The sequence below is a fragment of the Pseudoflavonifractor capillosus genome, from assembly GCF_016899775.1.
GTDB lineage: Bacteria > Bacillota > Clostridia > Oscillospirales > Oscillospiraceae > Lawsonibacter.
On record NZ_JACJJE010000005.1, the window covers coordinates 56,781 to 112,140 of the forward strand.

The 55,360-nt window shown below is 63.0% G+C and carries 54 protein-coding genes (1 of these 54 running past the window's edge); 37 read left to right on the forward strand and 17 right to left on the reverse strand.

From position 1 onward, the window contains the following. The 3 genes from alr to H6B31_RS02780 all read left to right on the forward strand — a co-directional run. On the forward strand, window positions 1-1,001 hold the 3' portion of the coding sequence (alr, locus tag H6B31_RS02770; protein WP_204897103.1) for an alanine racemase. The gene continues 133 nt to the left of window position 1, outside the view; 1,001 of the gene's 1,134 nt are visible here — the last part of the coding sequence; its start codon lies beyond the left edge, outside the window; the stop codon is at window positions 999-1,001. A gap of 227 nt (window positions 1,002-1,228) precedes the next feature. Continuing rightward, window positions 1,229-1,594, forward strand: a complete 366-nt coding sequence (locus tag H6B31_RS02775) for a type II toxin-antitoxin system PemK/MazF family toxin (protein ID WP_204897104.1) — start codon at window positions 1,229-1,231, stop codon at window positions 1,592-1,594. A 70-nt stretch (window positions 1,595-1,664) separates the two neighbouring features. Beyond that, on the forward strand, window positions 1,665-2,177 hold the full coding sequence (locus H6B31_RS02780) for a hypothetical protein (protein ID WP_191342300.1): 513 nt from the start codon (window positions 1,665-1,667) through the stop codon (window positions 2,175-2,177). 50 nt (window positions 2,178-2,227) lie between these two features. Here the strand turns inward: H6B31_RS02780 and H6B31_RS02785 are convergent, their stop codons facing one another. Further along, complete coding sequence (locus H6B31_RS02785) at window positions 2,228-3,583, reverse strand: MATE family efflux transporter (RefSeq protein WP_204897105.1); 1,356 nt, start codon at window positions 3,581-3,583, stop codon at window positions 2,228-2,230. A gap of 257 nt (window positions 3,584-3,840) precedes the next feature. On the opposite strand from H6B31_RS02785, the gene H6B31_RS02790 reads away from it, so the two are divergent. From H6B31_RS02790 to H6B31_RS02800, 3 genes are all read left to right on the forward strand, one after another. Further along, window positions 3,841-4,158 (forward strand): STAS domain-containing protein, encoded by a 318-nt coding sequence (locus H6B31_RS02790; RefSeq protein ID WP_204897106.1) that lies wholly within the window; start codon window positions 3,841-3,843, stop codon window positions 4,156-4,158. Window positions 4,159-4,226: 68 nt separating this feature from the next. Further along, complete coding sequence (gene spoIIAB, locus H6B31_RS02795) at window positions 4,227-4,664, forward strand: anti-sigma F factor (RefSeq protein WP_204897107.1); 438 nt, start codon at window positions 4,227-4,229, stop codon at window positions 4,662-4,664. After that, a complete protein-coding gene (locus tag H6B31_RS02800) occupies window positions 4,661-5,383 on the forward strand; it encodes a sigma-70 family RNA polymerase sigma factor (RefSeq protein WP_204897108.1) in 723 nt (240 codons plus the stop codon). The genes spoIIAB and H6B31_RS02800 overlap by 4 nt, the downstream gene beginning before the upstream one ends. A gap of 327 nt (window positions 5,384-5,710) precedes the next feature. On the opposite strand, the gene H6B31_RS02805 is transcribed toward H6B31_RS02800, so the two are convergent. From H6B31_RS02805 to H6B31_RS02860, 12 genes are all read right to left on the reverse strand, one after another. Then, window positions 5,711-7,066, reverse strand: coding sequence for a DUF1576 domain-containing protein (locus H6B31_RS02805; RefSeq protein WP_243418809.1), 1,356 nt, complete (start codon window positions 7,064-7,066; stop codon window positions 5,711-5,713). A gap of 23 nt (window positions 7,067-7,089) precedes the next feature. Further along, window positions 7,090-8,010, reverse strand: coding sequence for a riboflavin biosynthesis protein RibF (ribF, locus tag H6B31_RS02810; protein WP_204897109.1), 921 nt, complete (start codon window positions 8,008-8,010; stop codon window positions 7,090-7,092). Between the two features lie 35 nt (window positions 8,011-8,045). After that, on the reverse strand, window positions 8,046-8,915 hold the full coding sequence (truB, locus tag H6B31_RS02815) for a tRNA pseudouridine(55) synthase TruB (protein WP_204897110.1): 870 nt from the start codon (window positions 8,913-8,915) through the stop codon (window positions 8,046-8,048). Window positions 8,916-9,099: 184 nt separating this feature from the next. Then, on the reverse strand, window positions 9,100-10,062 hold the full coding sequence (locus H6B31_RS02820) for a DHH family phosphoesterase (RefSeq protein ID WP_204897111.1): 963 nt from the start codon (window positions 10,060-10,062) through the stop codon (window positions 9,100-9,102). Continuing rightward, complete coding sequence (rbfA, locus tag H6B31_RS02825) at window positions 10,059-10,454, reverse strand: 30S ribosome-binding factor RbfA (protein ID WP_204897112.1); 396 nt, start codon at window positions 10,452-10,454, stop codon at window positions 10,059-10,061. The genes H6B31_RS02820 and rbfA overlap by 4 nt, the downstream gene beginning before the upstream one ends. 879 nt (window positions 10,455-11,333) lie before the next feature. Further along, window positions 11,334-13,733 carry a translation initiation factor IF-2 gene (gene infB / locus H6B31_RS02830; RefSeq protein ID WP_204897113.1) on the reverse strand — a complete coding sequence of 800 codons (2,400 nt, stop codon included), beginning with the start codon at window positions 13,731-13,733 and terminating at the stop codon, window positions 11,334-11,336. 20 nt (window positions 13,734-13,753) lie between these two features. Then, the gene (locus H6B31_RS02835) at window positions 13,754-14,383 is read right to left on the reverse strand and encodes a L7Ae/L30e/S12e/Gadd45 family ribosomal protein (RefSeq protein ID WP_204897114.1); all 630 of its coding nucleotides are present in this window, start codon (window positions 14,381-14,383) and stop codon (window positions 13,754-13,756) included. Beyond that, window positions 14,373-14,651, reverse strand: coding sequence for an RNase P modulator RnpM (gene rnpM / locus H6B31_RS02840; RefSeq protein ID WP_204897115.1), 279 nt, complete (start codon window positions 14,649-14,651; stop codon window positions 14,373-14,375). Before rnpM ends, H6B31_RS02835 begins: the two co-directional genes overlap by 11 nt. A 182-nt stretch (window positions 14,652-14,833) precedes the next feature. Then, a complete protein-coding gene (gene nusA, locus H6B31_RS02845; RefSeq protein ID WP_204897116.1) occupies window positions 14,834-16,063 on the reverse strand; it encodes a transcription termination factor NusA in 1,230 nt (409 codons plus the stop codon). Between the two features lie 22 nt (window positions 16,064-16,085). Beyond that, window positions 16,086-16,541, reverse strand: coding sequence for a ribosome maturation factor RimP (gene rimP, locus H6B31_RS02850; protein WP_204897117.1), 456 nt, complete (start codon window positions 16,539-16,541; stop codon window positions 16,086-16,088). A gap of 184 nt (window positions 16,542-16,725) precedes the next feature. Then, complete coding sequence (locus H6B31_RS02855) at window positions 16,726-17,430, reverse strand: hypothetical protein (RefSeq protein WP_204897118.1); 705 nt, start codon at window positions 17,428-17,430, stop codon at window positions 16,726-16,728. Between the two features lie 175 nt (window positions 17,431-17,605). Beyond that, window positions 17,606-18,721 carry a hypothetical protein gene (locus tag H6B31_RS02860; protein ID WP_204897119.1) on the reverse strand — a complete coding sequence of 372 codons (1,116 nt, stop codon included), beginning with the start codon at window positions 18,719-18,721 and terminating at the stop codon, window positions 17,606-17,608. Window positions 18,722-18,951: 230 nt separating this feature from the next. Here H6B31_RS02860 and H6B31_RS02865 point away from each other — a divergent pair, with 230 nt between their 5' ends. Genes H6B31_RS02865 through H6B31_RS02875 form a run of 3 tightly spaced genes read left to right on the forward strand, consistent with a single transcriptional unit; the run spans window position 18,952 to window position 20,163 of the window. Beyond that, window positions 18,952-19,329 carry a PadR family transcriptional regulator gene (locus tag H6B31_RS02865; protein WP_204897120.1) on the forward strand — a complete coding sequence of 126 codons (378 nt, stop codon included), beginning with the start codon at window positions 18,952-18,954 and terminating at the stop codon, window positions 19,327-19,329. After that, the gene (locus tag H6B31_RS02870; RefSeq protein ID WP_204897121.1) at window positions 19,326-19,721 is read left to right on the forward strand and encodes a hypothetical protein; all 396 of its coding nucleotides are present in this window, start codon (window positions 19,326-19,328) and stop codon (window positions 19,719-19,721) included. Before H6B31_RS02865 ends, H6B31_RS02870 begins: the two co-directional genes overlap by 4 nt. Then, complete coding sequence (locus tag H6B31_RS02875) at window positions 19,711-20,163, forward strand: hypothetical protein (protein WP_204897122.1); 453 nt, start codon at window positions 19,711-19,713, stop codon at window positions 20,161-20,163. The genes H6B31_RS02870 and H6B31_RS02875 overlap by 11 nt, the downstream gene beginning before the upstream one ends. Before the next feature lie 64 nt (window positions 20,164-20,227). Here H6B31_RS02875 and H6B31_RS02880 read toward each other — a convergent pair whose 3' ends face one another. Both H6B31_RS02880 and H6B31_RS02885 read right to left on the reverse strand, forming a co-directional pair. Beyond that, a complete protein-coding gene (locus tag H6B31_RS02880) occupies window positions 20,228-21,595 on the reverse strand; it encodes an alanine/glycine:cation symporter family protein (RefSeq protein ID WP_243418810.1) in 1,368 nt (455 codons plus the stop codon). A gap of 162 nt (window positions 21,596-21,757) precedes the next feature. Next, window positions 21,758-22,399 (reverse strand): CatA-like O-acetyltransferase, encoded by a 642-nt coding sequence (locus tag H6B31_RS02885; RefSeq protein ID WP_204897124.1) that lies wholly within the window; start codon window positions 22,397-22,399, stop codon window positions 21,758-21,760. 138 nt (window positions 22,400-22,537) lie between these two features. Here H6B31_RS02885 and H6B31_RS02890 point away from each other — a divergent pair, with 138 nt between their 5' ends. The 14 genes from H6B31_RS02890 (at window position 22,538) to H6B31_RS02955 (ending at window position 36,542) form a co-directional block, all read left to right on the forward strand. Then, a complete protein-coding gene (locus tag H6B31_RS02890; protein WP_204897125.1) occupies window positions 22,538-24,901 on the forward strand; it encodes an endonuclease MutS2 in 2,364 nt (787 codons plus the stop codon). 280 nt (window positions 24,902-25,181) lie between these two features. Next, window positions 25,182-25,445 carry an HPr family phosphocarrier protein gene (locus tag H6B31_RS02895; RefSeq protein ID WP_087286973.1) on the forward strand — a complete coding sequence of 88 codons (264 nt, stop codon included), beginning with the start codon at window positions 25,182-25,184 and terminating at the stop codon, window positions 25,443-25,445. A gap of 979 nt (window positions 25,446-26,424) precedes the next feature. Continuing rightward, complete coding sequence (gene uvrC / locus H6B31_RS02900) at window positions 26,425-28,242, forward strand: excinuclease ABC subunit UvrC (RefSeq protein WP_204897126.1); 1,818 nt, start codon at window positions 26,425-26,427, stop codon at window positions 28,240-28,242. A gap of 32 nt (window positions 28,243-28,274) precedes the next feature. Next, window positions 28,275-28,892, forward strand: a complete 618-nt coding sequence (locus H6B31_RS02905; RefSeq protein ID WP_204897127.1) for an NUDIX hydrolase — start codon at window positions 28,275-28,277, stop codon at window positions 28,890-28,892. Between the two features lie 10 nt (window positions 28,893-28,902). After that, complete coding sequence (rsmD, locus tag H6B31_RS02910; protein ID WP_275959833.1) at window positions 28,903-29,481, forward strand: 16S rRNA (guanine(966)-N(2))-methyltransferase RsmD; 579 nt, start codon at window positions 28,903-28,905, stop codon at window positions 29,479-29,481. Further along, window positions 29,478-29,975, forward strand: a complete 498-nt coding sequence (gene coaD / locus H6B31_RS02915) for a pantetheine-phosphate adenylyltransferase (protein ID WP_087286959.1) — start codon at window positions 29,478-29,480, stop codon at window positions 29,973-29,975. Before rsmD ends, coaD begins: the two co-directional genes overlap by 4 nt. 2 nt (window positions 29,976-29,977) lie before the next feature. Further along, window positions 29,978-30,502, forward strand: coding sequence for an ATP synthase subunit B family protein (locus tag H6B31_RS02920; RefSeq protein WP_204897129.1), 525 nt, complete (start codon window positions 29,978-29,980; stop codon window positions 30,500-30,502). A gap of 517 nt (window positions 30,503-31,019) precedes the next feature. Further along, window positions 31,020-32,330 (forward strand): electron transport complex subunit RsxC, encoded by a 1,311-nt coding sequence (rsxC, locus tag H6B31_RS02925; protein ID WP_204897130.1) that lies wholly within the window; start codon window positions 31,020-31,022, stop codon window positions 32,328-32,330. Continuing rightward, on the forward strand, window positions 32,330-33,283 hold the full coding sequence (locus tag H6B31_RS02930) for an RnfABCDGE type electron transport complex subunit D (RefSeq protein ID WP_204897131.1): 954 nt from the start codon (window positions 32,330-32,332) through the stop codon (window positions 33,281-33,283). The genes rsxC and H6B31_RS02930 overlap by 1 nt, the downstream gene beginning before the upstream one ends. Beyond that, the gene (locus tag H6B31_RS02935; protein WP_087286947.1) at window positions 33,280-33,813 is read left to right on the forward strand and encodes an RnfABCDGE type electron transport complex subunit G; all 534 of its coding nucleotides are present in this window, start codon (window positions 33,280-33,282) and stop codon (window positions 33,811-33,813) included. Before H6B31_RS02930 ends, H6B31_RS02935 begins: the two co-directional genes overlap by 4 nt. 16 nt (window positions 33,814-33,829) lie before the next feature. Then, window positions 33,830-34,522 carry an electron transport complex subunit RsxE gene (gene rsxE, locus H6B31_RS02940; protein ID WP_204897132.1) on the forward strand — a complete coding sequence of 231 codons (693 nt, stop codon included), beginning with the start codon at window positions 33,830-33,832 and terminating at the stop codon, window positions 34,520-34,522. Continuing rightward, window positions 34,522-35,130, forward strand: coding sequence for an electron transport complex protein RnfA (locus tag H6B31_RS02945; RefSeq protein WP_087286941.1), 609 nt, complete (start codon window positions 34,522-34,524; stop codon window positions 35,128-35,130). Before rsxE ends, H6B31_RS02945 begins: the two co-directional genes overlap by 1 nt. A gap of 19 nt (window positions 35,131-35,149) precedes the next feature. Then, window positions 35,150-35,956 carry an RnfABCDGE type electron transport complex subunit B gene (locus H6B31_RS02950; RefSeq protein ID WP_242972653.1) on the forward strand — a complete coding sequence of 269 codons (807 nt, stop codon included), beginning with the start codon at window positions 35,150-35,152 and terminating at the stop codon, window positions 35,954-35,956. Window positions 35,957-36,110: 154 nt separating this feature from the next. Further along, window positions 36,111-36,542 (forward strand): hypothetical protein, encoded by a 432-nt coding sequence (locus H6B31_RS02955; RefSeq protein ID WP_204897133.1) that lies wholly within the window; start codon window positions 36,111-36,113, stop codon window positions 36,540-36,542. 82 nt (window positions 36,543-36,624) lie between these two features. Here the strand turns inward: H6B31_RS02955 and H6B31_RS02960 are convergent, their stop codons facing one another. Continuing rightward, window positions 36,625-38,016: a sodium-dependent transporter gene (locus H6B31_RS02960; protein ID WP_204897134.1), complete on the reverse strand. Its 1,392-nt coding sequence runs from the start codon at window positions 38,014-38,016 to the stop codon at window positions 36,625-36,627. Between the two features lie 214 nt (window positions 38,017-38,230). Here H6B31_RS02960 and H6B31_RS02965 point away from each other — a divergent pair, with 214 nt between their 5' ends. The 13 genes from H6B31_RS02965 (at window position 38,231) to H6B31_RS03025 (ending at window position 53,053) form a co-directional block, all read left to right on the forward strand. Then, entirely contained in the window at window positions 38,231-39,019 is a 789-nt protein-coding gene (locus H6B31_RS02965) for an inositol monophosphatase family protein (protein WP_204897135.1), read from the forward strand. Between the two features lie 157 nt (window positions 39,020-39,176). Then, window positions 39,177-39,839 carry a redox-sensing transcriptional repressor Rex gene (locus H6B31_RS02970; protein WP_204897136.1) on the forward strand — a complete coding sequence of 221 codons (663 nt, stop codon included), beginning with the start codon at window positions 39,177-39,179 and terminating at the stop codon, window positions 39,837-39,839. Next, window positions 39,836-40,912, forward strand: a complete 1,077-nt coding sequence (locus tag H6B31_RS02975; protein ID WP_204897137.1) for an S-layer homology domain-containing protein — start codon at window positions 39,836-39,838, stop codon at window positions 40,910-40,912. The genes H6B31_RS02970 and H6B31_RS02975 overlap by 4 nt, the downstream gene beginning before the upstream one ends. Before the next feature lie 80 nt (window positions 40,913-40,992). Continuing rightward, window positions 40,993-41,136, forward strand: coding sequence for a hypothetical protein (locus tag H6B31_RS02980; RefSeq protein WP_204897138.1), 144 nt, complete (start codon window positions 40,993-40,995; stop codon window positions 41,134-41,136). Window positions 41,137-41,476: 340 nt separating this feature from the next. Continuing rightward, complete coding sequence (locus tag H6B31_RS02985) at window positions 41,477-44,839, forward strand: PD-(D/E)XK nuclease family protein (RefSeq protein ID WP_204897139.1); 3,363 nt, start codon at window positions 41,477-41,479, stop codon at window positions 44,837-44,839. Further along, window positions 44,836-45,171, forward strand: a complete 336-nt coding sequence (locus tag H6B31_RS02990; RefSeq protein ID WP_204897140.1) for a YqfO family protein — start codon at window positions 44,836-44,838, stop codon at window positions 45,169-45,171. Before H6B31_RS02985 ends, H6B31_RS02990 begins: the two co-directional genes overlap by 4 nt. Before the next feature lies 1 nt (window position 45,172). Beyond that, window positions 45,173-45,850 (forward strand): alpha/beta fold hydrolase, encoded by a 678-nt coding sequence (locus H6B31_RS02995; protein WP_204897141.1) that lies wholly within the window; start codon window positions 45,173-45,175, stop codon window positions 45,848-45,850. A 1,085-nt stretch (window positions 45,851-46,935) separates the two neighbouring features. Next, window positions 46,936-47,778, forward strand: a complete 843-nt coding sequence (locus H6B31_RS03000) for a pyridoxamine kinase (RefSeq protein ID WP_204897142.1) — start codon at window positions 46,936-46,938, stop codon at window positions 47,776-47,778. A 24-nt stretch (window positions 47,779-47,802) separates the two neighbouring features. After that, the gene (gene holA / locus H6B31_RS03005; protein WP_204897143.1) at window positions 47,803-48,864 is read left to right on the forward strand and encodes a DNA polymerase III subunit delta; all 1,062 of its coding nucleotides are present in this window, start codon (window positions 47,803-47,805) and stop codon (window positions 48,862-48,864) included. Between the two features lie 12 nt (window positions 48,865-48,876). Next, complete coding sequence (locus H6B31_RS03010) at window positions 48,877-49,467, forward strand: ribonuclease M5 (protein ID WP_204897144.1); 591 nt, start codon at window positions 48,877-48,879, stop codon at window positions 49,465-49,467. Between the two features lie 734 nt (window positions 49,468-50,201). After that, window positions 50,202-51,497 (forward strand): helix-turn-helix domain-containing protein, encoded by a 1,296-nt coding sequence (locus H6B31_RS03015; protein WP_204897145.1) that lies wholly within the window; start codon window positions 50,202-50,204, stop codon window positions 51,495-51,497. Between the two features lie 128 nt (window positions 51,498-51,625). Continuing rightward, the gene (locus H6B31_RS03020) at window positions 51,626-52,138 is read left to right on the forward strand and encodes an amidase domain-containing protein (RefSeq protein WP_204897146.1); all 513 of its coding nucleotides are present in this window, start codon (window positions 51,626-51,628) and stop codon (window positions 52,136-52,138) included. A gap of 150 nt (window positions 52,139-52,288) precedes the next feature. Next, window positions 52,289-53,053, forward strand: a complete 765-nt coding sequence (locus tag H6B31_RS03025) for an alpha/beta fold hydrolase (protein WP_204897147.1) — start codon at window positions 52,289-52,291, stop codon at window positions 53,051-53,053. 98 nt (window positions 53,054-53,151) lie between these two features. Here H6B31_RS03025 and H6B31_RS03030 read toward each other — a convergent pair whose 3' ends face one another. Continuing rightward, the gene (locus H6B31_RS03030) at window positions 53,152-53,664 is read right to left on the reverse strand and encodes a DUF4352 domain-containing protein (RefSeq protein ID WP_204897148.1); all 513 of its coding nucleotides are present in this window, start codon (window positions 53,662-53,664) and stop codon (window positions 53,152-53,154) included. A gap of 407 nt (window positions 53,665-54,071) precedes the next feature. On the opposite strand from H6B31_RS03030, the gene H6B31_RS03035 reads away from it, so the two are divergent. After that, window positions 54,072-54,962, forward strand: a complete 891-nt coding sequence (locus H6B31_RS03035; RefSeq protein WP_204897149.1) for a 3-hydroxyacyl-CoA dehydrogenase family protein — start codon at window positions 54,072-54,074, stop codon at window positions 54,960-54,962. The last annotated feature ends 398 nt before the right edge of the window (window positions 54,963-55,360 follow it).

A 55,360-nucleotide genomic window follows, 5' to 3' on the forward strand; every position in this document is an offset into this window, starting at 1 on the left:
ACGGGGCGGCGGTGATCGGCAAGGAGCTGGAGGAGCTGGGGGCCGAGATGCTGGCGGTGGCCTGTGTCAGCGAGGCCGTGGAGCTGCGCCGCAGCGGCGTCACCGCTCCCATCCTGTGCCTGGGGGAGACCCCGGAGGAGTGCTACCCCCTGCTGCTGGAGCACCACATCACCCAGATGGTGGAGGACCTGGAGACGGGTGAGAAGCTGTCCGCCGCCGCCCAGAGGGCGGGGGAGACCCTGATCATCCATGTGAAGCTGGACACGGGCATGAGCCGCCTGGGCTTCTTCTGGGAGGCGGACCGGGCAGACGAGACAGCCGATGAAATGGCCCGGCTGTGCCGCCTTCCCGGCCTGGAGGCGGAGGGGCTGTTCACCCACTTCTCCGACGCCGACGGCAGTGAGGAGTACACCATGGGGCAGTTTACCAAATTCCTGGACGCCAAGGCCGCCCTGGAGGCCCGGGGGATCACTTTTAAAATTTGCCATTGTGCCTCCAGCGCCGCTGTGCTAAACTATCCCTGTACCCACCTGGACATGGTGCGGCCGGGGATCGCCCTGTACGGCTACTACCCGGCCCAGGAGCTGAAGGGACTGGACGGCCCCGGCCTGGAGCCGGTGATGACGGTGAAGAGCCGCATCTCCGCCGTCCGCGCCCTGCCCAAGGGCACCTATGTGAGCTATGGCCGCACCGCCCGGCTGGAACGGGACTCTCTGCTGGCGGTGGTGCCCATCGGCTACGGGGACGGCTACCCCAGAAGCCTGTCCAACCGGATGACCATGAAAATTCACGGGGCGGAGTGCCCCATTGTGGGCCGGGTGTGCATGGACATGTGCATGGTGGACGTGACCGACGTGCCCGGCGTCCAGGCCGGGGACACCGCCGTGGTGTACGACGGCCCCCTGCTGGAGCGGGCCGCCCAGCTGGCGGGCACCATCCCCTATGAACTGCTGTGCGCCGTCAGCCCCCGAGTGCCCCGGGTGTATCTGGAGCGTCGGTAAGCCCATCAAATCAGGCGGGCTAGGGGCGGCACACATTCCGTCGAACGCACATAGAATGCGCTGGAGCGGCAGGCCGTTTGCCTGCGGCAGGGGAGGAGCGCAGGGAGAATTTTCCGCTCCGGCGGCGTATAATCCCCGACGACCCGTGGGAAAATCCTAGTACAGCGTTACATAAGACCTCTGTGGCCTCGTAACGCGTACTATTTTCCAGCGGAGTGTGAAAGTGTGTGGACAACAGCGTAAGACGAGGCGATATTTTTTACGCCGACCTCAGCCCGGTGGTGGGCAGTGAGCAGGGGGGCGTGCGGCCGGTGCTCATCGTGCAGAATGACACGGGAAACCGGCACAGTCCCACCGTCATCGCGGCGGCCATCACCTCTCAGACCGGAAAAGCCCGGCTTCCCACCCATATCTCCCTATCGGCCCTGAGCTGCGGACTGCCCAAGGACTCCATCATCCTTCTGGAGCAGATCCGCACCCTGGATAAGCGCCGCCTGCGGGAGCACATGGGCAAGCTGGACGATACAGTCATGAAAAAAGTAGACAACGCCATCGCGGTTAGCTTTGGCCTCCACCCGGAGACCATGGTGTAACCCGGGCGGCCGCCTCTCACGGGGCGGTTTACATAACGATAAACGGGCGCGGCCCAAAGGAGTACAGAGGATGAAACAAACACACAACTGGAAGATCCGCGTGGGGGCCTTCTGCCTGACCGCCCTGTGCCTGGGCACCGGAGTGGCTCTGGCAGCGGGGGCGGGGAGCGAGAGCGACCCCCTGGTGACCCTGAGCTATCTCAACGAGACGGTGCTCCCCAAGCTGAAGCAGGACGTGGAGGCCAGCGCCGAGACCCGCCAGGCGGAACTCACCACTCAGTTCAATCAGATCGCCGCCCAGGGCGGAGGGGGGACCAGTGCCTCCTACACGGTGGTCACCCTCAACCCCGGACAGCGGATGAACCTGGACCTGGGGGCCGAGGTGATGCTCCGGGTGGGCAGTGCCGCCGCGGGGGCGGCGGTGAACCCGGCCCTGGTGGACGTGACCACCGGCGGTAACCTGAACAGCGGCGAAGGGCTGGTGCAGAACCACCTGTACATGGCTACCATGACCGACCACTACATCACCGCCGGGGGCAGCACGGTAAAGGTGCTGGTCCGGGGCGGATACAGCCTTTCATAACAAAATCAAATGCAAATACGGCTCGGACCCAAAAGGTCCGAGCCGTATTTTTATGCTTCGTCCCGGGTGGGGAGGCGGTAGCCGATCCCTTTGAGCTCCAGGGCAAAGACGGTGGAGTGGAATAGGACGATGACCACCCAGCCCAGGCCGGTGGCCAGGGCCACCGCGTTCAGGCCCAGCAGGCCCACCAGGGCGTAGGTTCCGATGACCCGGACGGCGATCTGGAGGGTGGTGCCGATGAAGGTGACGTTCATCCGGCCGATGCCCCGGTAGTGGCCCACATAGGAGTGGCCGATGAAGGACAGGAAATAGAAGGGCCCCATCCAGAGCAGATACGAGGCGCCCAGGGCGATGCTCGCCCCGTCCCCGTCCAGGAAGGGGGTCACCAGGGCGTGCCCCCCGAAGGTCAGCAGGAGGGAGAATACCACGCCGATCCCCACCACCATGACAGCTCCGTTCCGGAAGCCGTCCAGAGCCCGGCGGTGTTTTTTTGCCCCCTGGTTCTGGGCCACAAAGATGGCGATGGCCTCGCAGCCGCTGATGCCGAAGGCCTGGCTGAAGTTCTCCACGCGGGTGGTGGCGGTGAAGGCGGAGATGGCGGCGGTGCTGATGCCGTTGACGGCGCTCTGTACGATGAGCTTGCCCAGGTAGAGGCTGGACTGCTGGAGGGCGGCCACCGCGCCATAGCTGGCGGTGAGGCGCATCAGCGTGGGGTCCATGCGCATGTCGGAGCGCTGGATCATCAAAAAAGGCTGCTTTTTCCGGATATACACCAGACACAGCAGGGCGGAGAGGAGCTGGGCGCTGGAGGTGGCCAGGGCGGTCCCCTGGATGCCCAGCCCCAGCTGGGCCACCAGCACCCAGGCCGCCCCCAGGTTGTACCCCAGGGAGATGAGCAGGAAGAACAGGGCCGCCTGGGTGTTGCCGATGGCCCGCAGGGTGGCGGCCAGGTAGTTATAGGCGAAGGTAAAGACCATTCCAACCAGGATGATCCGCAGGTAGTCGGTGACGTAGCCCATCAGCTCGGGGGGCGTCTGGATCAGGACCAGCAGCGGGTTTAAAAACAGAAGGGTCAGACTCACCGCCGCCAGCACGGTCCCTCCGATGAGCACGCCGGAGACAAAGAGCTGCTGGCGCAGGCGGGGGAAGTTCTCCTCCCCGAAAAATCGGGCCACCAGCACGGAGGAGCCCATACAGGCTCCGGTGATCACATAGATAAACAGATTCATCACGCTCTCTGCCACCCCCAGGGCGGCGAAGGCGTCCCCGCCGATGTAGTAGGTGACCACCAGAGAGTTGATGATGTTGTACAGCTGCTGGAGCACATTGGCCGCCAGCAGGGGGAGGCACAGCCGGATCAGCTGTCCGGTGATGGGACCGGAGGTGAGATGGACATGTTTGGACACAGGCAGGACCTCCTCGGGATTGAGCTCCGGAAGCGGGAAAAAACGACCGGATGCTACTATCATACCCGAAAAAACAGCATTTGTAAAATGCATGATCCGGCGGTTTTTCATAAACAAAAAGAAATAGGTGGCCCGGAACAGAAATCTGGGGCCCCGACAGGAAACAGCCGAATCTGACGGAGAGCCTGTCCTATAATGAGTCTATCCAGAATTTGGGCGTCCTCCGTCTGGAGAGGCGCCTGGAAGGGAGAGCGCGTATGTCCGTGACCTGTATGGAGGAAAACCGCTGCCTCACCGCGTCCCTGTCCGGGGAGCTGGACCACCACCGGGCCCGGGAGGTGATGGAGGAGCTGGACCGGCAGATCGACGCCGCACTGCCCCGGAAGCTGACCCTGGACCTGGCCGGGCTGACCTTTACCGACAGCTCCGGCATCGCCGTGGTGCTGCGCACCTTCCGGCGGATGCGGCAGCTCCAGGGGAGCATGGCGGTGGTCAACGCCCCAGAGCAGGCCAGACGGGTGTTTCAGGCCGCCGGCCTGGACAAGCTGGTCCCGTTTGAGCCCGATGTCAAATAAAATGCTTGCTGTACGCTCGGCGCGCCTGCGCTGCGATGAAACTGCGCCCCAGTAAGGAGGTTTTACATATGAACGCGGAAAATTATGTCACCCTGGAGTTCCCCAGCCGCTCCGCCAACGAGGGGTTCGCCCGGGCGGCGGCGGCCTGCTTCGCCGCCCAGCTGGACCCCACCCTGGAGGAGGTCAACGACATCAAGACCGCCGTCAGCGAGGCGGTGACCAACGCCATTGTCCACGCCTATCCCGATCGGATCGGCCGGGTGGTGATGAAGCTGCGCCGGCGGGAGAACCAGGTGCTGGAGATTGTGGTGCGGGACTGGGGGGTGGGCATCGCCGACGTGGAGCAGGCCCGCACCCCCCTGTTTACCACCGGCAGCGAGGAGCGCTCCGGCATGGGCTTCACCATTATGGAGAGCTTCATGGACTCCCTGAAGGTGCGCTCCGCCCCGGGAAAGGGGACCACGGTGACCATGCGGCGGCAGATCGCCCGCCGGGTGTCGGGATGAATGGGACACCCACCGCCCCGGAGCTGCTGGAGGCCGCCAGGAACGGGGACAACCGGGCCTGTGAGCAGGTGCTGGAGGAGAACAACGGCCTTATCTGGTCCGTGGTGCGCCGGTACTATGGCCGGGGGGTGGAGCCGGACGACCTGTACCAGCTGGGCTGCCTGGGTTTCCTCAAGGCGGTGCGGGGCTTTGACCCCGCCTTCGGCACCCAGTTCTCCACCTACGCGGTGCCCAAGATCGCCGGGGAGATCCGCCGATTTCTTCGGGACGACGGGGCGGTGAAGGTGAGCCGGGGGCTGAAGGAGCGGAGCATCTCTCTCCGGGGGGTCCGGGCCCGGCTGTGCGGAGAGCTGGGGCGGGAGCCCGCCCTGTCCGAGCTGGCGGAGGCCACCGGCCTGACCCCCGAGGAGATCGCCGCGGCGGAGACCGCCGCCGAGCCGGTGATCTCCCTCCAGACGGAGACGGGGGAAGGGGGGCTGACCCTGGAGGGGATGCTCACCAGCGGCGGCATGGAGGAGGGACTCATTGAGCGGCTGTCCCTGCGCTCCGCCCTGGAGGAGCTGCCGGAGCGGGAGCGCCAGGTGCTGCTGCTGCGGTACTACAAGGGGCTGACCCAGACCCAGTCGGCCAAGGTGCTGGGGGTGTCACAGGTGCAGGTCTCCCGGCTGGAACGGCGGGCGGTGGACCGGCTGCGGCAGATACTGGACCCGCCGAAATAAAACTTCATGCGCTTTGGCGCACCGCGATCAGAAACAAGAGCAGCGGGCATCTTAAAGTTTTTTTGCATAGAAAAAACCGCCTCCCCTTGGCGGAGGGGAGGCGGTAAACCGGGCGTGGAGGACTTGAATACGGTCAGGAGAGAGAGGACCGTGATCAGCACGCCGCGGGAGAGAATGGCGCCCGGGACAAACCTCAAATCTGTCCAGGACCCGTAAGAAATCCTCTTTACGGTTCCTATTATAACAGCGGAAAGATTAAACAGGTATAAATGAAGGAGAGGGAAACGCTAAAGTAACGTTAAGAATTCGGGAGCGGGGACACTGCGGTCAGTGATCCCGCTCCTCGGTCATCTCCTGGCGGTCCGGGGGCGGAAGGGGCTCGTCGTGCTCCACCGGGTCGAAGTAGTCCCGGTCGGTGAGCGTGGGCCTGCGGTGCCGGAAAATGTCGATGATCAGGGGGTAGAGGACAATGGCCACCAGCCCCCCGGAAAAGCCGTTGTTGTAGAGGTTCATTCCAGCCACCGGCGTGCCGGTATAGAGCACCACCGAGGAGTGGAGAAATCCGGCCAGCACCCCAAAGGGCCAGCCGAAGTAGCCCGAGATGGGGGCCAGGGTGGTGCAGAACAGACAGGCCAGCTGAACGGCGGAGTCGCTCAGGGACCAGTGCATCACCACGCCCCCCAGAAAGACCCCGGCCATCACAGGGATGATATTCCGGGCGTGCTTGCCGAAGGCGGAAAAGCCCATGATGGTGAGAATGCCCCCCACCGTGGGGCCGTTCAGGTCGCCGCCTCCGCCCAGGATAAAGGCGATGCCGATGAGGCCGTTGATTCCCATGTTGATCAGCACCGGGCCGGCGCCGAACATGCGCAGATAGTCGCTGGGGGCCCGCCCGCTGGTGAGCAGCAGGCGGCGGTATCCGGCCCAGGAGGCCCAGGCCGGCCTTCCGGAGCACAGCAGCCCCAGGAGAAAAAGCACGGCGCAGAAGATCCCCAGGGCCAGCCCCAGGGGGAGATCATATCCCTCGGCCCAGTGGTACCGGGTGGCTGGAGAGGCCCCCATGGAGCTGATCAGCGGAACCAGGATAAAGGCCAGCAGGCCGCAGGCAAAGCCCACATTATACAGGTTCATGCCGTTTTGGATCTTATAGGTGTAGGCGGAGAGGGGAGGCAAAATAAAGCCGATCAGCACCCCCACCAGACCGCCCAGCAGGGGGGTGCCCCAGCCGTTGTCCAATGCGATGTAGCTGATGACCGGAGCCAGGGCGGTGGAGAGCAGGCCGGTGGGGACATACTTTCCGAAGGGCTCCCGCCGGAGCTTGGCGTAGAGCCAGGAGCCCAGCAGGATGGGCCAGATGTTGACGACATTTTTGCCGAACAGGGAGAAGCCGGACATGAGCCCCACCACCACCAGGGAGAAGCCGTTGAACGGCTCGTGGGAGAGACGCAGCATCACCAGGGTGACGGCGGTCACCAGGGCGGAGTTGATCAGAGCGGCCCCCGGTCCGGCAATGAGCACATAGTCGGTGATCAGTGCGTCCTCGGTGAGAACAATGGTCGCCAGACCGGGGAGGATCTGATCCAGAGGGCCCAGAAAAAGACCGAACAGGGCCAGGGCGGCGGCGTAGATCCAGAGCAGCGTATACATCCGGTCATACCGCATGGAGTCCGCATGGTGGCGCATAGAGGAATCTCCTTTCCGCTGTGTCAGGGGATGGGGAGCGGGGGGACCGCCTGGAAGTAGTCCCGGGTCTGCTGGGCGTTGCGGCGGATCTCGTCGGAGAGGGCCTGGAAGGAGGAGAATTTGCGCTCCTCCCGGATGTGGTGGTAGAACTCCATCCGCAGCTCCTGGCCGTACAGGTCCCCGGAGAAGTCCAGAATGAACCCCTCCACCGTCACCCGGCCGTCGTTGTCCTCCACGGTGGGCCGCACCCCCACATTGGTGACGGCGGCATAGCGCTGTCCGGCCACCGAGACCTGTGTGGCGTACACTCCGAAGGCGGGGATGATTACCGGGGAGGGAATCTGGAGGTTCACCGTGGGGAAGCCCAGGGAGGAGCTGCCGATTTTCTTCCCGTGGGTGACCCGGTTGGTGAGCACGTGGGGATGGCCCAGAAACTCCACCGCCCGGTCCATCTCCCCCTGGGCAATGAGGGTTCGGATATAGGTGGAGGAGATGGTGATGTCCTCCAGCTCCACCTTGCCGATGATGTCACAGCCAATCCCCAGCTGGGCGCAGGCCTCCTGGAGCCGCTGGGGATTTCCCTTGCCCATGTAGCCGAAGTGGAAGTCGTGTCCCGCCACCACATGGACCACGCCCAGCTCCTTCACCAGGTACTGGGTGATAAAATCCCGCCATTCCATGCGCATCATGCCGTCAAAGCTGGAGACGATGACCTCCTGAATGCCATAGCAGGTGCGCATGAGCCACGCCCGGTCCTCCACCGAACTGAGCAGGGGGACCACCTGGCCGGTGATGGCGGCGGTGGGGCTGCGGTCGAAGGTGAAGGCGGAGGCCACCGCCCCCAGTTCTCTGGACTTCTCCACGACCCGCTCCAGCAGGGCCCCGTGGCCCCGGTGGACTCCGTCGAAGAAGCCCAGGGCAATGACACGTTTGCTTTTCTTCAAAACCAATTACTCTCCTTTACAGGCCCGTATCGGCCTTATACCTCAAAAAAGCTCTTGATGGTCCGCAGGGTTCCCCGCTCCACCCGGCTCAGGGACAGAAATTCCCCCGTGGCGCCGTATACCCGGTACTCCCCGTCCTCTGTGCCGGGCAGGGGGAAAGACACGCCGTTGCGCACCCTTTTTTCCGCCTCGGGGCGGAGGCGCAGCTCTGGCCGGCCGGAGAAGTAGGCGTCCACCGGCGTCAGCAGGGAGGCCGGGGCCGGGTGCTCCAAAACCTCCGACAGGGGGTGGGACTGCTCCAGGGTAAACCCGGCGGCCATGGTCCGGCGCAGGGAGAACATAGTCCCGCCGCAGCCCAGAGCCCGGCCGATGTCGTGGCACAGGGTGCGCACATAGGTGCCCTTGGAGCACCGCACCCGGAGGAGAAAGTCAGCGCCGCTTATCTGCTCCTCCACCGTCAGGGAGTGGATGGTGATGTTCCTGGGGGGCCGCTCCACCTCTCTGCCCTTTCGGGCCAGCTCATAGAGCTTCTTTCCCTGGATCTTGATGGCGGAGTACATGGGGGGGATCTGCTGAATGTCCCCTCGGAAGGGCTCCAGAGCGGCCTCCAGCGCCTCCAGGGTGATGTCCACAGGGTGGGTCTCCAGCACCGTGCCGGTGGTGTCCTGGGTGTCGGTGACCTGGCCCAGGCGCAGGCCGGCCAGGTATTCCTTCTCCCCCTCACTGGCGAACTCCACCGCCCGGGTGGCCCGGCCCACAAACACTGGGAGAACCCCCGTGGCCATGGGGTCCAGAGTGCCCGCGTGGCCGATGCGCCGCTCGCATAAGATCCGTCTCAGCTTTGCGCACACATCCATACTGGTCCAGTCCTGGGGCTTGTCGATGATTAAAATTCCATTAGGCACTGTGACACCTCCGTTTCTCGCGGCAAAGCCCAGCGCAGCGGGTTTGCCGCGAAGAGGAGGGGCCGGCCGCCGGGATAAGCGGAATCGCGCCAGCGGTTCCGCGTTCCATAAGGCCGAGTCCCGACGAGGTCCAATCTTGGGGCTTGTCGATGATTAGGATTCCGTTTGCCATAAAACCTCCCGGTTATTGGCCCTTCCGGCCCTGTACCGTCCGGATGGCCTCCATCAGGACCTGCTTGGTGTGAGGAATGTCCCCCTCCACCGTGGCCCCGGCGGCAGCGGCGTGGCCGCCGCCCCCCAGAAGGGCGCAGACCGAGCTGGCGTTCAGGTCGTCCGGGTCGGTGCGCAGGGAGATCTTGCAGGAGCCGTCCTTCCGCTCCCGGATGGTGACCCCGGTCTTGACCCCCTCCACCTGGCCCACGAAGGCGGCGATGTCCTCCGCGTCCCGCTCGTCCGCCTGGAGGGTGTCCATCATGCTGAGGCTGATGGCGGCGATGGCGATCTCCCCGTTGTCGTGGAACTCCAGGGACTCGGTGAGCATGCTCTCCAGCCGCAGCCGCTTGAAGCTCTTGGTGCGGAAGTGGCGCTTGTTCAGCTCCGCCGTGGGGATGCCCGTGTCCATGAGGGCGGCGGCCACCCGGTGGGTGCCGGCGGAGGTGTTCCCGTACACGAAGCAGCCGCAGTCGGTGGACACGGCCACATAGAGGGGGAGGGCAATCTCCCGGGTGATGGGGGTGATTCCCTGGAGAATGTCGTACATCAGCTCGCCGCAGGCGGCCCGGGCAGCGTCCAGACAGGTATTTTGGGCGAAAAACTCCTGGGAGGGGTGGTGGTCAATGGCCAGGTCTACCCGCTCCAGATACTGCTGGGCGTTGTCCGGGAACAGCCCCCGGGCGGCCATATCCACCGACACCACGGCCTCCGGACGAAAATCCTCCGGGGCCAGCAGGCCCTCCAGATAGGGGGAGAACAGGGAGGTGGTCTCCGGGTTGGGGAGCACGTGGGCTGTCTTGCCCAGGTCCCGCAGACCCCGGCACAGGGCGGCGGCGCAGCCCACCGTGTCCCCGTCCGGGCGCACGTGGGTGAGAATCAGGTAGCCGTCGTGGTTTTTGAGAAATTCCCCGGTCTGCTCAACGGTGAAGTTCATTCCTCGTCCTCCTCCTGGTCCTCGCCATAGTGGTTGTCCGGGTTGACCGGCTTGACCACCTCCGGGTCCCGGAGCATGGAGAGGATGCGGGCCCCGTGGTCGATGGAGTCGTCGGGGACAAAGGACAGCTCCGGGGTGTTGCGCAGGTTCAGGGTGCGGCCCAGCTCCCGGCGCAGATAGCCTCCGGCGGACTTCAGGCCCTTGAGCACCTGAGTCTCCTGGCTCTTATCCAGGACGCTCACGTAGATCTTGGCGAATTTCAGGTCCGGCGTGGTGTTCACCGACGTCACCGAGATCATGCCGGTGACCCGGGGGTCCTTCACCGTGGGGATGAGGGAGGACAGCTCACGCTGGATCTCCTCGTTAATGCGGCCGATGCGATTGCTTGCCATAGTGGGTTCTCCTTTCCTTTGTGGTCAGAGAGTGGGTTTTGTTATATGGGGATAGTCGTACGAATATTGATAGCCTTCCCCCTGGGGGAAAGTGCCCCCGAAGGGGGCGGATGAGGGGACAGGTTAAGGCGCAGATCCGTGGTAGGGCGGGGGCTTGCCCCCGCCGCCTCTTTTCGTTCCCTTTCAGGGAATGAGGGGAGAATTTCGCCGCTCCGGCGGCGAGTGACTTTCTCAGCGATGAGAAAGTCACCAAAGAATCGCCGGGGGACGGCTCAGGATGGGCGCTTATGCGCCCATATTCGCCTTTCCCCCGGTCCCCCGTTACGGAGGACGCGCTCCTGAGAGACTGTGCGTCATTTCCGGCGCGCAAAAATGGAGTGGCTTTCCGCGATTCCTCTCGGGCCACTGGGCCCTGGGTTTGCAAAAATTGCCGCTGGTGCGGTTTCACTACTGCGCCTGGCTTTGCCGAGCCAACGCTCCCGGTGCGTTTACCGCCGTAGGGGCGCACATTGTGCGCCCGCCAAACCTTCCCCTCGGGGGGAAGGTGCCCCAGTGCGCACACTGGGGCGGATGAGGGGACAGGTTTCAGATCTTTTGTAGGGGCGGCCCCATGTGGCCATCCGTCCCGGAGGTTTCCGCAACCTGTAGGGCGGGGGCTTGCCCCTGCCGCATGTTTATAGGGCGCGCCGTCTTACGCACCAACGGGAACAAAAGAGGCGAAACGCAGTTTCGCACAGAGTTTCTTTGCTTACTTTCTTTGTCAAAGAAAGTAAGCAGGACGGGCGAAACCGCCCGCCCTGCTGTTGGGGTTATTGAACATCAAAATGGGGTCCGGCGAAGGACATTCTGCATTCCTGCATTCTGCCTTCTGCATTAAAATCAGACCTCGATCTGCTCCATGATATAGGCCTCCACGATATCGCCCTCTTTGATGTCCTGGAACTTCTCAAAGGTAATGCCGCACTCATAGCCGGCGGCCACTTCCTTGACGGAGTCCTTGAACCGCTGGAGGGAGGCGATGGCGCCATCGTAGATGACGATGTTGTCCCGGAGCAGGCGCATCTGGGCGCCGCGCTGCATCTTGCCGTCCAGCACGTAGCAGCCGGCCACCATGCCCACGCCGGTGATGCGGAACACGTTGCGCACCTCGGCCCGGCCCAGGTCCACTTCCTTGAACTTGGGGGTGAGCATGCCCTTCATGGCCGCCTCGATCTCGTTGATGGCGTCGTAGATGACCCGGTACATGCGCATATCCACGTGGCTGCGGGCGGCGCTCTCCTTGGCGTTGGCGTCGGGCCGCACGTTGAAGCCCACGATGATGGCGCCGGAGGTGGTGGCCAGCATCACGTCGGACTCGTTGATGGCGCCCACGGCGCAGTGGATGACCCGCACCCGGACCTCCTCGTTGGACAGCTTCTCCAGGGAGGACTTCACCGCCTCAGCGGAGCCCTGGACGTCGGCCTTGACGATGACGTTCAGGTTCTTCATCTCGCCGGCCTGAATCTGGCTGAACAGGTCCTCCAGGGTGACCTTGCCCACATTGCTGTTCAGGGCGTTCTTCTGCTCGGCCTTGCGCTGCTCGGCCAGCTCCCGGGCCATGCGCTCGTCGGCCACGGCGTGGAAGTCGTCGCCCGCCTCAGGCACCTCGCCCATGCCGATGATCTCCACGGGGACGGAGGGGCCGGCCTCGGTGACCTTCTGGCCCTTATCGTTGGTCATGGCGCGGACACGGCCCACGGCGGTGCCGGCGATGATCACGTCGCCCTGCTTCAGGGTGCCGTTCTGCACCAGCAGGGTGGCCACGGGGCCGCGGCCCTTGTCCAGCCGGGCCTCGATGACCGCGCCGTGGGCGGAGCGGTTGGGATTGGCCTTCAGTTCCCGCATCTCGGCGGTGAGGACCACCATGTCCAGCAGGTTGTCGATGCCCATGCCGGTTTTCGCGGAGATGGGGCAGATAATGGTCTCGCCGCCCCACTCCTCGGGCACCAGCTCGTACTCGGTGAGCTGCTGCATGATGCGGTCGGGGTTGGCGGTGGGTTTATCCATCTTGTTGATGGCCACGATAATGGGGATCTCAGCGGCCTTGGCGTGGTTGATGGACTCTACGGTCTGAGGCATGATGCCGTCGTCGGCGGCCACCACCAGGATGGCGATGTCGGTGACCATGGCGCCCCGGGCGCGCATGGCGGTAAAGGCCTCATGGCCGGGGGTGTCCAGGAAGGTGACGGGCTTGCCGCCCACGTCCACCTGATAGGCGCCGATGTGCTGAGTGATGCCGCCGGCCTCGCCGGAGACCACGTTGGCGTGGCGGATATAGTCCAGCAGAGAGGTCTTGCCGTGGTCCACGTGGCCCATGACCACCACCACGGGGGCGCGGGGGACCAGATCCTCCTCCTTGTCCTCGGTGGTGTCAATGAGCTTCTCCTCGATGGTGACCACCACTTCCTTCTCCACCTTGCAGCCCAGCTCCATGGCCACCAGGGCGGCGGTGTCGTAGTCGATGATCTCGCTGAGAGAGGCCATGACGCCCATCTTCATCAGGGTCTTGACTACCTCGGCGCCAGTCTTCTTCATGCGGGAGGCCAGCTCGCCCACGCCGATCTCGTCGGGGATCATCACCTTCACGGGGGCCTTCTTGGCAATCTCCAGCTGGAGGCGGCGCATCTTCTCGGCCTCCTCCTGGCGGCGCTTGTTGCCGGGGCCCTGCTGACGGCCCCGCTGGCGCTGGGCGTTGCGGCCCTGGAACTTCTGCTTGCCGCCGCCCTGCTGCTGGCGCTCGGTGGTGAAGTTCTCCAGCCGCTCGTCGTACTTCTCCAGGTTTACCGCCTGGCCGCCCCGGGTGTCCACCACCTTCTTGGCGGGGGTGCGGGAGGCGGGCTTATTGGAGGCGGGGGCCTGGGCCTGGCCCTGGGGCTTGGCGCTCTGGGCGGCGGGCTTGGCGGCGCTCTGGTTCTGGGCGGGCTGCTTGGCCGGCTGGCTGTTGGCGCTCTTGGCCTGCTGTTGGCCCTGAGCGGGCTGCTTGGGGGCGGGAGCGGCGCTCTTGGCGGCGGCCGGCTCGTGGTACACATCGGCGTAGATGGACTCGATAGAGTCCACCTGGTTGTGCTGGGTCAGATATTCAAACACGATGGACAGCTCCTGGTCGGTCAGGGGCTGCATATGGTTCTTGGGGGGATGGCCGTACTGGGTCAGAATGTCCATGATCTCCTTGGAAGGGAGCTCTTTGGACCCCCGCTTGAAATCCTTGGCAACCTTGTGAATGGGATATTTTATCATCATATGGGGAGCCACCTCGTTTCTTAGGGATGATGCCGGAACTTGCCGGACAGCTTACGGCCGCCGGGACCGGCCTTGGAAAGACCGCTGGGGCGGGCAGAGCGTTTGGGACCGTCCTCCCGCTTGCCGGGAGTACCCCGGGCCGGGCCGGAGGACTTCCGGGCGGCCTTGGGCTTCTTGGGGGCGGAGGGTTTCTCCTGCTCCGGCGGAGGGACCGCCCAGGGTTTTCTTTGTTTGCCCTCCCGCAGGTTCTTCTCGTGCTGGCGTTTCTCTCTCTGCCGCTGGAGGGTCTTGTCTGCCTTCGCCTTCAGCTGCTGGGCGGCGGGGCCGTACTTCTCCGGGTCCCGGGCGAAGAGCTTCTGCACCAGGGAGGAGGCGAAGCCCACGTCCGTCAGGGCCAGCATAGCGCAGCTGCCCCGGCCCATGGCGAAGCCCAGCTCCGCCTTGGTAAAGGGGACCTCCAGCCAGAGCACGTTGCCCGCCTCGCCAAAGTGGGCGGCCCGGCGGAAGGTGTTGGAGGCCGCGTCACAGGCCAGCAGTACCAGCTTGGCCTGCCTGGCGCGGCAGGCGGCCCCCACCGGCTCCTCGCCGATCTCCAGGCGGCCGGCCTTACGGGCCAGTCCCAGCATGTGGAGAATGGGGTCATTGGGCATCTGTGGGCACCTCCTTCATCTGCTCCTCCAGGGCCTCCCACACCTCAGGGGGGAGGGGGGCGGAGAAGGCGCGCTCCAGAGCCTTGGACTTTCGCGCCTTGGCCAGACAGGCCGGATCGGGGCACACATAGGCTCCCCGACCGGGCAGCTTGCCCCGGAAGTCCAGGGAGACCTGCCCCTCCGGAGACTTGACCACCCGAATCAGCTCCTTCTTGGGCTTCATCTCCCGGCAGCCGACGCACTGGCGCATGGGTATTTTCTTGGGCACGTTCCGCACCACCCTTCGACGAATTAGGAATTAGGAGTTAGGAATTAGAAATAAATTATTTTTATACCTGGCGGCTTTGCGATTTTTAGATAGGAGATAGGAGTTTTGGGGTCCGGCGCAGCCGGACGTTTCAAATGCGCGCTCCGCGCGCTCCATAACTCCTAATTCCTAATTTTTTGCACTCAGTTTTCTTCCGCAGAAGCGGGCTCCTCAGCCTCGGCAGTCTCTTCCGCGGGCGCTTCGGCCTCGTCCGCCGGGGCCTCGTTCGCCGGGGCCTCCTCTGCAAATAAATCCTCCTCGGGCTCCTCGATGGGCTCCAGGGGGGCGGAGGCGGGCTTGATGTCGATCTTGAAGCCGGTGAGCTTGGCGGCCAGCCGGGCGTTCTGGCCCTCCTTGCCGATGGCCAGGGAGAGCTGGTCGTCAGGGACCACCACCCGGCAGCTCTTGCCGTCGGGGAGGGGGTCCACGCTGATCACGTCGGCGGGGGAGAGGGCGGCGGCGATGTACTCGGCGGGGTCCTCAGAGTACTTGATGATGTCCATCTTCTCGCCCTTGAGCTCCTCCACGATGGTGTTCACACGCTGGCCCCGGGGACCCACGCAGGCGCCGATGGGGTCCACGTTGGGGTCGGCGGACCACACCGCCAGCTTGGTGCGGGAGCCCGCCTCACGGGCCACCGACTTGATCTCCACGGTGCCGTCGAAGATCTCGGGCACCTCCAGCTCGAAGAGGCGCTTCACCAGGCCGGGGTGGGTGCGGGAGATGAGGACCTGGGGGCCCTTGGTGGCCTTGCGGACCTCCACCATGTACACCTTCAGCCGCTGGCCCTCCACATAGTGCTCGCCCTTCACCTGCTCGTTGGGGCCCAGATAGGCGTCGGTGAACTCAGAGCCGGAGCGGATGCGCAGGGTGGCAGCCCCGGTACGGGGATCGATGCGGGTGACCTCGCCGGTGAGCAGCTCGTGCTCCTTGGAGGAGAACTCGTCGTACACCATGCCCTGCTCCGCCTCCCGGATGCCCTGGATGATGACCTGGCGGGCGGTCTGGGCGGCGATGCGGCCAAAGCTCTTGGGCTTGATCTCAATGCGGACCACGTCCCCCAGCTGGGCTCGGGGGAGGGCGGCCTGGGCCTCGGCCAGGCTGATCTCGGTGGCGGGGTTGTCTACCTCCTCCACCACGTCCTTTTTCAGGAACATGCGCACGGTGTTGGTCTCCGGATTGGCGTCCACCACCAGGTTGTCGCCCACGCCCTCGTGGTCCCGGCGGTAGGCGGAGACCAGGGCCTGGGTGATCTTCTCCATCATATAGCCGGGCTTGATCCCCTTCTCCTGCTCGATCTGAGCGATGGCGGCGAAAAACTCGGGACCGTCCAGCTCGTTGTTGTTGACTTTCTTGGTCGTCTTCTTAGCCACGAATGTTTCCTCCTAAACTGCCTCAGAAGCGGGGGTACAGCCGCACCTGGGCTACTTCTTGCTTGGTAAAGACCATGGGCGCGCCGCCCACTTCCAGGGTCACGTCCCCGTCCTGCCAGGACTGGAGCAGCCCAATAAAATCCTTTCGGCCGTCCCGGGCCCGGTACAGGCGGACCTCCACCTCGGCCCCCTGGAACTGGGTGAAGTGCTCGGGCTTTTTCAGCACCCGGTCGGCCCCGGCGGAGGACACCTCGAAGGTGTAGCTCCCCTCGATGGGGTCGGCCTCGTCCAGCTTGTCTGACAGGGGGCGGGAGACCGCCTCGCAGTCCTCAATGGACACCCCGTCCGCCTTGTCGATATAGACCCGCAGGAACCACTCCCCGGCCTCCTTTACATACTCCACATCCCAGAGGGTGCAGCCCGCCGCCTCCACATAGGGGAGGGCCAGCTGGGCCACCGCGTCGGTTACCTTTGCCATACATGCCTCCTGTGCCGGTCCCGGCCCTTTAGTCAAGGAAAAAGAGCGGAGCCGAAACCCCACTCTAGCCAATACTACCATAATTTACTTTCCTACTATACCATAGCCGAAACCGGATTGCAAGGGGTTTTCCAGATATTTTTTCCGGGCCCGGACAGGGGAGAACCCGTCCGGGCCCTGGGCGTCACGCGGCGCTGGAGAGATAGTCAAAGGGGAGCCGGCACTGGTAGGACTGGGCCTGTCCGCCGCCCTCCAGTGTGAAGGAGAGAGACAGGGTGCCGGAGGCGGGCGCATTGTCCGGCCCGTCGGAGTCTAGGGTGGCGGCCTGGAGGCTGTAACGGATTTCGGGAGTCCCGTTCTGGGCCTCATTCCAGAGGGAGGCGTCCGCCTGGGTGAGGGAGTACCACCGCGCCCCGCCGGCGGGGCGCCAGTCGGGGGCGGCCAGGCCGGTGTTGATTCCCGGGTCCAGCTCCAGCTCCCACTGGGAGACGGAGAGCTTTGGAACCCAGGCCGGGGGCTCGTCCCCGTCCCAGGTGGTGAGCAGAGAGAACTCGATCTCCCAGGCGGCGTCGCCGTACTTGGGGACGTCGGCGGGGGAGATGGCGCACACCGGCAGGAAGGCGTGGGCCTCAGAGGAGAGGCGGTTGGTGAGCTCCACCGGCTCCCCGGTCCAGAGAAAGTCGTGGGCGCCGGCGCACTGCTCCGCCTGCTGGGAGAGGGAGCGCAGGTGCGCGTCCCCGGCGTTCTCCAGCGCGGCCTGGTCCAGGACCGTCCACTGGGCCTGACGGGAGAGGACATGCCAGCCCCCCAAAGTGCCCAGAAGGACCAGCAGGACCCCGGCCAGAAGAAACGCCGGGCGCTTATGGGTGGAAAATCGGCTTCTGTCCATGATTTTCTGCCTCTCTGCTTCGTTTTATACATTATTTTTACCATAGTCCGGGGTGAATAGCAAGGGGAGACAGAGCGTTTCCCCGTTTTTTCCTTCATGGGGCGGGGGTAAAAGGATGGCGGACCGCCTCAGGGGAAGACGGTCCGCTGGAGCTGTCATTCAGTTACTTGGAAAATCACCGTTCCATTTGAGCAATTTGGGCCAGCTGATCTTCGGAGACTTCGCCGGCCGTGCAGGAGAACGTATCAATCGGTTTCCCGTCCAAATCGTAGACGGTTAGGCTGTCGCCTGTTTTAGCGGTGCGGAACTCATTTAGATGGACGTATCCGGAGTTGCCCTCATCGCCCTGGACGCTGACCAGTTCAGGGGCATAGCCGTACATAGTCCGGTCCGCATAAGAGCCGTAGGTCAGACCCTGAGCGTTTGTGGGGTATGCGTCGGGCACATAGGCGGGGGAGATAGACTCATTCAAACTCATGGGCATCACGCCGCCGGTGATCTCATAGATGTCCGCTAGAATAGCCGGGTCAATCTCTTCCTGCTCCTGAGTGGTACCCAGTGCATACTCGCCAATTATGTTGCCATTCAAGTCGTATAGAGGGATCATGTTGTCCTCGTTTACCTTGTCCTGCCAAAGCTGAATCTCGCCCAGAGAGTCCAGTTCAGGGGCAAAATCCTCCAGGCGGACATAGCCGTAGACTCCGTTTTCGCCTTTGGCTTCGATCAGTTCAGGGGCGTAGCCCACAGTATGGCGGTCAAGATAAGAGCCGTAGGTTTCACCGGCGCTGTTGGTGGGGTAACTGGTGATGGCATCTTGTTGAGAAGAACGTCCGGGATAGTAAAGCTCCGACGGCTTGGAACGGCCTGCAGAATAATCAGTCAGGCTCTCGTCATAGTAAGCCCGGTATTCACCGTCTGCTTTCAAATTACCAGAAATTGAGTAATTTTTTGTGTTTACGAAATGAATATAAGAATTGCTGTCGTCCCAACCGCTATCACCAATGGCGGTGCCATTTTCATATAGGTAGGCGCGTAAAGAAACAGGCCCGTCCTGACGGTCGTTTTCTACCAGCCACAGGCAGGCTTTGCTGCTGGACCCATAATAAAGAGTCGCATAGCAATCATAGGTATAATCGCCTGCATAGACGGTCTTGTGGGGAGAATCCTGTGAGTCGTCATAAGAGGCAAGCGGCTGAATCGCTTCAAGGTCGGCGGCTGCCCCTGCGGGAAGAGCCAGGGAGAACGCCATTGCGGCGGCCATTACGCCCGCGCTCCATTTTTTCATGTTCATGCTGAAATTCCTCCTCAATCTTATTTAGATATTGGGTGTAAAGGAAATGACATAGTCTTATTTGGTTTCATCGGCGGTCCATAGGAATACACCTCCTGATCAGATACCCGGGAGACCTCTCTGTGACCTGAATATATCATAAAAAATAATACATGTCAATGAAAAATATATTGACAAAAAAATAATTTGTTTTATAATGATATTGAGCTCAGAAAAGGGTTGTGGTATTTATGGAAAAAGCCGCAAAGCGAAGCGGGACCCCGGAGGGGTTCCGGGAATCCCTAAAAAAGGCGACCACCGAGATGCTGGTGCTGTTTCTCCTGCGCCGGCGGCCCATGTACACCTATGAGATGATGAGCGAGATTGAGGTGCTCAGCCAGGGGGTCATCACCTTCAATACCCTCTACCTGACCATCCACCGCCTCCAGGACTTTAATTATGTGGAGGAGCAGGGGAAGGTGGTCAGCGAGGACAACCGGGCCCGGATCTACTTTGCCATCACCCCGGAGGGGGAGGAGTATCTGAACGCTCTGATTCGGGAATACCGGCGGTACACCGGTGCAGTGGACCAGATCCTGGGCCTGACGGAAGGGGGGAAGGGAGCATGAAGACCTGGAGCACCATGGAGGACTACTTCCGCGCCCTGGAGCGCTGTCTGGACTGTCCCGGGGAGGACCGGGAGCGGTTTTTGGCCCAGGCCCGGCGGATGGCCGACGATTTCCTTCAGGGCAAGCCCGACGCCGCGCCCGATGAAGTGGCCGGATGCCTGGGGGAGCCGGAGGAGCTGGCCCAGTGCTTTCTGGAGGAACTGGACCCGGAGCTGCTGGAGCGCCGGAAAAGGCGGCGGAAGCTGGGCAGACGAATCTTTGCGGGCGTAGTTGCGGCCGCAATGATTCTGCTGCTTGTTTGGGTGGTTCTCTTGGAAACACAGCCCATGAAGGTTGAGGTAACAGAAAGACTTATCATTTATGAAGAAAGGGAAGGTCCGGATGAAACGTAAGCTGTCTATTTTGTTGGCGGTGGGTTTGATTGCCGGTTCGCTGGCTCTGCCCTCCTACGCGGCCACGGCTGAAACGGTCCAGGAGGTACAGACCATTCAGACCCAGTACGGAGAAATTCAGGTGGAGACGGTCCTGACGGTACGGGATACGGCGCTCTATTCCAAAACGAAGAGTGCGGAAAAGACGTCGACTTACCGGTATGCGGGAAGTGTGATTGCCAAAGTGACGCTGGAGGCGACTTTTGGCTATGATGGAGACAGCGCCTGGGTGGTAGGTACGGACTCTTCCCACACCACCAGCGGCAGCTGGTCCTATCAAAATGAACGTATTTCAGAGTCTGGAAACAAAGCGGAATTAACTGCTAAGCTGACAAAATTAGGAGCAGGTACAACGTATGTAGATATTTCCCTATCCTGCACTCCCTCCGGTCAGATCAGCTGACCATCCGAAACGGCAAGCCCGGCGGACCGCATTTGCGGTCCGCCGGGCTTGTTTTACACGAAGGCTATTTGTCTTTGAAGTAGGTGCGGGTCAGCTGGACCACCGTGCCCGAGAGCAGCAGCAGTCCGATCAGGTTGGGAATGGCCATCATGCCGTTGAGGGTGTCGGAGATGTCCCACATCAGGCTGCCGGAGCCCACGGCGCCCACCACGCACACCAGCACGAAGGCCACCTTGAAGATCAGGTTGGCGGTCTTGCTGTTGTGGGTGAGGTAGCCCCAGCACCGCTCCCCGTAGTAGCTCCAGCCCAGGATGGTGGACAGGGCGAAGAACAGCAGGCTGATCTGGAGCACCGTGCCGCCGATGGTGCCGGGGAGGATGGCGTTGAACGCGGCGGCGGCAGCCGCGCCGTTGGAGCCGTAGGAGTTGATGTCGTTCTCCAGCACCCCGGACAGAAGCACCGCCATGGAGGTGAGGGTGCAGATGATGATGGTGTCCACAAAGACCTCGAAGATGCCCCACAGGCCCTGCTCCACCGGCTCCTTGGTGTTGGAGGCGGCGTGGGCCATGGGGGCCGAACCCAGGCCCGCCTCGTTGGAGAACACGCCCCGGGCGAAGCCCTGGCGCATCGCCACCAGAATGGCGTAGCCGAACACGCCGCCGCCCACCGCCCGGAAGCTGAACGCCTCGGTGAAGATGGAGGCCAGGACAGCGGGGACGTCGGTGATGCGCAGCAGGATGACGGACACGCCCGCCACGATGTAGAAGATGGCCATAAAGGGGACCAGGTAGGAGGCCACCTGCCCGATGCGCTTCACGCCGCCGATGACCACAAAGGCGGTGAGGATGGCCAGAAGGATGCCGGTGTACAGCGGGGGCAGGCCCACCAGGGACTGCATGGCCCCGGCGATCTCGGTGGACTGGGCGATGTTGCCGATGCCGAAGCAGGCGACGCCGCCCAGCAGGGCGAACAGCACCGCCAGCCACTTGTGCCCCGTGCCCTTTTCAATGTAGTACATAGGGCCGCCGAAGTGGGTGCCGTCCCCGTCCACCTGGCGGTACTTCACAGCCAGGACGATCTCGGCGTACTTGGTCATCATGCCGAAGAAGGCGGACACCCACATCCAGAAGACCGCCCCCGGTCCTCCGGCAAAGATGGCCCCGGTGACACCGGCGATGTTGCCCGTCCCCACAGTCCCGGCCAGGGCGGTGGATACCGCCTGGAAGGGGGTGAGGTTCTGCCCGCCAGAGGCCTTGTCCGTCTTGCGGAACAGGGAGCCCAGGGTGCTGCGCAGCATAAAGCCGAATTTGCGGGCCTGAAGGCACCCGCAGCGGACGGTGAGATAGACTCCCGTGCCAACCAGCAGGAACAGCATGATAGGACCCCAGACGATCCCGTTGATGAAACTGTTGATCTGTAAAATCAATTCCAAATAAAATTCCTCCCTCTCGATTGATGCGGCCTCCCGGGGCGGCGGAGTAAAAAACGGGCGGACCATCGGAGTCCGCCCGTATGCCGCGCCCCCGCCAATGGAAGGCGTAGACATTCCTTATTATACCGATTTCTCCCCAAAAAGCAAGAGAAAAGACGAAAATCAAAGGGCAAATGACTCCTCCGGCCGCTCCAGCAGGCCGCGCAGCTCCTCCAGCAGCAGGTGGCAGTGGTACCCGTCCGCGGCCGCGTGGTGGACCTGGAGGGTGAAGGGGAGGGTGACATCCTCCCCCTGTTCCTGGTACCTGCCCCACACGAACATGGGGCGCAGGAACATCAGGCTGGACTTGGGGTGGAAGGACACGTCGGTGTAGGAGAACCAGGGCACGCAGGAAAGAAGGATGGAGTTCTCCCGGCTGACCGTGCGGGTCCCGTCCCGCTGGAAGCGGTCCAGGTCCTCCGCCATGGCCCGGTAGAAGTCCGGGAAGGAGGGGGTATAGGCGGTGTTCAGGCTGTCCATATTGTGGGTGGCCGGGTCCAGCACCGTGTACTCCGGGTGCACCAGGTCGTAGTACCCCAGCCGTCCCTCCCGGTCATAGGCCATGCGGAACTCCTGGTGCCGGTTGACGGCGGTGGTCACCGCCCAGGTGAGGGCGGGGTAGAGGCGCAGGCCGCGTCCCCGCACATACCGGAGCAGAGAGGCGATGGACAGGGGGACGGTGAGACTGTAGCTGCAGTCCAGCTCCAGAAAGTTTTCAAAGACCGCCCGGCGGGGCCAGGTCTCCAGGTCGATGGGAGTAAACATGAGGGGTGCCTCCTCTCAAACAAATGGGGTCCTCGGCCTCAGCATACCATAAGCCCCGCCCCTTGTCAAAACGGCAAAAGTGTGAGAAAATAACCGAGATACGAACCTTATATAGGAAAGACAGGAGATAGGCAAGCTATGACGGACCTGTTTGAAAAATCCATCGTCACACTGGAGCTGCCCCGGGTTCTGGAGCAGCTCTCCGCCTGCGCCGCCACCCAGGAGGGGAAGGAGCGCTCCCTGGCCCTGCGCCCCATGACCGACCCGGACGACGTGCAGCGGGCCCTGGACGAGACCACGGCGGCAGTGAACATGCTCATCCAGCGGGGAAGCCCCGGCTTCTCCGGGGTGAAGCCGGTGGGGGCCAGCCTCCACCGGGCGGACATGGGGGGCAGCCTGAACACCCGGGAGCTGCTGGAGATCGCCGCCGTCCTCCGGTGCGCCCGCACCGCCAAGGAGTACGGGGACACCGAGGAGAAGACCCCCATCTCCCATTTATTCCGGGCCCTCACCCCCAACCGCTTTTTGGAGGACACCATCACCAACTCCATCGTGGGGGAGGACGAGCTGGCCGACTCGGCCAGCAGCGAGCTGGCCTCCATCCGCCGGCACATGCGCTCCACCGAGGCCAAGGTGCGGGAGATTTTGCAGAAGATCATCTCCTCCAACCAGTCCAAATACCTCCAGGAGTCCATCATCACTATCCGCTCCGACCGGTACGTGGTGCCGGTGAAGTCGGAGTTCAAGAACTCCATCCCCGGCCTGGTCCACGACGTGTCCTCCTCGGGTTCCACCTTCTTCATCGAGCCCATGGGGGTGGTGAAGGCCAACAACGAACTGCGGGAGCTGGCTGCCCGGGAGAAAAAGGAGATCGAGCGCATCCTGGCCGAGCTGTCCGCCCAGTGCGCCGCCCATAAGGAGGACATCTCCGAGAACTACGACCTGCTCATCTGGCTGGACACCATCTTTGCCCGGGGCAAGCTGTCCCTGAACATGGAGGCCAGCCAGCCCCGGCTGTCGGAGAAGTATTTACGCCTGCAAAAGGCGCGCCACCCCCTGCTGGACAAAAAGACGGCGGTGGCCAACGACCTGGAGCTGGGGGACAAGTTCGATACCCTGATGATCACCGGCCCCAACACCGGCGGCAAGACGGTGACGTTAAAGACCATCGGCCTGCTGACCCTTATGGCCCAGTGCGGCCTGCACATCCCCGCCGGGGCGGACTCCGCCGTCCGGGTATTTGACCGGGTGCTGGCCGACATCGGAGACGAGCAGTCCATCGCCCAGTCCCTGTCCACCTTCTCCTCCCACATGACCACCATCGTGGGCATTTTGAACGAGGCGGACGACCGCTCCCTCATCCTGCTGGACGAGCTGGGGGCGGGCACCGACCCGGTAGAGGGCGCCGCCCTGGCCGCCTCCATCATCGACAGCACCCGGAATCTGGGGGCCCTGGTGGCGGCCACCACCCACTACGCCGAACTGAAGGTGTACGCCATGACCACCCCCGGGGTGGAGAACGCCTCCTGTGAGTTCAACGTGGAGACCCTGGCCCCCACCTACCGGCTGATTTTGGGCATCCCCGGCAAGTCCAACGCCTTCGCCATCTCCCGGCGGCTGGGTTTACCGGAGTATATCATCGAAAAAGCCGCCGCCCGGCTGGACGCAGAGAACGTGCGCTTTGAGGACGTGCTCACCAAGCTGGACCAGCAGCGCCAGGAGATGGAGAAGGAGCGCACCGAGGCCAAGCGCCTGAAACTGGAGATGGAGCAGTCCGCCGCCAAGGCCAAGGAGTATCGGGACAAGCTGGAGGCCGAGCGGGCCAAGGTGGTGGAGAAGGCCCAGGCGGAGGCCCGGGCCATCATCGAGGAGGCACGGGCGGCCAGCGACCTGGCCATCTCTGAGCTCAAAGAGCTCCAGAAGCGGAAGGACCTGGACTGGCAGCAGGTGAACGATGGCCGCGCCCAGGCGAGGCATCTGCTCAACGAGGCGGAGAAGAACATCGGCGGCCCGGTCCAGGAGCCGGAGGCGCCGCCCCCCACCCGGGACGCCAAGGCGGGGGACACGGTGGAGCTGGTGTCCATGGGCACAAAGGCCACCGTACTGTCGGTGAACAAGGACGGCAGCCTGCAGCTCCAGGCCGGTATTCTGAAAATCTCCGCCAAGCAGAGCGAGGTCCGGGTGGTGGAGGGGGAGACCCAGAGCCAGAAGGATGTGCGGAAAATTATTCAGCGGGCCGAGCGCACCCTCCGCTCCGCCGCGCCCCGGGAGGTGGACCTGCGGGGGATGACCACCGACGAGGCCCTGGTGACCCTGGAGAACTTCCTGGACACCGCCATGCTGGGCAAGCTGGAGACAGTCACCGTCATCCACGGCAAGGGCACCGGCGCGGTGCGCAATGCGGTGCGCACCTATTTGAAGCGCAGCCGCTATGTGAAGTCCTTCCGTCCCGGCCGCTACGGCGAGGGTGAGGACGGCGTGACCGTGGTGGAGTTGAAGTAATGTGAGGCGTACGTGATGATCTGAAGCGGCCTGGCCGGAGCGGCGTTAAATTCAGATGCGGCCTCCCCATGAAAAACCGTTCAGCGCCTGAAATAATCCGTCATTTTGACTGTAAAACGTGGAACGTAAAACGGAAGTGTCGTACAAAAAAACGAATATCCATTCTGCTTGTAATTTTTTGCAGCGGAAAAGCATAGATTTGTGAAAAATGTCATTGACGGGAACGGGATAAATCTGGTATGCTAAAGACACAATATGACGAGTGCGGAGGTACGGTTGTATGTATAGTCAGGAAGCGGTCGTTAACAATCAGGTTGGGCTGCACGCCAGACCGGCCACGTTCTTTATCCAGAAGGCCAACGAGTTCAAGAGCGCCATCTGGGTGGAGAAGGATGAGCGGAAGGTGAATGCAAAGAGCCTGTTGGGCGTTCTGTCCCTGGGTATCGTGAAGGGCACCCCCATCAAGCTGATTGCGGATGGCCCCGATGAGAAGGAAGCGGTGGAGGCCCTGTACAAGATGATCTCCTCCGACTTTTCCGAGTAATTTCCCAAGCACCATGAAAAGGCGCCGCCATGCGGCGCCTTTTTTGATATTAGAAGCGGAGGCGGGGGAGCCTTTTGAGCCGGTATTTTTCCATGCTTTCACTCAGCCTGAGCAGGACGGGATAAAAAGCGGGCGGCCACATGGGGCCGCCCCTACAAAAATACAGCAACCTGCCCGATGAACGCCGTAGGGGCCGACGACTTTGGCGGCCCGCTAAGGGGCCTCTGCGATTCCAGAGCCCACCCTCATTCGCCTCGCATGCGCTCGGCACCTTCCCCTTGGAAGGGGGAAGGCTTAGGGGCGGCCCAGTGTGCCGCCCCTACGGTTGGAAACGGACCGGGCGTGTTGGTTCGGCAAACTCAGGCGCAGAAATGGAGCCGCACTCGCTCTAATTTTCCACTAACCCAGGGCCCAGTGGCCCGGCGGGAATTTAGGCACTCACTCAGATTTTGCGCGCCGGAAATGTTCTGCCTGACCAAAGGGGTAACCCCCGTAATGGGGGTCCTAGGGCCGACTCCCCCTGTCAGGGGGAGATGTCGCGCAGCGACAGAGGGGGTAGGGTGGGCGAATATGGACACGAAGTGTCCATCCTGAGCCGGCCCCCTAGGCCATGTTTGAAACATGTCAATATGCCCCAACGGCGGGTCTTTTTCCGCCATACTGCGTTGATTTTCCTTGCAATACACAAAGTATTGCCGCGTCAAATCGCCTTGTCTGGCGAAAAAATCCCTCGCCGTCGGGCACATTTCCAATTTTCAAACAAGGCCTAGCGGTTCTTTGGTGACTTTCTGGCCAGAAAGTCACTCGCCGCCCGCAGGCGGCGAAATCCCCCCTGCAAGAGACGAAACCGCTCTGTCATCGCCCCCTCATCCGTCACGGCTTCGCCGTGCCACCTTCCCCCCAGGGGGAAGGCTTGGGGGATGGAGCAGAGGGCGAAGTTCCCACGAATACCATAGAAAAGGAGGCAGGAAAAGCACCCATGACCTTTGACGAACTCAAAGAAAAAGCCCACAGTCTGCCTCTCAAGCCGGGCGTATACATCATGCAGGACACCCAGAGCAAGGTCATCTACGTGGGCAAGGCCAAGGCCCTGAAAAACCGGGTGAGCCAGTATTTTGCCAACCTGGCCTCCCACACGGAGAAGACCCGGGCCATGGTGTCCCAGATCGACCATTTTGACGTCATCATCGCTGACAGCGAGTTTGAGGCCCTGGTGCTGGAGAACTCTCTTATCAAGCGCCACCAGCCCCGGTACAATATCCTTTTAAAGGACGACAAGGGCTACCCCTATATCCGTCTGTCCAAGGAGGCCTACCCAAGATTTTCCCTGGCCAGCCGGGTGGCGGAGGACGGGGCCCGGTACTTCGGCCCCTACGCCAGCCGGCACAGCACCCAGAACATTTTGGACGCCCTGCGCACCGCCCTGCGCCTGCCCTCCTGCCGGAAGAAGTTTCCCCGGGACATCGGAAAGGAGCGGCCCTGCCTCAACTTCCACATGGGCAAGTGCGACGGCTACTGCCGCTCGGAAAATTTGAAGCCCCAGCACGACGAGGCCGTCGCCCAGGCGGTCTCCCTGCTGGAGGGCCGCTTTAAAGAGGTGAAGGAGGAACTCACCGCCGAGATGGAGACGGCGGCGGAGGAGCTGCGCTTTGAGAAGGCGGCGGAGATCCGGGACCGGCTGCGGGCCATCGAGCTGCTGGGGGCCCGGCAGAAGGTGGTAGCCGGTTCCCTGGCGGACACCGACGTGACGGGCTTTTTCCGGGGGACGGCCAAGAGTTGCTTTGTGGTCCTCCACTATGTGGACGGGGACCTGGCGGCCAAGGACATGGAGCTGCTGGAGACCCCCATGGAGGAGGACGAGGAGGAGGTCCTGTCCTCCCTCATCCGGGAATACTACGGGGGCCGCACCCGTCTGCCCAAGCAGATTCTGCTGCCCTGCGAGCTGTCCGACCAGGTGCCCCTCACCCGGATGCTGTCCGAACAGGTGGGGTACCGGGTGGAGCTGATCACCCCCCAGCGGGGGGCCAAGATGGACCTCATCAAGCTGGCCAATCAGAACGCCGTGGAGGAGGTGGAGCGTGCCACCACCCGGGAGGAGCGGCAGAACAAGCTGCTGGAGGCCCTGGGGAAGATGCTGGGCCTCAGCGAGACACCCCGGCGGATGGAGTCCTACGACATCTCCAACACCGGCTCCGACGACATCGTGGCCTCCATGGTGGTCTTTGAGAACGGCCGCCCCCTGAAGCGGGACTACCGGCATTTCAAGCTCAAGGACATGAACGGACCGGACGACTACGCCTCCATGGAGCAGGTGCTCACCCGGCGGTTCCGCCGGTACCTGGACGGAGACGAGAAGTTTAATACAAAACCGGATCTGCTTTTGATCGACGGCGGCGAGAACCATGTGCGGGTGGCCCAGCGGGTGCTGGAGGCCATGAACCTGGACATCCCCGCCTTCGGCATGGTGAAGGACGACCGCCACCGCACCCGGGCCCTGGTGGCCCCCGATGGCCGGGAGATCGGCATTCAGGCCATCCCGGCGGTGTTCGCCCTCATCGGGCAGATCCAGGAGGAGACCCACCGCTTTGCCATCGAGTTCAACCGCCAGCAGCGGAAGGGCCGGGTCCAGGGCTCCACCCTGGACAAGATCCCCGGGGTGGGTGAGGTGCGCCGGGCCCAGCTCTTGAAGCACTTCAAGAGCGTCAAGGCGGTGCGGGAGGCCCCACTGGAGGAGCTGGAACAGGTGGTGCCCAAGAACACCGCCCAGGCGGTGTACCACTACTTTCGAGAGAATTAGATTTTGAAGTTTGAAACGGAGATGGGCGGTCTATGAAGCACGGCGAACAGTGGCTCTCCTGGGCCTCAGAGCTCCAGAGCCTGGCCCAGGCGGGACTGTACTATGGAAGGGATAAGTTTGACCTGGAGCGGTACGCCCGCATCCGGGAGATCGCCGCAGAGATGGTGGCGCATCAGGCGGACCTGCCCCTGGAGCAGGTCAAGGGGTGGTTCTGCAACGAGACGGGCTACCAGACCCCCAAGCTGGCCACCCGGGCCGCCGTCTTTCAGGGGGAGCGCATCCTGCTGGTGAAGGAGCCCAAAGGCTGGGCCCTGCCCGGGGGCTGGGTGGACGCGGACGTCTCAGTGAAGGAAAACACGGTGAAAGAGGTGCGGGAGGAGGCCGGCCTGGAGGTGCGGGCCGACCGGGTCATTGCCCTCCAGGACGGGGAAAACCACCACGAGACGGTCTACCCCTGGAAGGTGTGCATCGTGTTTGTCCTGTGCACCCTCCTGGGCGGGGAGTTCCGGGAGAACCTGGAGACCAGCGAGAGCGGCTGGTTCTCCCTAAACGAGCTGCCCGAGCTGGACCTGGAGAAGACCACCCCGGAGCAGCTCCGGATGTGCTTTGAGGCCCGCAGGGCGGAGCACTGGGAGACCAGACTCGAGTGAAGTTCATGCCATGAAAGGAAGATCAGATATGCGTGTGATTTCCGGTTCCGCCCGCGGGCGGCGGTTGAACGAATTGCAGGGGATGGAGACCCGCCCCACCACCGACCGGGTGAAAGAGGCCCTGTTCAATATCGTACAGTTTGAGGTCCCCGGCCGGGACATTCTGGATCTGTTCGCCGGTACCGGCCAGCTGGGTATCGAAGCCCTGTCCCGGGGGGCGGCCCGGTGCACCTTCGTTGACCAGCGGAAGGATGCGGCCGCCCTGGTCCGGGAGAATTTGAAGCTCACCGGCCTGACCGGGCAGGGGAAGGTGGTCCAGGGGGACTCCATCTCCTACCTCATGTCCTGCCGGGAAAAATTCCATGTGATCTTCCTGGACCCGCCCTACCAGAGCGGCCTTCTGGAGCAGGCCATGGAGACCATCGCGGCATTTGACATTCTCCGGGAACATGGTATAATGATTTGCGAAAGTCCGCTGGAACAGGTGCTGCCCGACTTATCTCAGCCCTATGAGCGTGGAAAAGACTACCGGTACGGAAAGATCAAGCTGACGGTGTACCGGAGAAACGGAGGGGAGCGCCGTCCATGAAGACTGCCATTTACCCTGGAAGCTTTGACCCGGTGACCCTGGGTCATCTGAACATCATCAAGCGGGCCGCCGCCTGCTTTGACCGCCTGATCGTCTGTGTGATGATCAACTCTAAAAAGCAGGGGATGTTTACCCCGGAGGAGCGGGTGGAGCTGCTGAAAAAGGCCACCGCCCGGTTCCCCAACGTGGAGGTGGACTACTCCGAGGGGCTGCTGGCCGCCTACGCCAAGCGCCGCCGGGCTCACGTGGTGGTCAAGGGCCTGCGGGCCGTGTCCGACTTTGAGCAGGAGGTCCAGATGGCGGTCATCAACCGGAAGCTGAACCCCGGTCTGGAGACCATGTTCCTGGCCTCCAGCGAGAAATATACATACCTGAGCTCCACCATCGTCAAGGAGATGGCCCGGTACGGGGCCGACCTGGGAGAGTTTTTGCCCCGGGAGATCGTAGACGATGTGAACCGGAGAATGCAGGAACTGCAGGAAAGGAAGGATTGACCATGGCAAGCGGAGTGGAAGAGCTGCTGGACATGTTGTTTGATATGGTGGACGAGGCGAAGAACGTGCCTTTGTCCAGCGACCGGTGCATGATCGAGCGGGACCGGGCTCTGGACCTGATCGACGACATCCGGGCCCAGTTCCCGGTGGAGCTGTCCGAGGCCAAGAAGGTGATGGCCAGCCGGGCGGATCTGATCGCCTCCGCCAAACGGGAGGCCGAGGCCATCCGCCGTCAGGCGGAGGAGAAGGCCAAGCAGATGCTCTCGGAGGAGACCATCCTCCTCCAGGCCAAGCAGCGGGCCAACGAGCTGATGCAGCAGGCGGAGGACCGCAGCCGGGAGCTGAAGCGCTCGGCCAACGAGTACTGTGAGGACGCCCTGCGCCGCACCGAGGAGGCGGTGGCCGAGGCCTACAACGAGATCAAGCAGTCCCGGGCCCGGTTCCGGGCGGCGGCCAGCTCCACATCGGCGGGACAGGCCTCCTCCGGCGGCCGCCCCATGTACGACGCGGCGGCGGACGAGGACTGAGAGAATCTCCGTCAGACATTATGATAGGATACGGTTGAGAATGCGGACCGGCACAGAGGCGCCCTCTGTGCCGGTCCGTCTGTCTGCGGACGGCGGAACCGGGAGGAAAACCGCTGAAATTTCTTCAAAAAATGTGAGAATTTTTTGGAGCAAAAGGATGCAATCTGGGAAAAGAACGATTGCATTTTCGGCAAAAAGGGTGTATGATAAAAGCCAATGATTGCCCCCGCCTGTGGGGCAATCCGCGGTCAGCGGCCGCACAGCTCCGAGACGGCTGGAGGGCGCTCCGCTCCGGGAGGACCGGCGGGGCGTGCCAGGAAAACCGACGGTTTTTCACACAAGGGGAGAGACCGGCGGGTTTTGCTGTGCCGTGGAGGGGCCCAAAATTGCAGAGAACGGATCTAGGGAGGGCTGAAAAGAAGGGCCGGACCGAGCTCCCGTGGGAGAGTGGAGCGCCGGCAGGAGAGATACGATTATTTATTCCCAGCGATTGCAGTATAGGGAGGTTGAAATCCGAATGAGCAAATTTCTCAAACGCTCTGCGCAGGGCGCGGGCGTGCCGCATGAGAAGCGGACCGCCGGCCTTGAGACGGTGGCCATGCCGCTTCCGTCAAAGATCGTCCTGTCTATGAACCAGCACATCGGCGCTCCGGCGGCCCCTGTGGTGGCGAAGGGCGATCAGGTGTACGTAGGTACCGTGGTAGGCAAGGCGGGGGGCTTCGTGTCCTCCGATATCCACTCCGGCGTGTCGGGTACCGTCGCTGAGATCTCCACCATGGTGGGGTCCAACGGGTCGACCCAAACCACCGTGGTCATCACCCCGGACGGGGAGCAGAAGGTGGACCCCTCCATCGCTCCCCCCCAGGTCACAGACTTCAAGTCCTTCACGGACGCCATCCGCGCCAGCGGCCTGGTGGGCCTGGGCGGCGCCGGCTTCCCCACGGCGGTGAAGCTGTCCCCCAAGAACCTGGATGAGATTGACACCCTTCTCATCAACGGCGCCGAGTGTGAGCCCTATATCACCTCGGACCACCGGTGCATGCTGGAGGACACCCACTTCATCCTCAGCGGCATCAAGGCCGTGATGAAGTATCTGAACATCCCCAAGTGCATCATCGGCATCGAGGGCAATAAGCCCGACGCCATCGCCAAGATGCAGTCCGCCATCGACGTGGCCGGCATTGAGGTCAAGCAGCTGCCCTGCCGCTACCCCCAGGGCGCTGAGAAGGTGCTCATTGAGACCTGCACCGGCCGGGAAGTTCCCTTCCCCGGCCTGCCCTCCGACGTGGGCGTGATCGTGATGAACGTCACCTCCACCGCCTTTGTGGGCAAGTACTTAGAGACCGGCATGCCCCTGACCACCAAGCGCCTCACCGTGGACGGCGACATCGTCAAGGAGCCCAAGAATGTGGAGGTCATCATCGGCACCCCCATCCAGGAGCTGCTGGACTTCTGCGGCGGCCTCACCGCCCAGCCGGGCAAGGTGCTGTACGGCGGCCCCATGATGGGCACCTGTGTGGCCAGTCTGGATCAGCCCATTCTGAAGAACAACAACGCCGTTCTGGCCTTTTCCGAGGCGTGGGCCCATCTGCCCAAGAAGACCAACTGCATCCACTGCGGCCGGTGTGTCAACGCCTGTCCCCTGGGTCTGGCGGCCAAGGACATTGTCAAGGCCTATGAGAAGGGCGATGTGGAGCAGCTCCAGGAGCTCAACGCCGATCTGTGCATGAGCTGCGGCACCTGTTCCTTTGTCTGTCCCGCCAAGCGGCCTCTGGCCCCCTCCATTGCCCTGGCAAAGATCCTCATGAAGAATGGAGGTAAGAAGTGATGGACAACAATAAGCTGATCGTAACCGCGGCCCCCCACATCACCAGCACCGACACCACCCAGAAGATCATGCAGCGGGTGTGCCTGGCCCTGTGCCCCACCCTGATCGCCTCGGTGATTATCTTCGGCATCAACGCCCTGATCCTGGTGGCTGTGACCGTGGTGGCCTGCGTCTTCTTTGAGTGGGGCTACTGCAAGCTCATGCACCGGGAGAACCCCACCGGCGACTTCTCCGCCGTGGTCACCGGCATGCTGCTGGCCTTCAATATGCCCGCCACCCTCCCCTGGTGGATGGCCATTGTGGGCGCCTTCATCGCCATTGTGGTGGTCAAGCAGCTCTTCGGCGGCCTGGGCTACAACTTCGCCAACCCCGCCATCGTGGGCCGTATCGCCATGGCCATGGGCTTTGCCGGGGCCATGTCCAACTACCCCCATCCAGTGAACGACATTGACGCCTTCGCCTCCGCCACCCCCCTGGCCGTGGCCGGGCAGGTGGGCTCTGACAGCTACCTGACCCTGCTGCTGGGCACCCACGGCGGCGTGCTGGGCGAGACCTGCGCCATCACCATCCTGGTGGGCGGCCTCTTCCTCATCGGCACCAAGGTCATCAGCCCCACCATCCCCGTGACCTATCTGGCCACCGTGGCGGTGCTGTCCCTGGTGGCGGGAGAGGACCCCATCTATCAGCTGCTCTCCGGCGGCCTGCTGCTGGGCGCCTTCTTCATGGCCACCGACTATGTGACCTCGCCCACCACCACCAAGGGCAAGCTGATCTTCGGCCTGGGTCTGGGCATCATCACCTGCGCCATCCGGTTCCTGGGCACCATGGCAGAGGGCGTGTCCTTCTCCATCCTGCTGATGAACCTGACCGTCCCCTACATTGAGGTTCTCACCCGTCAGGACCGCCTGGGCATCGCCAAAGTCAAGAAGAACAAGGAGGGTGCCGGGAAATGAACAACTGGAATCGTATTTGGAAACCCATCGTGGTGCTTTCTTTGATCTGCGTGGTGGTGACCGGTGCTCTGGCTGCCACCAATGAGGTGACCGCTCCTATTATTGAAGAGGCGACCATCGCCGCGGAGAACGCCGCCCGTGCCGAGGTGCTCCCTGAGGCTGACAGCTTCAGCCCCGTGGAGGGCATCACTGTGGAGGGCGTGTCCGCCGTCTACACCGCCGACAACGGCGCCGGCGCCGCCATCACCGCCTCCGCCAAGGGCTACGGCGGCGACGTGGTGATCATGGTGGGCATCAACGCCGACGGCAACATCGAGGGCATCACCGTCACCCAGCAGACCGAGACCAAGGGTATCGGCAGCAACGTGGTGGACAACCCCGAGTATCTGGCCCAGTACAGCGGCCTGTCCGCCGCCGAGCCTCTGGTGCTCAACGAGGACGTGGACGCCCGTACCAGCGCCACCGTCTCCAGCACTGCGGTCATCAATGCGGTGAACGCCGCCATTGAGGCCTACAATCAGATTCCTTGAAAGGCGGTGAGTTGAGATGAGCAGCAACAATAAGCTGAAAGTATTTACCAACGGTTTTCTGAAAGAAAACCCCGTATTGGTGCTCGTCCTGGGCACCTGTCCCACTCTGGCCACGTCTACCATGGCCTCCAACGGCATCGGCATGGGCCTGGCGGCCACCTTCGTGCTGGTGTGTTCCAACATCGTCATCTCCGCTCTGCGGAAGATCATCCCCAATCAGGTGCGTATCCCCTGCTACATCACCGTCATCGCCGGCTTCGTGTCGGTGGTGCAGATGCTGGTCAAGGCCTTTGTGCCCGCACTGGATACGGCCCTGGGCGTGTACCTGCCCCTGATCGTGGTGAACTGCATCATTCTGGGCCGCGCCGAGATGTTCGCCTCCAAGAACGGCATCGTGGACTCCGCTCTGGACGGACTGGGCATGGGCCTTGGCTTCATGCTCACCCTGACCATCATGGGCACCATCCGTGAGATCCTGGGCTCCGGCACCTGGATGTCCGGTTTGGACGGCCTGTTCCCCTTCCTGCCCGAGGGCTTTGCCATTCAGGTTCTGCCTGAGTCCATCGACCCCTTCACCATTATGACCAGCGCCCCCGGCGGCTTCTTTATCTTCGGCGTGATGATGGCGGCGGCCACCTGGCTGACCACCCGCCCCAAGAAGGAGAAGGCCTCCGTCCCCGCTGAGGCTGCGGAAGGAGGGAATGCATAATGGCTGTTGAGCTTGCTGTTATCTTTTTCTCCATGATCCTGGTGGACAACTACGTGCTGGTCCAGTTCCTGGGCATCTGCCCCTTCCTGGGCGTGTCCAAGCGGCTGGACAGCGCGGTAGGCATGTCCCTGGCCGTCACCTTCGTCATGGTGCTGGCCACCGCGGCCACCTGGCCCATTCAGATGTTCCTGCTGACCCCGGAGAGCGGCGCGTGGGATATGGGCTATCTCCAGACCATCGTGTTCATCCTGATCATCGCTGTGCTGGTGCAGCTGCTGGAGAGCATCCTGAAGAAGTACATCCCCGCCCTGTACAAGTCTCTGGGCGTGTATCTGCCTCTGATCACCACCAACTGCACCATCCTGGGTGTGACCGTGCTGAACATCGACAACGGCTATGACTTCCTGGAGAGCATCGTCTGCGCCGCCGGCGCCGGCATCGGCTATCTGGTGGCCATGGTGCTGTTCTCCGGCGTGCGCCGCCGGGTGGAAGAGGCTATGCCTCCCAAGTGCTTCAAGGACCTGCCCATCACCCTGGTTGCCGCGGCGATGGTCTCCCTGTCCTTCATGGGCTTCGGCGGTATCGTCGAGAACATCTTCGGCGTCTGATAGGAGGGGGAGATAGAGTATGGATATGCAGATGATTCTGATGGCGGTGGTGCTGGTTACGGTGATCGGCCTGATCGGTGCGGTCATTCTGGTGGTTGCCTCCATCGTCATGTACGTCCCTGTGGATGAGCGGGTGGAGCAGATCACCGGCGTGCTGGCCGGGGCCAACTGCGGCGCCTGCGGCTGCGCGGGCTGCGCCGACTACGCCAAGAGCATCGTGGAAGAGGGGAACGGCATCAACAAGTGCATCCCCGGCGGCGCGAAAACCGCCGCGGCCATCGCTGAGATCATGGGTGTGGAAGCGGGAAGCATGGTGCCGATGAAGGCCGTTGTGGCCTGCTCCGGCACCTGTGAGAAGACCTCCAAGCGCTACACCTTCGAGGGTATCTCCAGCTGCCAGGCCGTCAAGGGCCTGTACGGCGGCGACGGGGCCTGCGCCTACGGCTGCCTGGGCTACGGGGACTGCACCCGGGCCTGCGCCTTCGACGCCATCCACATTGAGAACGGCATCGCCAAGGTGGACCGGGAGAAGTGCACCGGCTGCGGCGCCTGCGCCGCCGTGTGCCCCAACCACGTCATCGAGGTGGTGCCTGAGCACAAGCGCAAGCCTGTGGTCCTCTGCCAGAACAAGGACAAGGGCGCCCAGACCCGGAAGGCCTGTACCGCGGGCTGCATCGGCTGCATGAAGTGCGCCAAGGCCTGCCCCAGAGAGGCCATCACCGTGGAGAACAATGTGGCCTACATCGATCAGGAGAAGTGTGTGGGCTGCCAGCTGTGCGTGAAGGAGTGCCCCGTGGGGGTCATCCACGTGCCCGCTGCCATGTAAGATTCTCTCAGAGATTACAAAAACCCAGACCCATATTGGGTCTGGGTTTTTCTATGTTTTGGACATAGGCGGTCTGCTTGCAATACCGGTGGGAATGCGGTATGCTGAGGACAGAAGATTGGGGCGGCGCAGCCGCGGAAAGGGGAGAGGGGCCGTGGAGACCATAGTCCGAAAGGAGCGGACAGCGGAGCCGCCGTACAGCCTGCACGATGCGTATCTGATGGAGCTTGTGCCGGAGGGGGCCTCTGTCCGGCTTTGTTTTCAGGGGGGATACCTGCGGGTGGAGGATGCCTGCCAGGTGGACGGCGACGTCCGGATCACCGGGGTGGACTGGAGGTTCTGCCATGCCTATGTCCTGGAGTACCAGGACGTCCTCTGCGGCAACTTTGGCAGCTTCACCGGGCGGAAAATGCCTATTACGGAGTTTTTGGAGCGCTATCCCGGCGGGACGGTGGATGTGATGGACGAGATGTACGGATACAATCAGGCATGGATCAGCGGATTTCTGAATTATGGGCCAAAGTGCTATGAAATCCAGCTGGAGTTTTATTATGCCGGCGACTTCTGCTATCTGCTGCGGGAATAAAAAACGCTCCCCGGGGCTTCGGTTTGACCGAAGAACCCGGGGAGCATTTTTATGACAACGTACTGGCGTGCGGCAAGGCGTCTCAGCCGCCGAACTTGTCCCAGTAGCCCATGACAAAAATGACCAGGACGATCACCGGCAGGATATATGTAAAGTAGATCCGGAACCGGGCGGGGAAGCGGATGCCCTGGCCCTGGTCCACCTCCGCCAGGAAACGGTCGAAACCCCAGCCGTACTTGGAGGAGGTGCAGCAGAACAGCAGGTAGATTACCGAACCGATGGGCAGCAGGTTGTTGCTCACCAGGAAGTCCTCGAAATCCATGATGCTCATGCCCAGAATGTGCACGCCGCTCCACAGGTTGTTGCCCAGCAGGCAGGGCAGGCTCAGCAGAAGGATGAGCACCAGATTGGCGGCCACCGCCTTGCCCCGGGAGATGTTCCACCGGTCCATCCAGCAGGCCAGGATGTTCTCAAACACCGCAGTGACCGTGGACAGGGCGGCAAAGAACAGGAACACGAAGAACAGCGCCCCCCACAGCCGCCCGCCGGGCATGGAGTTGAACACGTTGGGCAGGGTGACGAAGATCAGATTGGGGCCGGAGTCCGGATTGACTCCGAAGGCGAAGGCGGCGGGGAAGATGATCAGGCCGGAGGTGAAGGCCACGAAGGTGTCCAGAATGCCCACGTTGATGGCCTCGCCGAACAGTCTCCGCTCCCGGCCGATGTAGCTTCCAAAGATGGCCATGGCGCCGATGCCCAGGCTCAGGGTGAAGAAGGCCTGGCCCATGGCGTCATAGACCGCCCGGAACAGGCGGAAATTTCCTTCGGCGTCGTACATCAGGTTGTGGAAATTGGGGACCAGGTAGAATTTCAGTCCCTCCACCGCGCCGGGCAGGCTCAGTGCCCGCACCGCCAGCACTACCAGCAGGGCCAGCAGACAGAGCATCATGGCCTTGTTGGCCTTCTCCACGCCGTTTTTCAGGCCGCGGCTGCACACCACCATGCCCAGGATTACCACCAGGGCCATGAACAGCAGCTGAATTCCCACATCCTGGGTCTGCATGGCGGTAAAGGCCTCGCTGACCTGGGCGGTGGTCATGCCCTCAAACTGACCGGCGGCCACCTTAAAGAAGTAGAGAATCAGCCAGCCGGCAATGGTGGTGTAGAACATCATCAGAAGGTAATTGCCCGCCATGCCGAACCAGCCGTACCAGTGCCATTTGGAGCCCTTGGGCTCCAGCTCCTGGAAGGACATGGTGATGCTCTTGCGGCTGGCCCGGCCCACGGAGAATTCCATGGACATGATGGGCAGACCCATGATGAGCAGGAACATGATATAGATGACCACAAAGGCGGCGCCGCCGTACTGCCCTACGATGTAGGGGAACCTCCATACGTTGCCCAGGCCGATGGCACATCCGGCGGAGATGAGCACAAATCCCAGGCGGGAGGCAAATGTTTCTCGTTCTTTCACAATGAGAACTCCTTCCCTCTTTTACAGACGTTGCCGCATCATGAAACCGCTTCGCGGTCAATGCAGCAGACACTATCATAGCTTATTTCCATGGCGCTGTCAATTCGCCGGCGGGTTTCTGCAAGGACAGACGGAATGAAAATGGAGAAAAAACTTGACAGACGGTCCAAAATGTGGTTTGCTGGAGGGACGAAACGAGGAGGAAGGACAAGTTATGGAGCGATTTGCCTTAGCGCGGGAGCTGGTCTTGCAGGCCGGCGCCGCATTGCGGGAGAGCCGCCTGCGGGAGGATGAGATCCAGCACAAGAGCGGGTACCAGGATCTGGTGACCCGGTGGGACAAGGAGACGGAGCAGTTCCTCCGCCGGGGGATTTCAGAGGCGTTCCCCCAGGATATCATCGTGGGGGAGGAGTACCCCGCCGCCAACGAGGGTGCGGAGGGCTGCACCTGGTACCTGGACCCCATCGACGGCACCACAAACTTTGTCAGCCAGCACCGGAACTACGCCGTGTCCGTGGGGTGCTGGAGGGGGGAGGAGCCCCTGTTCGGCCTGGTGCTGGACGTGGAGCGGCCCGCCCTATACTGGGCTGAGGCGGGGAGCGGGGCCTTCCGGGACGGCACCCCCCTCCACACCTCCCGCCGGCGGGAGGTGCAGGAGCTGCTGATGACCGTCCCCGGGGTGCCCCGCACCCTGCTGAATCCCCACCCCCGTCAGGAGGGACTGCTCCGGCTGGCCCGGGAGGTCCGGGGAGTGCGGAGCCTGGGCTCGGTGGCCCTGGAGCTGTGCGCCCTGGCGGCGGGGGAGGCCGATCTGTTCGTGACCCTGCGGTCCTGTCCCTGGGATCACAACGCCGGCCGGATCATCCTGGCCGAAGCCGGGGGAAGCCTGTGCGATCTGGAGGGGGAATTCCTCCCCCTGGACCGGCGCACCCCCGTCCTGGCGGCCAACGCCCCGGAGACGCTGCGCCTGGTGCGGGAGCGGTATCTGGGCGCAGCAGAATAAACCACTGGCATCGGAAAAAGGACCGCCGCGGAAGAGATCAGCCGCGGCGGTCCTCTCGCTGCCCCGGCGCCTGCCCCAAAATCCGGGGTTTGACAGGGAGGGCGAGTTCGAGTAAACTACTGTTATGGAAAATACATCAGAAAGAAGGGGGGAGCCTATGAAGCGGAATTCCAAGGTATCCACAGCGGTCATCCGCCGACTGCCCCGCTATTACCGCCAGCTCTCCGAGCTGCAGCGCAAGGGGGTGGTCCGCATCTCCTCCAGCGCCCTGGGCAAGTCCATGGGGCTGACCGCCTCCCAGATCCGGCAGGACCTGTTCTGCTTCGGCGGGTTCGGCCAGCAGGGCTACGGCTATAAGGTGGACGGGCTCAAGGAGCAGATCGGGGAGATCCTGGGGATCAACCGGGGCCACACCATTGTGGTGCTGGGGGCGGGCAACCTGGGCCGGGCCCTCATTGAAAACTTCAAATTTTCCAGCAACGGCTTTCAGCTGCTGGCCGCCTTTGACGTGCAGGAGCGCACCGTGGGCACGCAGATTGCCGGCGTGCCGGTGTATCACGCCGACACGCTGGAGGCGTTCCTGGCAGAGCACCCGGTCAATGTGGGCCTGCTGACGGTGCCCAAGTCCGCCGCCCAGTGTATGGGGGAGCGGCTGGTGGCCGCCGGCGTCCGGGGCATCTGGAACTTTACCAACTACGAGGTGGCCTTTCCCGGCTCTGACGTGGTGGTGGAGAGCGTCCACTTCTCCGACAGCCTGCTGGCGCTCAGCTATATGATCTCCCAGCGGGAGGACGAGGAAGAGGAGGGAGACGCCACATGAGACGGCCCAAATTCCGCCTGGCCCTGTGCGCGGCCGGGCTGGCGGCGGCGCTGGCCGGGGGAGCGCTGGCCCTGGGAAACGGGGACAGCCTGATCTCCCTGAGCTATCTCACCGATACATTTCTCCCCAGCGCCCAGAGCCAGCTGGAGGAGATCCAGAACGACGCCATGCAGGAGGCCTACGACCAAGCGGCCGCCCAGCTCCAGGGGGGAACCGGCACGAGCGGCCTGTACAGCGCCGATTTTCAAAGCCGTACCTTCTCCCAGGGGGACACCATCACCCTGCCCACCGGCTCCGGCCTGATGATCTACGGGGGGACCGGGGAGCTGGCCCACAGCGGCGCGGTCATCGACGTGACCGACGGGACCACGGTGCCCTCCGGGACCCGGCTGACGGCGGGACACCGCTACCTGGTGGGGGAGGACACCTCCGCCGCCCTGGCGGTGCGCTCCGGCGTGATGTATCTGGGGCTCCAGGGGAGCTACACCTTTACGGATGCCGGGAAGCAGTCCCTGCCCTTTGTGGATGTGGCACAGGGGGACTGGTATGAGAACGCGGTGGAGTACGCCTACACCAACGGTCTGTTCTCCGGCACCAGTGCCGACGCCTTCTCACCGAACCTGACGATGAACCGGGCCATGCTGGTGACGGTGCTGTACCGCCTGGCGGGTTCGCCGGAGGAGGAGCTGAACAGCGCCCAGGCCAGCTTCTGGGATGTGGCCGCGGACAGCTGGTACGCCCCCTATGTGCGCTGGGGCTATGTCCAGGGAGTCACCGCCGGCACCGGAGAGGGCTCCTTCGGCCCGGAGCAGAGCATTACCCGCCAGCAGCTTCTGGTGATGCTCCACAGCTTCGCCCGGCAGTACCTGGGGCTGACCCTCACCGGCGGGGCGGATCTGTCCCAATACAGCGACGGAGGACAGACGGCCTCCTGGGCCCAGGAGGCCGTGTCCTGGGCGGCGGCCAACCAGCTCATCGTCCCCTCCAGCGACGGGACCATCCGGCCGCAGGATCCGGCCAGCCGGGCAGAGGTAGCTGCCATTCTGATGAAATTTGACAGCCTCTATCTGTAACCCTTTCCTTCCCAGTACATAGGATGGACTGAGCACGGCGGAGAGCCGTCTCAGACTTCATAACGGGAGGTACTTCATCAATGGGGTGCTGCAATAACGGCTTTGGCGGCGGAGGCTGCCTGTGGATCATTATTTTGATTCTCATTCTGTGCTGCTGCTGTGGGAACGGCTGGAGCGGAAACGGCTGCGGCAATGGCTGCGGCTGCAACAACGGCTGCTGCTGACCGGACACGACATCCGAAGACGCGGTCCATCGGAGCGGAACTGCCTGGGCCGCGCGGAAGGTACAGAAAGCCACTGGAAGAATATAGAGGATTTGATGGAGAGGCGCCGCTGCAGCGGCGCCTCTCCGGTTTTGAGCCGGAGGTGGGTATGACTGCCGGAGGTAGTATAGCGGTCAATCCTCCGTTGCCCGTGAAAAAGGAACGTCTTACAGGGGGCTTATAGTGCTTTGTGTGGAATGGACAGAGAAACCTTCTTCTGGGAAGAAGGTCTTTTTTTGCACTTCCAAGTGTGGTATGATGAGAGCACTGACCAAACAAAACATGAAAGGGGGAGTGCTGTATGCTGCGACTGATTCTGGGCCGGGCCGGGAGCGGAAAGACCACCCAGGTGCTCCAGCGGCTGTGCCGGGGAGGGCCGGACAAGCGCCAAATCCTGATGGTGCCCGAGCAGCAGTCCCACGAGGCGGAGCGGGCCCTGTGCCGCTTCGGCGGGGACCGTGTCTCCCTCTACGCCGAGGTGCTCTCCTTCAGCCGCCTCAGCAACCGGGTATTCCTGGCGGCGGGGGGCATGGGGGAGCCGGAGCTGGACGTGGGGGGGCGCATTTTGATGATGCACCGGGCGGTGCGGTCCGTGGCCAGCCAGCTCACCGTGTACGCCCGCCCCTCCCGACGCCCCGCCTTTCTGGAGGAGCTGCTGTCCACGGTGGACGAGCTGAAAAGCTGCTGCGTCCGGCCGGAGCTCCTGCTCCAGGCGGGGGAGGAGGCCGGAGCAGGGGAGGGGGACAAGCTGTATGACCTGGGGCTTATCTGTACCGCCTATGAGGCCCTGTCCGCCCGCACCGCCCTGGACCCCAGGGACCGTCTCACCCGGACGGCGGAGAAGCTGAGGGACTGCCCCTGGGCCCAGGGAGCCGACCTGTGGCTGGACGGCTTTACCGACTTCACCCCCCAGCAGCAGGAGGTGCTGCGGGAGCTGCTGAAACAGGCGGACACTGTTACCGTCACCCTCACCTGCGACCACCTGGAGGAGGACGAAGGGGGGGTGGGGATCTTCTCACCCGCCCGGCGCACCGCCGCCCAACTGCTCCGCCTGGCCAAACAGGAGCGGATTTCCTGTGAAGTGGAGACCCTTGACGGACAGGACCCGGCAAAGGCCCCCGAACTCCAGACAGTGGAGCGGCAGCTCTTTGCCCAGGAGCGGCCGGAGCCGGTTCCCTGCGGCGGTACGGTGGAGCTGTTCCAGGCCTCCACTCCCCGCTCCGAGGTGGAGTGGACCGCCGCCCGCATTCGGGAACTGGTGCGGAAGGAGGGGTACCGCTACCGGGATATCGGAGTGGTGGCCCGGGATTTTGCCGCCTATCAGCCCCTCATCGAGTCGGTGTTTCCCCGGTATGAGATCCCGGTGTTCTCCTCCGCCATGACGGATATTCTGGAAAAGCCCATCCTCACCCTGGTGACGGCGGCCCTGGACACAGTAGCCAACGGCTACCGGTACGACGACGTGTTCCGGTATTTAAAGACCGGCCTCACCGACCTGAGCCAGGAGGACCAGGACCTGCTGGAGAACTACGTGATCAAGTGGAACCTGCGGGGGAGCCGCTGGACCCAGAAGAAGGACTGGGCCATGCACCCCGCGGGCTACGGGGCGGACTGGACGAAGGAGGACCAGGCCCTGGTGAAGCGGCTGGACCGGGCCCGCCGCCAGGTGGCCGAGCCCCTGGAACTGCTGCGTAAAAACACCAACCACACCGGGCGGGGACAGGCCATTGCCCTTTACAGCTTCTTGGAGAAGATCGGCCTGCCCGAGCGCCTGGAGGAGCGGGTGGAGGAGCTGCGCCGCCGGGACCAGCCCGCCCTGGCGGAGGAGTACCGGCAACTGTGGTCCATTCTGTGCGGCGGCCTGGAGCAGTGCGCCGCTCAGCTGGAGGATACCCCCATGGAGCTGGACGAGTTCGCCGCCCTGTTCCGGCTGGTCCTCTCTCAGTACGACGTGGGGACCATCCCCGTCTCCCTGGACCGGGTGACGGCGGGGGAGACCACCCGCCAGACGGGTCACCCGGTGCAGGTGCTCTTTCTCCTGGGGGCGGACGACCAGTCCATTCCCATGGTGACTCAGGTCCCGGGCCTGCTGTCCGACGACGACCGCTCCCTGCTGGCCTCCTACGGCCTGGAGCTGAACCAGAGCGGGGAGGAGCTGCTGTACCGGGAGATGACCACCGTCTACCTCACCTGCGCCCGGCCCACAAAGCGGCTCATCGTCAGCTGGTCCGGCCAGAGCCCCTCGGGGGAGGAGCGCCGCCCCAGCTTTCTGGCGGAGCGGCTCAAGCTGCTGTTCTCCGATTTGAAGGTCCAGAGGGAGGAGGATTTACAGGGGGCCTTCCGCCTGGCGGCCCCGCTGCCCGCCCTGGAGCAGGCGGGGCGGAGCCGGGCGGCCCACGACGCCCTGGCCAAGCTGCCAAAGTACGCCCCGGCGGTGGAGCGGCTGGACCGGGCGGGCCGCTGGGAGCGGGGACACCTGTCCCCCACGGCGGTGGACCGCCTCTATGGCCAGCGGGTGCCCATGTCCGCTTCCCGGATGGATAAGTATAAATCCTGCCACTTCTCCTACTTCATGCGCTATGGCCTGGAGGCGGAGCCCCGCAAGCCAGCCGGCTTTACAGCACCGGAGTACGGAACCTTCGTCCACGATGTGCTGGAGCATGTGCTCCAGGACGAGATGTTTCAGCAGACTGTTCTCCCCGGCTGGGACGACCCCATCGGCGGAGCGGAGAACCGCCGGCGGCTGCGGGAGCTGACGAAAGCCGCGGTGGAGCGGTATGTCCAGGAGGAGCTGGGGGGGTTGGAGAACCAGACTGAGCGGTTCCGGTATCTGTTCCGCCGCCTGCTCCGGTCGGTCCAGGCGGTGGTGGACAACGTGGCCGAGGAGTTGGCCGCCTCCAAATTCCGTCCCATCTCCTTCGAGCTGGGCTTCGGCAAGCGGGGGGAGCTGCCCCCGGTGGAGTTCACCGTGGACGGGGTGACCCTGAGCGTCACCGGCTTTGTGGACCGGGTAGATGGCTGGGTTCACGACGGCAAGCTGTACCTGCGGGTGGTGGACTATAAGACGGGCAAGAAGTCTTTCGACCTCACCGAGGTGTGGAACGGCCTGGGGCTGCAAATGCTCCTGTACCTGTTCACCCTGGAGGACCGGGGAGCGCAGTACTACGGCCAGCCGGTGGAGGGGGCCGGGGTGCTCTACCTCCCCGCCCGGGACGCGGTGATCCGGGGGAGCCGCACCATGAGCGACGAGGCCTGGCGCAAGCAGCTGGACAAGGAGCTCACCCGCAGCGGCCTGGTGCTGGACGACCCGGAGGTGCTCTCCGCCATGGAGACGCCGGGGGAGAAAGGCTACCGCTTCCTGCCCCTGAAGGTGTCCAAGACCACCGGGGCCATCTCGGGAGAGGCCTTGGCCTCTGCGGAGCGGCTGGGCAAGCTGGGGGGCCACATCCAGGCCACCCTGCGGGACATCTGCCGGGAGATCGCGGAGGGGAATATCTCCGCCGACCCCTTCTGGCGGGGCCCGGAGAAGAACGCCTGCCGGTACTGCGACTACGCCGCCGCCTGCCACTTTGAGGAGGGGCGAGGGGGCGACTGCCGCCGCTGGCTGCCCCAGGTGAAGAGCGAGGAATTTTGGGAGAACGTGGAGCGGGAGGAGCGCAAGTGAAGCAAGAGGTCTATAAGCTGGAGATTTTCCTCCCGGAGAGCCACTTTGACGCGGTGCGGGAGGCTCTGTGGTCGGTGGACGCCGGGCACATCGGGGCCTACGACCGCTGTATGTCCTGGAGCCGGGTGCACAGCTGCTGGCGGCCTCTGGAGGGGACGGACCCCTTCCTGGGCACGCCGGGGGAGGTGTGCCAGGCGGAGGAGCTGAAAATCGAGGTCTGCTGCCGGGGGGAGCGGCTTTGTGAGACCTTGGCCGCTATCCGGGCGGCCCACCCCTATGAGGAGCCGGTGATCAATGTGATCCCCCTGGCGGCCACCGGTCTGGAGGAGTAGCATGGACATTACCTTAAACTATGTGGAGACGGGAGAGGGGTTCCCCCTGGTGCTTCTCCACGGCAACGGGGAGGACCACACCTACTTCAAGCGGCAGATGGAGCCCTTTTCCCCAAAATACCGGGTGATCGCCCTGGACACCCGGGGCCACGGGAAAAGCCCCCGGGGGAGCGCGCCCTTTACCCTGGACCAGTTTGCCGAGGATTTGAAGGAGTTTCTGGACCAGCGGGGGATCGCCAAATGCCACCTGCTGGGGTTCTCCGACGGGGGGAACATTGCCCTGCTGTTTGCCCTGAAGTACCCCCAGTACGTGGAGAAGCTGGTGCTGAACGGAGCCAATCTGCGCCCCTCGGGGGTGAAACTGTCCACCCAGATTCCCATTGTGGCGGGGTGGTGTGCCTGTGGGGTGTGCGGCCTGTTCAGCAGGCAGGCGAAGAGCAATTGGGAGATGCTCAATCTCATGGTGACCCAGCCCCATATCAAACCCCAGGATCTGGAGAGGCTGACCATACCCACTCTGGTTGTCGCCGGGGAGAGAGACATGATCCGGGAGAAGCATACCCGCCTCATCGCCGCCGCCCTTCCCAACAGTAAGCTGGTCATCCTGCCGGGGGACCACTTTGTGGCCCGGCGGAATTGGGAGCAGTTCAATCCGGTGGTGCTGGAGTTTTTGGAATAATTTTACGGGGGAGTTCCGCCGCCCCGGCGGCGGGTTCCTTTTCCGCGTGGAAAAGGAACCAAAAGACGCCAGGGGGAGCCACAAATCGAATGTGGCTTCGCCCCATCCGATACGCTGGCTCCCCCCGGACCCCCATTTTACGAGAGCGACAATTAAGGAGATATTCCGTTATCGCAAAGGCGCGGGTGGCTCAGCTGAATGGTTTCCGTACTATTACCGCTGCCGCTAAGGTTCCGGTAACCTTTGGGAAGTACTCCTACTGGTTGGAAGCGCGCCTTTTGAGCCGGTGGGGCTCAAGTGCGGATTAGGGGGACGGCGGGAGCGGAGACGTTTCCGGATTCCCGTAGGGGCGGCACACCGGGCCGCCCGCGGTATCCAGGTTTCACACACATTCTTGCAGCCACGTAGGGGCGACCCTCGCGGTCGCCTGTCCATGGGTGGGGGCGGCGCGTCCGGGAGGCCGCGCCCTACAGGCATCCGAATTCTAGGGAAACGGGCGGCCACATGGGGCCGCCCCTACGATGTATATAGAAACGGTTTCGTTTTTTCCGTAGGGGCCGGTCCCAGACCGGCCCGCCAGGATATGCACCGAGAGCGTTGGCTGAGTAAAGCCAGGCGCGGTTCTTGAACCGCAACGGTTACAATTTTTGCACACCCAGGGCCCAGTGGCCCGGCAGGAATTTAGACCGCCACTCAGATTTTGCGCGCCGGAAGCGCTGGAAAATCCAGCAAGTATGCGTCCCCCGTGATGGGGTCCGGGGAAAGCGGTCCTATGGACCTAGGCGGAGCGAAGCGGAGCCGTAGTCCATCGGCCGCGTCCCCGGCGGCGTTTTGGGTAATCTCTCTCGTACCTCCCGGCGAAGCCCAACGAAGTGGGTTCGCCGGGAAGAGGAGGAGCAAGGGAACGAGCGCAGTTTTCGCCACCAGGCGGAAACGGAGTCGAGTGGACTCAAGGTGAATTGGACCGAAGGGCCAAGAGAAGGTGGCCTGGGCCATTGCGACGACGAGCCGCCGCGGGCAAAGTCACTCGCTGCCCGCAGGCAGCGAAATCTCCACGTGAAAAAACAGAAAAGAAGGGTAACCCAATGGAAAAGAGCAAAAACAGCAAAAACATTTTAATCATCAACGACATGCCCGGCTACGGCAAGGTAGCCCTGGCCGCCATGCTGCCCATTTTGTCCAACTTCGGCCACAGCGTCTACAACCTGCCCACCGCCCTGGTGTCCAACACCCTGGACTACGGGAAGTTCACGATTTTGGACACCACCGAATACATGAAGAAATCCATTTCCGTTTGGAAGGACCTGGGTTTCTCCTTCGACTGCATCACCACCGGATTTCTGGCCTCGGCGGAGCAGGTGGACATCATCCGGGAGTTCATCGACAGCCAGCGGAAGGAGGACCTGCTGGTGATGACCGACCCCATCATGGCCGACGACGGCAAGCTCTACAACGGGGTGACGGAGGAGACGGTAGCCAACATGCGCCGCCTCATCGGGGTGGCCGACGTGATCGTCCCCAACCTCACGGAGGCCACCTTCCTCACCGGCCGGTATGTGGGGCAGGAGAGCCTGACCCAGGCGGAGGCCAAGGCCGTGGTGGACGGCCTGCTGTCCTTCGGTCCCCGGTCTGTGGTGGTGACCAGCGGCGTGGAGTCGGAGACGGGCAGCCACGTGGTGTGGGGCTACAACCACAAAAACGGCTCCTACTTCACCATCCCCTATGAGTTCATCAAGGTCCACTTCCCGGGCACCGGGGACATGTTCTCCGCCGTGCTGGTGGGGGAGCTTCTGAATGGAAAGCCCCTGGAGTCGGCGGTGCGCCGGGCCATGGACGTGCTGGAGACCCTGATCCTGCTGGAGCGGGATGAGAGCGAGAAGAACAAGGGCATCCGCATCGAGAAGTATTTGAGCGTATTGAACCGGTAAGCCAAGAGAGCAGGAGGAGACGACATGCCGCCCAAAGGAAAAGCCGATACCGCCGGCTATCAGCAGCTGAAAAAGGACCTGTCTGCACAGGCTCCGGGAAAACTCTATATCCTCCATGGGGAGGAGACCTATCTGCGGGACTACTGCTTGAACCAGCTCAAGGAGCTGATTTTGTCCGGGGGAATGGGGACCTTCAATTTCCATGAGATCCCCGCCAAGGAGATGTCCCCCCGCCGCCTGGAGGAGGCCCTGGACTGTCTGCCCATGATGGCCCAGCGCACCCTGGTCCAGGTGACCGACTTTGACCTGTTCAAGGCGGGGGAGAAGGACCGGGAGGCCTACGCCAAACTTTTTGCCGAGCTGCCCGACTACGTGTGCCTGGTGTTTCTCTACGATTTGATCCCCTACAAGGGGGATGCCCGCACCAAGCTGGCGGGGGCCATCAAGCAGAATGGAGTGGTGGTGAACTTTGCCCGTCAAGAGACCGGAGAGCTGGTGAAGTGGGTGCGCCGCCGGTTCCGGGCCCTGGGCAAGGACATCGACGGCAATCTGGCCTCGGAGCTCATATTCCTGTGCGGGGACCTGATGACTAACCTGATCGGGGAGATTGAGAAGATCGGGGCCTACGCCAAGGGCGCGCAGATCACCCGGGCGGACATCGACGCGGTGGCCACCCCCCAGCTGGACACGGTGGTGTTCCGTATGACCGACGCCATCGGAGCGGGAAAATTCGACCAGGCGGCCCAGGTGCTGGGGGAGCTCTTCCAGATGCAGGAGCCCCCCATCAAGATCCTGTGGTCCCTGGGGCGGAACATGCGGCAGCTGTACTCCGCCCGCCTGGCCTTGGAGAAGGGGAGGGGGGCCTCCTATGTGGCCGACCTGTGGGGCCTGCGGTCCTTCCAGGCGGAGAAGATCTTCACCGCGGCCCGGCGGTTCTCCCTGCCTTGGTGCCGCCGGGCGGTGGTCCGATGCGGCGAGGCGGACCTGGCCATGAAGTCCACCGGCCAGGACGGGCAGCAGCTGCTCACCAGCCTGCTGCTGGAGCTGTCCGCCCCCGCCCGGAAGCCCGCCCTGCCTAGGCGGTGAGGGGGAGCGGACATGCTGAAAATACGAGAGGCCATCGCCGTGGAGGGGCGGTACGACAAAAACACCCTCTCCCAGGTGGTGGACACCCTGATTTTAGAGACCCACGGCTTTGGCATTTTTAAGGACCCGGAGCGGATGGCCCTTCTCCGCCGGGCGGCGGAGAAGCGGGGGCTCATTGTCCTCACCGACTCGGACGGGGCGGGCTTCGTCATCCGGAACCGCATCAAGAGCGCCATTCCGGGACAGTACCTGAAACACGCCTACATCCCCGACGTGTACGGCAAGGAGAAGCGCAAGCGCCAGCGGGGGAAAGAGGGCAAGCTGGGGGTGGAGGGCATGCCCCCCGCCGTGCTGGAGCAGGTGCTCCGCCGGGCGGGGGCCACCTTCCTGGACCAGGGGGAGGCGCGGGAGCAGGAGCCCCCCCTCACCAAGGCGGACCTGTTCGCCGCCGGCCTCACCGGCCGCCCGGACAGCGCCCAGCGGCGGCTGGCCCTCTTGAAGCGTCTGGAACTGCCCGAGCACATGACTGCCAACGCCCTGCTGGAGGTGCTCAACACCTGCTACACCCGGGAGGAGGCGTTACTTTTCTTGGAAGAAAAGTAACCAAAAGAACTTTGTGCGAAACTGCGTTTCGCTGCCTGATTTTTCCAGCCGCCCCCTTCAAAGAAATGATGATTCTCACCATCAAGGGAGTTGGCTCCCAAGGGGAAGGAACGGGCGGGTGAGGACACCCGCCCCTACGGCGGATCCGGAAGCTGTCCCTTCTTTCGTAGGGGCCGGTCCCAGACCGGCCCGCCGATGACGGACCAGCTATCACCTGCTCGGCCAGGCTAGGCGCAGCCGTGGAATTGCAGCCGCCGCAATTTTCCATCCGGCCAGGGCCCAGTGGCCCGGCGGGAATTGAGACCAACCACTCAGATTTTGCGCGCCGGAAATGCTGCAAAATCCAGCAGGTACGCGTCCCCCGTAATGGGGGACCGGGGGGTAAGGCGAATATGGACACGAAGTGTCCATCCTGAGCCGTCCCCCGGCGATCCTTTGGGTACTTTCCCATCGCTGGGAAAGTACCTCGCCCCGCAGGGCGAAACCCTCCTGCAACAGACGAAAGGGCTCTATCACTGCCCCCTCATCCGCCCCCTTCGGGGGCACCTTCCCCCCAGGGGGAAGGCTTAAAAAGAGCAGGCGGCGAAATCCCCCTCACAGATCCAAACCAACCTCAACCCCTTGTCCCCCAACGCTTTCACCCCCATGTAAACCCACGGTTAGCAAAACCAAAACCGCCGGATGGTGGCGGGCGGACCGCCCGTCTGCTAGGCTGACAGGGAGGAGATGATACCATGACCACCGGACAAAAGATCGCCGCCAGGCGGAAAGAGCTGGAGCTCTCCCAGGAGGCCCTGGGGGACAAGCTGGGAGTGTCCCGGCAGACGGTTTACAAGTGGGAAAATGATATATCCCTGCCCGACATCGACAAGCTGGTGGCTCTGAGCCGCCTCTTTCAGGTGCCCGTGGGCTGGCTGCTGGGGGTGGAGGAGGAGCCGGAGCCCCAGAGCGTGGACTTCTCCCCGGAGCAGCTGAGGCTGCTGGAGGAGATTTTGGGCCGCTATCAGCGCGCCGAGCCGGAGGAGCTCACCGAGGGCCAGCGGAAGCAGGTGGAGGAGCTGGTGGGGCGGCCCCCCAAGAAGCGCCGCTGGTGGCCCTGGGCTGCGGCGGGTCTGGCGGCTCTGGTGATTGCCGTGGGCGGTGTGACGCTCTTTCAGCGCCTGGATCAGATGGACCGGCGATATTACGAGCTGGCCAATTCGGTGGGGAATGTCACATCCTCGGTGAACCGCCAGATCGGCTCCATCACCGACCGGGTGGAAGATGTGCTGAAGGCCCAGAACAGCCTCGCCGCCGACTACGGCACCCAGCTGCGCTCCGCCGACCTTGCCTCCAACACAGTCACCTTCTCCCTGCGGGCGGTGCCCAAGACCTATACCCCCGGAATGTCGGTGATTTTCCTGGCGGACAACGGGGAGGAGACCCTGGAGTTTCCCGCCCAGGAGGAGGAGAGCGGTGCGTTTACCGGGGAGGCCACCTGTCCTCTCACGGATGTGATTGCCCTCTCCGCTGTCTTTATCGCCGGGGATACCCGGCAGACCCAGCTGCTGGATCAGTACGAAAATCTATACCAGAACAGCTTCCCCTCGGTGGGCATCCGCTACCTGGAGTTCGCGCTGATGACCCTTCCCCAGTCCCTGGAGGGGACGGTGGAGATACCAGAGAGCTTTGGACTGGTGGTGGAGGAAAACAGTTCGGAGGCTTCCAAAGTCAACAATACGGTGGGACGGAGCTGGGTCAAGACAGTACGTATGGGGCTGTTCCAAAACCAAAAACTGGTGGCGTGGATGGAGCGCTGCGAGAAGCCGGAGAGCTGGGACGCTGAGGAGGGAGGCCGGTGTTTCCGTCTGGACCCTCAGGAGGTGGAACTGGAGGAGGGGGATACCCTGTGCTTTGCCGCTCAGGTCACCGACCAGTACGGTCGGAGCTTTATGGTGGTGTCCTACCCGGATCTGCATGTGGTGGATGGGGAGTGGAGCACAGGCGGTTCCTACTCCTCCGACCCGGCGCACTGGGACTTTACCACCTAAACCAGATAGAGTTGGACGGGGCCGGCCGCGGCAGAAATGAAGTGCCGCCGCCGGCCCCCTCTGTCTGCCGGGATGGTCACCGGCCGCCGCCGCGGGCATAGCATGGAGGGAGGAGAGGGGGAGATACCTTGCCCGAGTTGATTCCATACGACCGCCAGGCGGCGGTGCGCTACGCCCACCAGTGGGCTTTCAGCCGCAATCCCAGGTATTTTGACTTTGAGACCATCGGGGGCGACTGTACCAACTTCGCCTCCCAGTGCCTGTACCAGGGCAGCGGGGTGATGAATTTCACCCCGGATTTCGGCTGGTACTACATTGACGCGGGGCATAAAGCCCCCGCCTGGACGGGAGTGCCCTACTTTTATAACTTTATGACCCGGCAGGAGGCGTCCCAGGGGCCGGTGGGGGTGGCGGCCTCCCCGGATATGCTGCTGCCCGGGGATTTTGTGCAGCTCCGGTTTGCTTACGACACGTTCGGCCACACCCCCATCATTGTGGAGGTGGGGGATCCGCCCACTCTGGATAACATCCTGGTGGCCGCCCACAGCCAGGACGCGGACTTCCGCCCCCTGAGCACTTACTACTTTCAGGAGATCCGGTTTCTCCACATCCTGGGCGCCCGGCCCCCGGCGGCGGGATAGCCCGCTGTGTCCGCCGCCCGGCTTCCATTTGAGCCGGGCGGCCTTTCTCGCGGCCCATCCTTGCATCCGAAGGAAAAATCAGGTATAGTGGGACCAGAGACAAGCCGGGTCCGGGCTGATGCCGGCAAATGACAAGGGGAGGCGGCGCGGATGTCATATTTCACCTATCAGGGGAAAGAGCTCTTCTACCAGGAGGCGGGCCAAGGGGAGCCCTGCCTGTTCCTCCACGGAAACACCGCCTCCTCCCGGATGTTTACCTTTCTTCTGCCCCTGTATACCCAGCACTTCCGGGTAATTTTGCTGGACTTTCTAGGGAATGGAAAGTCCCAGCGGGTGGACGCCTTCCCGGAGGAGCTGTGGATCGACCAGGGCCGTCAGGCGGCGGCGCTGTGCCGGCACCTGACCTGTGGAAAGGTAAATCTGGTGGGGACCAGCGGGGGCGCGTACGCCGCCATCAACGCCGCGCTGGAGGCCCCGGAGCTGTTTGGCCGGGTGGTGGCGGACAGCTTTGACGGGAGCACTCTGCCCCAGGGCTTCGGGGACGGAATCCTCCGGGAGCGGCAGGCCGCCAAGGGGGACGAGCAGGCCCGGGGGTTTTATGAGTGGTGCCAGGGGGAGGACTGGGAGACGGTGGTGGACCTGGACACCCAGGCCCTGGTGAACTATGAGCGAAAGGGCGTCCGCCTGTTCCACCGCCCCATTGAGGCCATCCAGGTCCCTCTGCTCATCACGGTCAGCCGGGCGGACCAGATGCTGTCCAACGATATGGAGGGGGAGTGCAGGCGGCTGTGCGGCTTAAACCCAAACATCCGCTATAAACTGTACGAGACCGGCGAGCATCCGCTCATCCTGTCCCGGGCGGAGGAACTGGCCCGGGATGTCCGGGCGTTTCTGGTTCCGGACGGGGTAACATAGATCGCCCCAGGAGCCTTGGAGTGTTTCCTAAAAGCTGAGGGCCGCCGGCTTTGCCGGCGGCCCCGTTCATGCGCGTCAAAACGGTGGATCTGGCGGACTCAGGAGGTGGTAAAGTAGGCCAGGTAGACGTCCCCCTCCTCCCCCTCAGGGGTACCGTTGTCAAAGACCTCCAGAAAGGCCAGGGTGAAGTCACAGGCGCTGTCGGGGACCTGGTACACCAGGGCGCCCTCCCGGGTCTCACCCACGGCCAGGCTGTACTCCTGGGGCAGCTGCTCAGAGCAGTAGGGCTCCAGTGGGAGGGCCCACTGGTCCTGGGCGTATTCACCCCAGTACAGCTGGAAATCGGAGTCATACATGGGGACCGGCTCGTCGAAGCGGTTTTGGATGGTGAGCTCCACCACGATCAGCTTGCAGCCCTCGTCGGCGGTGCGGTCCTGATAAGAGTCCGCAGACTGCGCGCTGGTGATGGTATAGTCGAACCAGGAGGTGGAGACGGTATCCCCCACATGGACCTCCTCCGTCTCGGTGCGTTCCGTTCCGGGGAGGAGGCCGCAGCCGGACAGGACCAGGGCCGTCAGCCCCCCCAGAAGCCAGATTTTTGTCCCTCGCATGGCAGGTGCTCCTTCCAGATTAAAATGGCGGGTTCACCGGTATAGGGAGCCCGCGGTCGTGTCCCTATTATAATGCAGGGAGGGCAAAGCCGCAAGCCTGGAGGTGCAGGGGGCGGTGCTGAGCGTGTAAGGCCGCCCCGGTGCGGCCGCCCGGCAGATGTTATGATAGGCGGTTCAAGGAGAAAAAGCAAGGGATTTCCGGCGGCCGCGGAACGCTGCCCGCTCCGGCAGACCGGCTTCTTACAGCCCCGGGAGGCGGGCGGGCGACAAAATCCGGTGGAATCCGGATTTCCGCTGGACAAATACAAGGCGGTGTGTTAAGATGATTGTGACCGATTTCCGCCGAAGCCGGTCTCCTGGAGAAAGTTCCAGGGCGTACAATTTCATAGTAAAAGAAGGAGATCAAAATGGAAATCCGTAAAATCTTTGTTGTCGGTTCCGGTCTGATGGGCAGCGGCATTGCCCAGACCGCCCTCCAGTACGGCTATGAGGTCATCCTGAACGATCAGAGCAAGGCCGCCCTTGAGCGGGGGCAGGCCGGCATCAGCGCCCGTCTGGACCGTCTGGTGGAGAAGGGCAAGATGACCGCCGAGGAGAAGGAAGACTGCATGAGCCGTCTGACCATCACCCCCAGCGTACATACCGCTTCCAACGTGGATCTGGTCATCGAGGCCATCTATGAGAATCTGGACGCCAAGCGCGCCATTTTCCAGCAGCTGGACAAGATCTGCGACGACCGCACCATTTTTGCCTCCAACACCTCCTCTATCTCCATGACCAGCCTGGCCGCCGCCACCGCTCGTCCGGAGAAGGTTGTGGGCCTGCACTTCTTCTCCCCCGTGCCGGTGATGGGCCTGGTGGAGATCGTCTACGGCCTGCGCACCTCTCAGGAGACCATTGACATCGTGACCGCTGTTGGCCAGCACATGGGCAAGCGCACCATCCTGGCCAAGGACAAGCCCGGCTTCATCGTCAACCGTATGCTCCTGCCCATGCTCAACGAGGCCGTGCAGGTCCTGGACGAGGACATCGGCAGCGTGGAGGACGTGGATGAGGGCATGATGCGCGGCTGTAACCACCCCATGGGCCCCCTGGCTCTGGCGGACATGATCGGCCTGGACATCCTGCTGGAGGTTATGGAGACCTTCTACATCGACCTGGGCGACACCAAGTACCGTCCCGCCCACCTGCTGCGGAAGATGGTGGCCGCCGGCTACCTGGGCCGCAAGACCGGCGCCGGCTTCTATGTCTATGAGAAGGGCAAGAAGGTGGGCGTGAACCCGGTTCTGGTCAAGTAAGAATCAGAACAAACCAGCATCTGAATTGATTTGATACGCAAGGCGGGCACTCCCTACCGGAGTGCCCGCCTTAGCTTGTCAAAAAAACACTGTAGAGAAGAATCCGCTCAAGTTGGGGCGGGGGAGCTCGAGGGGGCGGCAGCCCGCCTCGAGTGGGATCGAATGCCCTGAATGCCTTGCTTGACAAGGCGTTCAGCGAGCGCAGCGAGGACTTTTCCACCGCACAGCGGTGGGAAAGTATTGGCATTTTTGCAGGCTGTCGGAAAAGTCTTAGGACTTTTTCGACAGCCTGAGGCGGGCACTCCCTACCGGAGTGCCCGCCTCAGTCTGTCAAAAAACAAGCACAAAGCCCCCATATCTGGTAAAATAGAAACAGATATGGGGGCGAAAAAATGGAA

Coding starts and splice junctions, on each gene's coding strand:
- H6B31_RS02780 (WP_191342300.1), top strand. CDS start 1,665: ATGAAACAAACACACAACTGGAAGATCCGCGTGGGGGCCTTCTGCCTG.
- H6B31_RS02790 (WP_204897106.1), top strand. CDS start 3,841: ATGTCCGTGACCTGTATGGAGGAAAACCGCTGCCTCACCGCGTCCCTG.
- spoIIAB (WP_204897107.1), top strand. CDS start 4,227: ATGAACGCGGAAAATTATGTCACCCTGGAGTTCCCCAGCCGCTCCGCC.
- H6B31_RS02800 (WP_204897108.1), top strand. CDS start 4,661: ATGAATGGGACACCCACCGCCCCGGAGCTGCTGGAGGCCGCCAGGAAC.
- H6B31_RS02805 (WP_243418809.1), bottom strand. CDS start 7,066: ATGCGCCACCATGCGGACTCCATGCGGTATGACCGGATGTATACGCTG.
- H6B31_RS02820 (WP_204897111.1), bottom strand. CDS start 10,062: ATGAACTTCACCGTTGAGCAGACCGGGGAATTTCTCAAAAACCACGAC.
- rbfA (WP_204897112.1), bottom strand. CDS start 10,454: ATGGCAAGCAATCGCATCGGCCGCATTAACGAGGAGATCCAGCGTGAG.
- infB (WP_204897113.1), bottom strand. CDS start 13,733: ATGATGATAAAATATCCCATTCACAAGGTTGCCAAGGATTTCAAGCGG.
- H6B31_RS02835 (WP_204897114.1), bottom strand. CDS start 14,383: ATGCCCAATGACCCCATTCTCCACATGCTGGGACTGGCCCGTAAGGCC.
- rimP (WP_204897117.1), bottom strand. CDS start 16,541: ATGGCAAAGGTAACCGACGCGGTGGCCCAGCTGGCCCTCCCCTATGTG.
- H6B31_RS02855 (WP_204897118.1), bottom strand. CDS start 17,430: ATGGACAGAAGCCGATTTTCCACCCATAAGCGCCCGGCGTTTCTTCTG.
- H6B31_RS02860 (WP_204897119.1), bottom strand. CDS start 18,721: ATGAACATGAAAAAATGGAGCGCGGGCGTAATGGCCGCCGCAATGGCG.
- H6B31_RS02865 (WP_204897120.1), top strand. CDS start 18,952: ATGGAAAAAGCCGCAAAGCGAAGCGGGACCCCGGAGGGGTTCCGGGAA.
- H6B31_RS02870 (WP_204897121.1), top strand. CDS start 19,326: ATGAAGACCTGGAGCACCATGGAGGACTACTTCCGCGCCCTGGAGCGC.
- H6B31_RS02875 (WP_204897122.1), top strand. CDS start 19,711: ATGAAACGTAAGCTGTCTATTTTGTTGGCGGTGGGTTTGATTGCCGGT.
- H6B31_RS02885 (WP_204897124.1), bottom strand. CDS start 22,399: ATGTTTACTCCCATCGACCTGGAGACCTGGCCCCGCCGGGCGGTCTTT.
- H6B31_RS02890 (WP_204897125.1), top strand. CDS start 22,538: ATGACGGACCTGTTTGAAAAATCCATCGTCACACTGGAGCTGCCCCGG.
- H6B31_RS02895 (WP_087286973.1), top strand. CDS start 25,182: ATGTATAGTCAGGAAGCGGTCGTTAACAATCAGGTTGGGCTGCACGCC.
- uvrC (WP_204897126.1), top strand. CDS start 26,425: ATGACCTTTGACGAACTCAAAGAAAAAGCCCACAGTCTGCCTCTCAAG.
- H6B31_RS02905 (WP_204897127.1), top strand. CDS start 28,275: ATGAAGCACGGCGAACAGTGGCTCTCCTGGGCCTCAGAGCTCCAGAGC.
- rsmD (WP_275959833.1), top strand. CDS start 28,903: ATGAAAGGAAGATCAGATATGCGTGTGATTTCCGGTTCCGCCCGCGGG.
- coaD (WP_087286959.1), top strand. CDS start 29,478: ATGAAGACTGCCATTTACCCTGGAAGCTTTGACCCGGTGACCCTGGGT.
- H6B31_RS02920 (WP_204897129.1), top strand. CDS start 29,978: ATGGCAAGCGGAGTGGAAGAGCTGCTGGACATGTTGTTTGATATGGTG.
- rsxC (WP_204897130.1), top strand. CDS start 31,020: ATGAGCAAATTTCTCAAACGCTCTGCGCAGGGCGCGGGCGTGCCGCAT.
- H6B31_RS02930 (WP_204897131.1), top strand. CDS start 32,330: ATGGACAACAATAAGCTGATCGTAACCGCGGCCCCCCACATCACCAGC.
- H6B31_RS02935 (WP_087286947.1), top strand. CDS start 33,280: ATGAACAACTGGAATCGTATTTGGAAACCCATCGTGGTGCTTTCTTTG.
- rsxE (WP_204897132.1), top strand. CDS start 33,830: ATGAGCAGCAACAATAAGCTGAAAGTATTTACCAACGGTTTTCTGAAA.
- H6B31_RS02945 (WP_087286941.1), top strand. CDS start 34,522: ATGGCTGTTGAGCTTGCTGTTATCTTTTTCTCCATGATCCTGGTGGAC.
- H6B31_RS02950 (WP_242972653.1), top strand. CDS start 35,150: ATGGATATGCAGATGATTCTGATGGCGGTGGTGCTGGTTACGGTGATC.
- H6B31_RS02965 (WP_204897135.1), top strand. CDS start 38,231: ATGGAGCGATTTGCCTTAGCGCGGGAGCTGGTCTTGCAGGCCGGCGCC.
- H6B31_RS02970 (WP_204897136.1), top strand. CDS start 39,177: ATGAAGCGGAATTCCAAGGTATCCACAGCGGTCATCCGCCGACTGCCC.
- H6B31_RS02975 (WP_204897137.1), top strand. CDS start 39,836: ATGAGACGGCCCAAATTCCGCCTGGCCCTGTGCGCGGCCGGGCTGGCG.
- H6B31_RS02980 (WP_204897138.1), top strand. CDS start 40,993: ATGGGGTGCTGCAATAACGGCTTTGGCGGCGGAGGCTGCCTGTGGATC.
- H6B31_RS02985 (WP_204897139.1), top strand. CDS start 41,477: ATGCTGCGACTGATTCTGGGCCGGGCCGGGAGCGGAAAGACCACCCAG.
- H6B31_RS02995 (WP_204897141.1), top strand. CDS start 45,173: ATGGACATTACCTTAAACTATGTGGAGACGGGAGAGGGGTTCCCCCTG.
- H6B31_RS03000 (WP_204897142.1), top strand. CDS start 46,936: ATGGAAAAGAGCAAAAACAGCAAAAACATTTTAATCATCAACGACATG.
- holA (WP_204897143.1), top strand. CDS start 47,803: ATGCCGCCCAAAGGAAAAGCCGATACCGCCGGCTATCAGCAGCTGAAA.
- H6B31_RS03010 (WP_204897144.1), top strand. CDS start 48,877: ATGCTGAAAATACGAGAGGCCATCGCCGTGGAGGGGCGGTACGACAAA.
- H6B31_RS03015 (WP_204897145.1), top strand. CDS start 50,202: ATGACCACCGGACAAAAGATCGCCGCCAGGCGGAAAGAGCTGGAGCTC.
- H6B31_RS03025 (WP_204897147.1), top strand. CDS start 52,289: ATGTCATATTTCACCTATCAGGGGAAAGAGCTCTTCTACCAGGAGGCG.
- H6B31_RS03030 (WP_204897148.1), bottom strand. CDS start 53,664: ATGCGAGGGACAAAAATCTGGCTTCTGGGGGGGCTGACGGCCCTGGTC.
- H6B31_RS03035 (WP_204897149.1), top strand. CDS start 54,072: ATGGAAATCCGTAAAATCTTTGTTGTCGGTTCCGGTCTGATGGGCAGC.